Annotated in this window: 37 protein-coding genes and 5 tRNA genes (1 of these 42 running past the window's edge); 20 read left to right on the forward strand and 22 right to left on the reverse strand. The window is 31.5% G+C overall.

Translation table 11 applies throughout. The features are described from left to right. Positions 1-319 precede the first annotated feature (319 nt). From AQ1689_RS03225 to AQ1689_RS03265, 9 genes are all read right to left on the reverse strand, one after another. Positions 320-2,803 (reverse strand): FG-GAP-like repeat-containing protein, encoded by a 2,484-nt coding sequence (locus tag AQ1689_RS03225; RefSeq protein WP_101955160.1) that lies wholly within the window; start codon positions 2,801-2,803, stop codon positions 320-322. Between the two features lie 1,671 nt (positions 2,804-4,474). Further along, entirely contained in the window at positions 4,475-6,589 is a 2,115-nt protein-coding gene (gene recQ / locus AQ1689_RS03230) for a DNA helicase RecQ (RefSeq protein ID WP_101955162.1), read from the reverse strand. A 222-nt stretch (positions 6,590-6,811) separates the two neighbouring features. Next, the gene (gene trpA, locus AQ1689_RS03235) at positions 6,812-7,579 is read right to left on the reverse strand and encodes a tryptophan synthase subunit alpha (RefSeq protein WP_101955163.1); all 768 of its coding nucleotides are present in this window, start codon (positions 7,577-7,579) and stop codon (positions 6,812-6,814) included. A gap of 4 nt (positions 7,580-7,583) precedes the next feature. Then, positions 7,584-8,762 carry a tryptophan synthase subunit beta gene (trpB, locus tag AQ1689_RS03240; RefSeq protein ID WP_101914640.1) on the reverse strand — a complete coding sequence of 393 codons (1,179 nt, stop codon included), beginning with the start codon at positions 8,760-8,762 and terminating at the stop codon, positions 7,584-7,586. A 29-nt stretch (positions 8,763-8,791) separates the two neighbouring features. Then, the gene (locus AQ1689_RS03245; protein WP_232122527.1) at positions 8,792-9,433 is read right to left on the reverse strand and encodes a phosphoribosylanthranilate isomerase; all 642 of its coding nucleotides are present in this window, start codon (positions 9,431-9,433) and stop codon (positions 8,792-8,794) included. Between the two features lie 23 nt (positions 9,434-9,456). After that, positions 9,457-10,245 carry an indole-3-glycerol phosphate synthase TrpC gene (gene trpC, locus AQ1689_RS03250; RefSeq protein ID WP_101955165.1) on the reverse strand — a complete coding sequence of 263 codons (789 nt, stop codon included), beginning with the start codon at positions 10,243-10,245 and terminating at the stop codon, positions 9,457-9,459. 123 nt (positions 10,246-10,368) lie between these two features. After that, on the reverse strand, positions 10,369-11,358 hold the full coding sequence (trpD, locus tag AQ1689_RS03255; RefSeq protein WP_101914637.1) for an anthranilate phosphoribosyltransferase: 990 nt from the start codon (positions 11,356-11,358) through the stop codon (positions 10,369-10,371). 14 nt (positions 11,359-11,372) lie between these two features. After that, entirely contained in the window at positions 11,373-11,951 is a 579-nt protein-coding gene (locus AQ1689_RS03260; RefSeq protein WP_101955166.1) for an anthranilate synthase component II, read from the reverse strand. 189 nt (positions 11,952-12,140) lie between these two features. Continuing rightward, positions 12,141-13,541, reverse strand: a complete 1,401-nt coding sequence (locus tag AQ1689_RS03265) for an anthranilate synthase component I family protein (protein ID WP_101955167.1) — start codon at positions 13,539-13,541, stop codon at positions 12,141-12,143. A 372-nt stretch (positions 13,542-13,913) separates the two neighbouring features. Between AQ1689_RS03265 and asnB the strand changes: the two genes are divergently transcribed. The 5 genes from asnB (at position 13,914) to AQ1689_RS03290 (ending at position 23,805) form a co-directional block, all read left to right on the forward strand. Continuing rightward, the gene (asnB, locus tag AQ1689_RS03270; protein ID WP_101955168.1) at positions 13,914-15,578 is read left to right on the forward strand and encodes an asparagine synthase B; all 1,665 of its coding nucleotides are present in this window, start codon (positions 13,914-13,916) and stop codon (positions 15,576-15,578) included. 242 nt (positions 15,579-15,820) lie between these two features. Next, positions 15,821-19,273, forward strand: a complete 3,453-nt coding sequence (locus AQ1689_RS03275; RefSeq protein ID WP_101955198.1) for a pyruvate carboxylase — start codon at positions 15,821-15,823, stop codon at positions 19,271-19,273. A gap of 341 nt (positions 19,274-19,614) precedes the next feature. Beyond that, positions 19,615-21,552 (forward strand): DNA topoisomerase (ATP-hydrolyzing) subunit B, encoded by a 1,938-nt coding sequence (gene gyrB / locus AQ1689_RS03280; protein WP_101955169.1) that lies wholly within the window; start codon positions 19,615-19,617, stop codon positions 21,550-21,552. Positions 21,553-21,699: 147 nt separating this feature from the next. After that, positions 21,700-22,743 carry a DUF6588 family protein gene (locus AQ1689_RS03285; RefSeq protein ID WP_101955170.1) on the forward strand — a complete coding sequence of 348 codons (1,044 nt, stop codon included), beginning with the start codon at positions 21,700-21,702 and terminating at the stop codon, positions 22,741-22,743. Between the two features lie 135 nt (positions 22,744-22,878). Beyond that, positions 22,879-23,805 (forward strand): malate dehydrogenase, encoded by a 927-nt coding sequence (locus tag AQ1689_RS03290; protein ID WP_101955171.1) that lies wholly within the window; start codon positions 22,879-22,881, stop codon positions 23,803-23,805. Positions 23,806-23,892: 87 nt separating this feature from the next. Here the strand turns inward: AQ1689_RS03290 and AQ1689_RS03295 are convergent, their stop codons facing one another. Beyond that, on the reverse strand, positions 23,893-24,576 hold the full coding sequence (locus AQ1689_RS03295) for a cell division ATP-binding protein FtsE (protein WP_101955172.1): 684 nt from the start codon (positions 24,574-24,576) through the stop codon (positions 23,893-23,895). Positions 24,577-24,714: 138 nt separating this feature from the next. Between AQ1689_RS03295 and AQ1689_RS03300 the strand changes: the two genes are divergently transcribed. From AQ1689_RS03300 to AQ1689_RS03320, 5 genes are all read left to right on the forward strand, one after another. Beyond that, positions 24,715-27,735, forward strand: a complete 3,021-nt coding sequence (locus tag AQ1689_RS03300; protein WP_101955173.1) for a tetratricopeptide repeat protein — start codon at positions 24,715-24,717, stop codon at positions 27,733-27,735. Between the two features lie 27 nt (positions 27,736-27,762). After that, positions 27,763-29,562 (forward strand): hypothetical protein, encoded by a 1,800-nt coding sequence (locus AQ1689_RS03305; protein WP_101955174.1) that lies wholly within the window; start codon positions 27,763-27,765, stop codon positions 29,560-29,562. Positions 29,563-29,596: 34 nt separating this feature from the next. Continuing rightward, positions 29,597-31,210: an amidohydrolase gene (locus tag AQ1689_RS03310; protein ID WP_101955175.1), complete on the forward strand. Its 1,614-nt coding sequence runs from the start codon at positions 29,597-29,599 to the stop codon at positions 31,208-31,210. A 41-nt stretch (positions 31,211-31,251) separates the two neighbouring features. Continuing rightward, a complete protein-coding gene (locus AQ1689_RS03315; RefSeq protein WP_101955176.1) occupies positions 31,252-31,710 on the forward strand; it encodes an FKBP-type peptidyl-prolyl cis-trans isomerase in 459 nt (152 codons plus the stop codon). A 354-nt stretch (positions 31,711-32,064) separates the two neighbouring features. Further along, entirely contained in the window at positions 32,065-32,616 is a 552-nt protein-coding gene (locus AQ1689_RS03320) for a sigma-70 family RNA polymerase sigma factor (protein ID WP_101955177.1), read from the forward strand. Positions 32,617-32,672: 56 nt separating this feature from the next. On the opposite strand, the gene AQ1689_RS03325 is transcribed toward AQ1689_RS03320, so the two are convergent. The 4 genes from AQ1689_RS03325 to AQ1689_RS03340 form a co-directional block, all read right to left on the reverse strand. After that, a tRNA-Tyr gene (locus AQ1689_RS03325) sits at positions 32,673-32,755 on the reverse strand. A 54-nt stretch (positions 32,756-32,809) separates the two neighbouring features. Next, positions 32,810-32,882, reverse strand: a tRNA-Lys gene (locus tag AQ1689_RS03330). Between the two features lie 134 nt (positions 32,883-33,016). Then, a complete protein-coding gene (locus AQ1689_RS03335) occupies positions 33,017-33,781 on the reverse strand; it encodes an ABC transporter ATP-binding protein (RefSeq protein ID WP_101914625.1) in 765 nt (254 codons plus the stop codon). After that, positions 33,782-34,525 (reverse strand): MlaE family ABC transporter permease, encoded by a 744-nt coding sequence (locus AQ1689_RS03340; protein WP_058885690.1) that lies wholly within the window; start codon positions 34,523-34,525, stop codon positions 33,782-33,784. It abuts the gene before it with no gap. A 118-nt stretch (positions 34,526-34,643) separates the two neighbouring features. On the opposite strand from AQ1689_RS03340, the gene pafA reads away from it, so the two are divergent. Then, entirely contained in the window at positions 34,644-36,284 is a 1,641-nt protein-coding gene (gene pafA / locus AQ1689_RS03345) for an alkaline phosphatase PafA (protein WP_101914624.1), read from the forward strand. 265 nt (positions 36,285-36,549) lie between these two features. Here pafA and AQ1689_RS03350 read toward each other — a convergent pair whose 3' ends face one another. The 5 genes from AQ1689_RS03350 to AQ1689_RS03370 all read right to left on the reverse strand — a co-directional run bounded on the left by AQ1689_RS03350 (position 36,550) and on the right by AQ1689_RS03370 (position 43,000). Next, positions 36,550-39,702, reverse strand: a complete 3,153-nt coding sequence (locus tag AQ1689_RS03350; RefSeq protein ID WP_101955178.1) for an Eco57I restriction-modification methylase domain-containing protein — start codon at positions 39,700-39,702, stop codon at positions 36,550-36,552. Between the two features lie 871 nt (positions 39,703-40,573). After that, positions 40,574-40,647: transfer RNA gene (locus AQ1689_RS03355), tRNA-Arg, on the reverse strand. 30 nt (positions 40,648-40,677) lie between these two features. Next, positions 40,678-40,752: transfer RNA gene (locus AQ1689_RS03360), tRNA-Pro, on the reverse strand. Positions 40,753-40,767: 15 nt separating this feature from the next. Next, a tRNA-Ser gene (locus tag AQ1689_RS03365) sits at positions 40,768-40,851 on the reverse strand. A 100-nt stretch (positions 40,852-40,951) separates the two neighbouring features. Then, positions 40,952-43,000 (reverse strand): HD family phosphohydrolase, encoded by a 2,049-nt coding sequence (locus AQ1689_RS03370; protein WP_101955179.1) that lies wholly within the window; start codon positions 42,998-43,000, stop codon positions 40,952-40,954. Positions 43,001-43,095: 95 nt separating this feature from the next. Between AQ1689_RS03370 and AQ1689_RS03375 the strand changes: the two genes are divergently transcribed. Beyond that, the gene (locus tag AQ1689_RS03375; protein ID WP_101955199.1) at positions 43,096-44,271 is read left to right on the forward strand and encodes an acetyl-CoA C-acyltransferase; all 1,176 of its coding nucleotides are present in this window, start codon (positions 43,096-43,098) and stop codon (positions 44,269-44,271) included. Between the two features lie 30 nt (positions 44,272-44,301). Continuing rightward, complete coding sequence (locus AQ1689_RS03380; protein WP_101955180.1) at positions 44,302-45,129, forward strand: C40 family peptidase; 828 nt, start codon at positions 44,302-44,304, stop codon at positions 45,127-45,129. A gap of 93 nt (positions 45,130-45,222) precedes the next feature. On the opposite strand, the gene AQ1689_RS03385 is transcribed toward AQ1689_RS03380, so the two are convergent. Both AQ1689_RS03385 and gyrA read right to left on the reverse strand, forming a co-directional pair. Continuing rightward, positions 45,223-46,458 (reverse strand): tetratricopeptide repeat protein, encoded by a 1,236-nt coding sequence (locus AQ1689_RS03385; protein WP_101914620.1) that lies wholly within the window; start codon positions 46,456-46,458, stop codon positions 45,223-45,225. 18 nt (positions 46,459-46,476) lie between these two features. Beyond that, a complete protein-coding gene (gene gyrA, locus AQ1689_RS03390; protein ID WP_101955181.1) occupies positions 46,477-49,029 on the reverse strand; it encodes a DNA gyrase subunit A in 2,553 nt (850 codons plus the stop codon). Between the two features lie 302 nt (positions 49,030-49,331). On the opposite strand from gyrA, the gene AQ1689_RS03395 reads away from it, so the two are divergent. Both AQ1689_RS03395 and AQ1689_RS03400 read left to right on the forward strand, forming a co-directional pair. Then, the gene (locus tag AQ1689_RS03395) at positions 49,332-51,881 is read left to right on the forward strand and encodes an ATP-dependent Clp protease ATP-binding subunit (protein WP_180947523.1); all 2,550 of its coding nucleotides are present in this window, start codon (positions 49,332-49,334) and stop codon (positions 51,879-51,881) included. A gap of 212 nt (positions 51,882-52,093) precedes the next feature. Then, positions 52,094-53,491 (forward strand): TlpA family protein disulfide reductase, encoded by a 1,398-nt coding sequence (locus AQ1689_RS03400; RefSeq protein ID WP_101914617.1) that lies wholly within the window; start codon positions 52,094-52,096, stop codon positions 53,489-53,491. A gap of 98 nt (positions 53,492-53,589) precedes the next feature. Here AQ1689_RS03400 and AQ1689_RS03405 read toward each other — a convergent pair whose 3' ends face one another. Then, the gene (locus AQ1689_RS03405) at positions 53,590-54,042 is read right to left on the reverse strand and encodes a DUF4442 domain-containing protein (protein WP_101955183.1); all 453 of its coding nucleotides are present in this window, start codon (positions 54,040-54,042) and stop codon (positions 53,590-53,592) included. A 204-nt stretch (positions 54,043-54,246) separates the two neighbouring features. On the opposite strand from AQ1689_RS03405, the gene AQ1689_RS03410 reads away from it, so the two are divergent. The 5 genes from AQ1689_RS03410 to AQ1689_RS03430 all read left to right on the forward strand — a co-directional run. Continuing rightward, positions 54,247-54,696: a DUF4870 domain-containing protein gene (locus AQ1689_RS03410; RefSeq protein WP_198913862.1), complete on the forward strand. Its 450-nt coding sequence runs from the start codon at positions 54,247-54,249 to the stop codon at positions 54,694-54,696. A gap of 18 nt (positions 54,697-54,714) precedes the next feature. Continuing rightward, positions 54,715-55,059, forward strand: coding sequence for a PadR family transcriptional regulator (locus AQ1689_RS03415; RefSeq protein WP_101955185.1), 345 nt, complete (start codon positions 54,715-54,717; stop codon positions 55,057-55,059). Continuing rightward, on the forward strand, positions 55,052-56,731 hold the full coding sequence (locus tag AQ1689_RS03420; protein ID WP_101955186.1) for a PspC domain-containing protein: 1,680 nt from the start codon (positions 55,052-55,054) through the stop codon (positions 56,729-56,731). The genes AQ1689_RS03415 and AQ1689_RS03420 overlap by 8 nt, the downstream gene beginning before the upstream one ends. Positions 56,732-56,912: 181 nt before the next feature. Further along, a complete protein-coding gene (locus AQ1689_RS13420; RefSeq protein WP_101914855.1) occupies positions 56,913-57,272 on the forward strand; it encodes a YkvA family protein in 360 nt (119 codons plus the stop codon). A gap of 83 nt (positions 57,273-57,355) precedes the next feature. Further along, on the forward strand, positions 57,356-57,671 hold the 5' portion of the coding sequence (locus tag AQ1689_RS03430; protein WP_101955187.1) for a DUF445 domain-containing protein. It continues 971 nt past the right edge of the window; the window shows 316 of its 1,287 coding nt (coding positions 1-316); its start codon is at positions 57,356-57,358; its stop codon lies off the right edge, out of view.

Raw genomic sequence — 57,671 nt, forward strand, 5'->3', positions numbered from 1 at the left:
AGTTTCTGCTGCTAATTCAGTTACTGCTGCGTCTACAATTAATTGTAATGCTGCTGCATCGGTAGGTGCAGGACTTGCTGCTGCTACTGCTGTTTGAATTGCTGCTATTTCAGCAACACTTAAACCTGTATTTGTAACTCCTGCGGCTGTTAATTCAGCTTCTGTTAAAGTTCCATTTCCTGCTGATGTTACTGCTGCTAATACTGCTGCAGTTTCTACTGCTAATTCAGTTACTGCTGCGTCTACAATTAATTGTAATGCTGCTGCATCGGTAGGTGCAGGACTTGCTGCTGCTACTGCTGTTTGAATTGCTGCTATTTCAGTTGCACTTAAACCTGTATTTGTAACTCCCAACGGCTGTTAAAGTTCCATTTCCTGCTGATGTTACTGCTGCTAATACTGCTGCAGTTTCAGTTACTGCTGCGTCTACAATTAATTGTAATGCTGCTGTATTAGTAGGTGCAGGACTTGCTGCTGCTACTGCTATTTGAATTGCTGCTATTTCAGCAACACTTAAACCTGTATTTGTAACTCCTGCTGTCGTTAATTCAGCTTCTGTTAAAGTTCCACTTCCTGATGATGTTACTACTGTTGCTACTGCTAAAACCTTATCTACAATTACTTGTATTTTTAATAAAGTATTTACATTTGCACCTTCTACTGCATCTATTGCTGCATTTACTTCTGCTAAATTTGCTGAAGTAACCCCTATAACACCTGCTGCTGTATAATTTGCTTCAGTTGGTACTGAATTTGTATTATTTTCTGCATAATCTTCAATAATTTTTATTGCTAAAACCTTATCTACAACTGCTTGTACTTCTGATAAAGTATCTACATCTATACCCTCTACTGCATCTATTGCTGCATTTATTTCTGCTAAATTTGCTGGAACAACTCCTATTACTCCTGCCGATATATAATTAGCTACAGTTGGTGCTATATTTGCATTATTTTCTGCATAATTTTCAATAATAACCAATACTTGAACTGCATCTATCATTGCTTGAACCTCTGCTAAAGTTGCAGGATTAGAAAATTCACTTGGATTTCCATCAATATAATTTTGGTATTTTTCTTCATTAGCTACAACTACATCAGTTATTCCTGGAATTGTACTTAATAAAGTTGTTATAATAACAGAATTTACTACATCAGGACTATCTGCTTCTTTTCCTATTTGACTAAAAGCATTGTTAGTACCTAATAAACCACAGGTTACTATTGTTGACAACCTACCTGTAGTACCTGTTCTAAATTCAGGAATAACAGTAGTATGAGCAATATCTTCAAAAGTACCATCAGCTTTACCTATATATACTGTAATACCATTTTTAGTATCACCAAGGTTGTCGTAAGTTGCTACAAAATCTGCAATACCATCACTTGTTACATCTTCAAAGAAAGACATCTCATTATTTCTACTATTTGCAAACCTACCTATTTCTCCTTGTGGTAAATTTATAATAGTAGTTATTATTGCAGTAGTAGAAAATGTACCTGTACCACTTCCTTTAAAATACAAAATTTGAGCTGTTCCGTTAAGAGCTTCAGCATGCATATAATCTAATACACCATCACCATCCATGTCAATTAACTGTGAATATCTATCTTCACCACTACCTACAGAATTAGATGAGCCTGAATCGTATAAGACTCCGTTATAATCTGCTGTAGAATTAAACCCACCATCACCTATTCCGAAATATACTTGTATCTTTAAATTAGAAGTACTTACTAAATCGGCAATGCCATCATTATTTACATCTCCTATAAAATGATCTTCTCCACCGTCTACACCCGAAGTATTACCTGTATTATTATCCGTTATAGTTGAACTTATTTTAGAAAGATTAAAAGTACCATCTCCGTTTCCTAAAAAGGTATGTACTTGATTGTTGTTACCTGAAAATATATAATCAATTTTTTTATCATTATTGGTATCTGCCATCCAGCCTTGTTCTGCGTTTGATAAACCTGTAAAAGTACCACTTCCAACTGACTCCATACTCACAGTAGTCTTAGGTGATTGGTCAAAAGTATTATCTCTATTATTCAACCATACATAAATACTATTATTATTTTCAGTTACAGAAACAATATCTTTATAGCCATCACCATCTGCATCTTTAAAAAAGGTTTGTGAATACCCATCGTCTCCAAACATTTCTGTACCTTCATTATTACGAATAGTAAAAGTGTTTGGTACAATTTTAGTCGGAGAAAAAGTACCGTCATTGTTAGAAACCCAAGCAGCAACCTCAATATTCTTAGGAGTACCTAAGAATACATCATCACCATCATTTCCTACAAAAAATGCTGCAGGAGTTACGCTTGTTGGCACTATTACAGGTGGTAAGGCTAAAGATTCAATATTCGTTGCAGATTTTGCTGCTACTTGATTTAAATCTCTTGAATTACGTTTAACGCCAATAATATTCTTATCGTAACCTGAGTGTTTTGACGCACCCCACATAATAGCATTACCGTCTGAAGTTACATAAGTATTTGCAACTGTTTCATCCATTGATATTCCGTATTTAAAATATAAAGAATTAGGATTTCCTTTTTTAATCGCTGTAGCACCAAAAGAAGCATTAGCATCTAATCGAAAAATTGAAAGTTCTGATGATAAATCAATAGTGGTTTCGTTTACCCCTGTTTCAGTATCATTGGTATTGATCACCTTAGTCGGTAACCTCATTATAGAAGTGGCTCCTACCACTCCCGCGAATAATGATTGCCCCCCTAAAAAGAGCGTAACCACAAATGTTCGTGTATATAAAAATAATTGTTTTTTCATAATGTTATAAATTTAAACCTATAGACATAGTTTTAAGTATTTTGATAAAAAAAATGTTATTTAATAATTAATTAAATTATGTTGTCTTAATAGACAAAAGAGTACTTAGTATCTTATACTATTGTAGCTCTAAAACATTGAATTATTTTCTTAAACAATTCAATGTCTATTTTTTGAAACATGCAAAACGGGGTTTTTCTCATACTTTTATTTATTTATTTATTAAGATGAATGAATTGGTATACTTATTGGTTTATATTATCTGGTTGTTCATTTTCAATTTAGTTTTAAGAAACAATAGAATGTATTTCTCACAAAAGCTTCATTTCTTAAAACAAGAAAAAACCAAATAAATAACGACAGTTCCCTTGCTAGTTAAAAAACTAAGTAAAGAAACAATTAGCTAAGTAAATTAGTTAATCTTGGTCTATATAAAACGTAAAAAGAAGATGACAAACACCAAAAACTACGGCGTTATTATTATTTTTTTAAACAAAAAAAAGTCATAAACACCAAAGAATAACTACAAGTAAGCTTCTTTCGAAAATAGTTACTCATTGTTATTGGTAATTTAAAACCTTTATTAACCTCAGTAATAACTACTGAAACCATCCTGTTAATTTGGTGAAGAAAAATATTATTAGTACATTGCGTAGAATTTGCTATTAAAATAGCATTTTGTCTTTTCATAAAAGCACAATAGCTTCTTATGAATTTAAAAGGAAGTACTATTTTTAGAAAAATAATACGAAGATATTTAAACATAATGATTGATTTTTTTAAATTAATTATTACCCAACCCTGCTCTTGTGTGCTCGCCAAAGTTTTACAATTGCAGGGTTTTATTTACTAATTTTAGTATTCAAATATTTTTCATTTTAAAGAAGTGTGTTATATCGTTGTGGTAAACAAGTAATTCCTACTAAAACAGTAGGCTTTTTTTTCCAAAAAAAGAAGTACTTAAAACAGACAACTTTATACAGTTATATGTATATATCATAATCAGGGGGGGTTAAATTAACAACATAATCTTGTACATAACAAGAACTAATTTATTATAATTTCTACAGCGGTAACTTACACCTACTGGGGAGTATTTTTAGTTTATGAGTGAAGGTATTTATCATATTTAACTTTTTTTAACTTTTTCTTAGTGCAATATAATAAAACATAATTTTCTTAATTTAAATTTGCTTATGAAAATTAAATTTAGTCAGTGTTTTTAAGGGTTTGTCCCTATTTATTTTTTTTTTAATTTTACTATTTTTTTAATTAAAAAATGAAATTAAAAAAAATTTCACAACACTAAAACACGTCAAAAAAAGCATAAAACACGTTCGGTCAATTTATTTAAACAACTCTAAACACTATTTTAATTATTTGAAAAACAATTAATTAACATAAAATTAACCATTACTTGTTTTCATTTTAAATTTTAAGATCCTGTTTAAATTTTATTTTAAAAAAAACTGTAACATAAAAAAAGCAATAGAATTAGTTAACGAAATTTTAGTTCAATTTCGCATCCTGATTTACCCTTTCTTTTGCATGCGATACTGAAATAAATTCAGCATGACGTTTACATAAAAAATTATCGAACTGACAGTTTATTTAATTTTTAAACAAACTCTTATGTAATTCCTTTTTTTATGATAAACATTCTAAAAACACCTACCCATTTTTTTGCAAAATACTAAGCCCAATTCGTATTTGTTCATACGGAACTTTTTCGCCTAAAAATTCAAAATAAGGTTTTAAAGTTTGTTCATTTTTTAAAACTTTTTTGGCATTTGCTATTAACTTTACAGTATCGGCAGTTATAAATTTTTGCAAATCAATCTCTTTTCCTTCCAAATATAATTTTGATAAATGAGAAAATATTGTTTGGGCTTTTAGGTTTCTTTTTTCTGCTATTTCATCAATTGTAAAACCTTCTTTGTATAATTTATAGGTTTCTAAAGTCGTATCTTTTTTACCTTGTTTTTTATCTTTTATAAATTTTTTAATTTCGTCCATAAACTCACCTCCGTACACTTCTAATTTTCTGTTTCCAACACCACTAATGGCTAAAAATGCCGAATCTGTTTGCGGACGTTCGTTTTCTAAGGCTCGTAATGTAGCATCACTAAAAACTAAGTATGCAGGAATATCTTCTTCTTTTGAAATGCGATAACGCAATTTTTTTAACGCTTCAAACAAGCTGCCTGTAGCTGTTTTTGCAGTTGATTTTTTACCTTTTACTCCTGGTGTTTTTTCCTCTTTCTTAAATTCGACAGGCGTTGTTAATTGCACTTTTTGACCATCAAAAAGTACTTTTTTTGAAAATTCTGTTAACTGTAAGCTATTCTTTAAGTGAAAAGCAATTCGGCAATATCCTTGATTTATCAACTGAATAATATAATGTTGCCAATGTTGCCACGAAATATCATTTCCGATGCCGTAAGTTTTTAAAGTTTGATAATTCTTATCAAAAACATTGGCGTTTTTTGCGCCTCTAAGCACGTCAATTACAGTTCCCATTCCTTCTTTTTCTCGCAATCTATAAATTGCCGAAAGCGCTTTTTGAGCGATAATAGTTCCATCAAAAAACTGAACTGGATTTTTACAAACATCACAATTTCCACAATTTTTCTCGATTAATTCACCAAAATAACTCAGTAAAATTTTTCGTCGGCAAACCGTTGCTTCCGAAAACTGTTTCATGCGGTCTAATTTTGCCGTTTCCACTTCCTGATTGCTACTATTTGCAATAAATTGACGCAGCTGAATTACATCGGCATAACTATGAAAAAGCAAGGCTTGAGCAGGCAAACCATCTCTTCCTGCACGTCCTATTTCTTGATAATATCCTTCAATATTTTTGGGCATATTATAATGAATTACCCAACGCACATTCGATTTGTCAATTCCCATTCCAAAGGCGACCGTTGCACAAATAATTTGGACTTCATCTTTAATAAAATCTTCCTGATTTTTTGCACGTTCTTCAAAAGTTAAACCTGCATGATACGCTTTTGCATTGATATTATTTATCTTTAATTTACTAGCCAATTGCTCTGTAGCCTTTCTGCTTAAACAATAAATAATCCCCGAATCGTTGGGTTTTTGCTTGATAAATTTAAGTATTTTCTGCACCCTATCATTTGCCGGGCGCACCTCTAAACTGATATTTTCTCGATTAAAAGAACTCACATATTTAGTCGCATTTGGCACTGATAATTGCGTTAAAATATCTTCCTGAGTCGCTTTATCAGCAGTTGCCGTTAGGGCGATAATTGGTGTATTTGGCAAGGTTTTTTTCAAGAAAGATAACTGCTTATAAGACGGTCTAAAATCGTGTCCCCAAGAAGAAATACAATGCGCTTCATCAATAGCAATGCAACTTATATATTTTTCATTTAATACATTTTGAAGCAATGACAAACTCTCTGGAGCTACATAAACAAGCTTTACTTTTTTGTTAATAATAGCATCAAAAACCGCTTCTTGCTCCTCCGATGATTGACTACTATTATAATAAGTTGCCGTAATTCCATTAGCTTTTAGGCTATCAACCTGGTCTTTCATTAACGCAATTAAGGGCGAAATAACCAAGGTAATTCCATCAAAAAATAAGGATGGTAACTGAAAACAAATAGATTTCCCACCTCCTGTTGGCATAATTACCAGCGTATCTTTTTTAGCTAAAACATTTTCAATAATTGTTTTTTGCTCTAATCGAAAACTGTCATATCCAAAATTTTCTTTTAATTTTACGAGTAAGTCTTGTTCTGTTAGCTGTATCATTTTACAAAAATAATCATAAAAAAAAACGTAGAAATTAAATTCTACGTTTCTTTTAACTGGTTATTTAAAATATTTTGAAGCTATTTCCCGCTTTCCGCACTCGCTTTTTTTATTTTTTAAAAAGAAAAATAAAACAGCCCTCAAACAATTGCTTCAATCGGGGCTAAACATTTTTACAATAGTATTTGCAAAGTATTAAAACAGATTGCATCTTTATAAAAATTAAGCATTAATAACAGTACTAACAAAATTAGAAATACCTGCAACACCATTTTTATCTAAATCTTTAATAAAAGCAGAACCAATTATTGCTCCATCGGCGTGTTTACAAGCAGTTGTAAATGTTTTGTTATCAGAAATACCAAAACCAACCACTAATTTACTTTTTAAATTCATTGCTTCAATTCGCTTAAAGTAATCAATTTGCTCGGTTGATATTTCTCCTTTTGCTCCTGTAATAGATGCCGAAGCAACTACATAAATAAACGCATCTGTAAGTGCATCAATTTTTCGAATACGTTCTTCCGATGTGTGTGGTGTAATTAAAAACACGTTAGTAATTCCGTATTTTTCGAATAATGCTTTATAATGATTTTCATATTCAATCATTGGTAAATCAGGAAAAATAACAGTTTTCATACCGCAATCTTGTACTGCTTGACAAAATTTATCTTCGCCATATTTAATAAGCTGATTCAAATATCCCATTAAAACTAATGGCGTTTTATTGGTATCTTTAACTGATTTTAGTTGCTCAAAAACAACATCTAAATTCATTCCATTTTGCAAAGCTCTATGACTACTATCTTGTATCGTAGTACCATCGGCTAAAGGATCTGAATAAGGTAAACCAACTTCTATAAAATCGACACCATTTTCACTTAAATCGTGTATAATTTTGGTGGTATCATCTAACTTCGGAAAACCTGCTGTAAAAAATATAGAAAGTAAATTCTTCTTTTCTTGAAATATTTCTTTTAATAATTTCATGGCTTTATTCTTTTAAATGCTTCATATACGTTTCTAAATCTTTATCTCCTCTTCCAGATAAATTTACGACAACTACTTGGTCTTTTTTCAAATCCATTTTAGGTAAAACTGCCAAAGCGTGCGCGCTTTCTAAAGCAGGAATAATTCCTTCTAATTTGGTTAATTCAAAAGCAGCTGCTAAAGCTTCATCATCTGTTGCATTCAAAAATTCGGCACGCTTAGTTTCATGTAAAAACGCATGTAACGGACCTACTCCTGGATAATCTAATCCTGCAGAAATAGAATATGGCTCTGTAATTTGTCCGTATTGATCTTGCATTAAAATAGTTTTACTTCCGTGAATTACACCAACCTGCCCTAATTGAGACGTTGCTGCACTTTCACCAGAATCAACTCCTAAACCACCAGCTTCTACTGCTACTAAACCAACTTCTTCATCTTCTAAATAATGATAAAAAGCACCCGCAGCATTACTACCACCTCCAACACAAGCAATAATTGTATCAGGGTTTTCTTTTCCTGTTTTTTCTTTTAGTTGCCATTTCATTTCTTCTGAAATAATAGCTTGTAAACGTGCTACCATATCAGGATACGGAGCAGGACCAACCACAGAACCAATTAAATAGTAACTATCTGGATGCTGAATCCAATAACGAATTGCTTCGTTTGTAGCATCTTTTAAGGTTTTACTTCCACTTAATGCAGGCACAACTTTAGCTCCTAACATTTTCATTCTCGCAACATTGGGCGCTTGCCTTGCAATGTCTTTTTCACCCATAAAAACAATACACTCTAAACCCATTAAAGCACAAACTGTAGCCGTTGCAACACCATGTTGCCCTGCTCCTGTTTCGGCTATAATTTTTGTTTTCCCTAGCTTTTTAGCTATTAAAATCTGCCCAACAGTATTGTTTACTTTATGTGCTCCTGTATGATTTAAATCTTCCCGTTTTAAATAAATAGTAGCGCCATATTTTTCTGATAATCTTTCTGCCAAATACAACGGAGTAGGACGTCCAACATAGTCTTTTAACAATGCTTTGTATTGTTCTTGAAACTCTTTAGATTCGATAATTTTAATATAATTATCTTCTAATTCTTGTACGTTTGGATGTAATAATTCAGGAATAAATGCACCACCGAATTGCCCGTAATATCCTTCTTTAGTTGGTTGATATTTCATTTTTTATCTATTTAGTATTCCTCACGGGTTTAAAAAACATTGAGGTCTTTTTTAAATTTTGTTATATCTTTTACTGATTTTAAACCAGCTTCAATTTCAAATTTACTATTTACATCTAAAGCATAAATAGGTAAATTCAATGCTCGTAATTTTTTAATTTCTGATACTTCTTCTAACCCAATTCCTCCACTTAAAAAAAATGGTTTTGTTAAATTATATTTTTGAAGTACAGACCAATCAAAAGTAATTCCATTTCCGCCACGTTCTTTTCCTTTAGTATCGAACAAAAAGAAATCAACTAAGGCTTCGTAGGGTTTTAAAACTTCAAAATCGAAACTATCTTTAATACCAAAAACTTTTACAATTTCGGGTGTTTTATATTTTAAATGCGGCTTTTTATCAGCAATACTTTCGGTAAATATCGTTTTTAATTTCGCAATATATGCTGGAGATTCATCGCCATGTAATTGCAGCATATTTAAACCGTATTCTTCCGTTAATGAAACTACAATTTCAGGAATTTCATTCACAAAAACACCTGCTTTTTTTATCTCCTTAGGTAAATCGGGAATAATTCCTTCAAAATTTCTTGTTGATTTTTCGTAAAAAATAAATCCTAAATAATCAGGCTGCAATGCGGCAACTTCTTGGATATTTTGTACGTATTTCATTCCACAAACTTTCAGTTTCATACTTATCGTATTTGTGCTATAAATTCTTTACAAGCTTCTCCAGGATTGGCTGTTTTCATAAAATTTTCACCAATTAAAAACCCTTGAAAACCATGTTCTTTTAAGCCTGTAATAACTCTTGGGTCTGAAATTCCGCTTTCTGAAACTTTAATTGCCGTATCAGGAATTTGCCCAGCCAAATTGATAGAATGCTCTAAATCAACTTCAAAAGTTTTCAAATTACGGTTATTAATACCAATAATTTTATTGTCTAAATCATTAATTTTATCTAAATCTTCTTTGGTATGCACTTCGTATAAAACCTCCAAACCTAAATCGTTGGCTAATTGTCCGTAATTTTTAAGTTCTTGTTTTGTTAAACAAGCTGCTATTAACAATACAACATCTGCCCCAATTGCTTTGGCTTCTACAATTTGAAAACCATCAACAATAAAATCTTTTCTTAAAATTGGAACTTGCTGATTTACGGTTCTTGCTTGTAGTAAATCGGCCATGGTTCCGCCGAAAAAATTGGTGTCGGTTAAAATAGATTGTGCGGCAACATTGGCATCTAAATATCCTTTTGTTACCTCAATAATTGTTGCTTTGTCGTTAATAATTCCTTTGGATGGTGATTTGCGTTTAAATTCGGCAATAATTCCTGTTGAACCAACTTTTAATAAGGACTTTTTTAATGAAAAAGGGGCATTTTTAAAATTGGGACTTTTCACCAATTTACTTACAGGTACTTCCGCTTTTATTTTGGCGATTTCTGTTTTCTTAAAGGCTATTATGTTATCTAAAATTGTCATATAATTAATTATGAATTCAAAATTATGAATTACGATTTAGTGTTTCTAATGTTTTTTTGAATACTTCCGATAATCTTTACTATTTCTTCAATATCCTTTAATAATGATGCTGATTATTTATTGCTAGTTCGTAATTATCTTTTTTAAACACGCTTTTGCTTTCAATCCTAATAACGAATCTTTTGCTTGGCTGTAAGCCTCTTCAAAACTCTTATTTTCATCAACAATTTTTAAAGCAAATGCAGCATTTGTTAACACAACACTATTTTGTGCTTCCGTACCGTTTCCTTCAATAATATTTTTGAATATTTTAGCCGCATCAGCAACCGATTGTCCTCCAAAAACATCTGATTGTTGCAATCTTTTTTGCCCTAAATCTTCTGGATTTATTAATTGTTCTCCATTTTTAGTGAATAACTTAAATCCGCTTGTTAATGAAATTTCATCGTAGCCATCAAGTGCATGTACAATTCCGTAATTTGTATTTTCTTCTTGCAAAATATAATTATACAAACGGGCAACTTCTAAATTAAACGTTCCTAATAATTGATTTTTTGGCGAACTCGGGTTTACCAAAGGACCTAAAATATTGAAAAACGTTTTTAACGCTAATTCTTTTCTTGTTGCACTCACCGCTTTCATTGCTGGATGAAATTTTGGTGCGTGTAAAAAACAGATATTTGCTTTTTCTAAATGCGATTTTAAAGTAGCTTCATCGTTGGTAAATTGATAGCCAAAACTTTCTAACATATCCGAAGAACCCGATTTTGAAGACACCGAATAATTACCATGTTTTGCTACTTTTTGCCCTGTTCCTGCCACGACAAAAGAAGTCATTGTTGATATATTAAACGTATCTTTTCCATCGCCACCAGTTCCGACAATATCAATGGTATTATAGTCTGAAAAATCTACTTTTATAGCCAATTCTATTAAGGCATTTCTAAAACCTGCAAGTTCATCAACAGAAATCGGGCGCATCATAAAAACAGTCATAAATGATGCTAAATGTGCTTCGTTAAACTTTCCTGAAGCAATATCGATTAAAACCTGTTTTGCTTGTTGTTTGGTTAATTTTTTATGCTGATATAAATCGTTTAATAATTGTTTCATAGCTTAAAAGATTGTTATTTTTTGATAGTATCTAAAAAATTTCTAACAAGTTGCTCCCCAACATCAGTTAATATTGATTCTGGGTGAAATTGCACTGCTGATATATTAAATCCCTTATGCTCAATTGCTTGAATTCCTCCTTGCTCATCTTTTGCGGTAATGGTTAATTGGGCTGGGAAATTATCGTGAGAAGCCGTCCAAGAATGGTATCTTGCAGCTAGGAATTTTTGTGGAATATCTTTAAAAATAACGGCATCTTTTTTGATGATTTCCATTTCGGTAGCAACTCCATGAAATACTTCGCCCATGTTTTCAATAGCTCCACCAAAAACTTCGGTAATTGCTTGTAATCCTAAACAAACACCGAAAATAGGTTTTTTACCCGCGTATTGTTTTATAACCTCTTTTAAAATCCCTGCTTCTTCTGGTATTCCTGGTCCTGGGGATAAAAAAATAACATCATAGCGGTCAATTTCTGCTATTGAAATTTCGTCGTTTCTATATACGTCTGGCAAATTACCCGTAATATCTTCTACCATGTGTACCAAATTATAGGTAAACGAATCGTAGTTATCTAGTATTAATATTTTCATCTTTTTCTAATTGTAATTGCCTAATAAATGTTGTTGTTTATAAGTCAATTTGTTTGTTTATTTTTTTAAGATATTAATGAATAATCTAAATAATATCTTAAAACTCAATTTTGCGTTAGGGATTGCAACGGCATCCTTTTTATTTTTTTTCAAAATAAAAAGATATAGTGGAAAGCCCGCTCGAACGCCCTAAATATTCTCTGCTAAAATCAAGGCTTTTTTCAAGGCCGCCAATTTATTATTTACCTCTTGCAATTCTTTTTCTTCATCAGAATGAATTACAATTCCCGCGCCTGCCTGATAATACAACACGTTGTTTTTACTAACAAATGAACGAATAGCAATCGCCAAATTTACAGAACCGTCTAAACCGATAATTCCGACTGCGCCTCCATAAAAACCACGAGATTGGTTTTCATAGGTGTCGATTAACTGCATCGCCTTGTATTTTGGAGCACCGCTTAAAGTTCCTGCCGGGAAAGTGTCGCCAACTATTTCAATCGGATCGCCTTTAATTTCGCCTCTTACCGTAGAAACCAAATGAATTACATGACTGAAATATTGCACTTCTTTAAACACCTCAACCTTTACATTATTGGCGTGTTTACTTAAATCGTTTCGTGCTAAATCAACTAGCATTACGTGTTCGGCAGTTTCTTTTTTATCTTCGGATAATTTTTTTCCAAGCTTAATATCTTCCGCCATATCACCAGTTCTTCGAAAAGTTCCTGCAATTGGATTGATAATGGCTTTTCCTTCGCTAATTTTAATTTGTGCTTCGGGCGATGATCCCATTAATTTAAACGAACCGTAATCGAAATAAAATAAATATGGCGACGGGTTTATAGAACGCAATGCTCTATATACATTAAATTCATCTCCTTTAAATTTTTGCTGAAATTGACGTGATAAAACCAATTGAAAAACATCGCCTCGTTTACAATGAGCTTTTGCTTTTACAACATATTGCTTAAAATCTTCGTTGGTACAATTGGAAGTTTCTTCGCCTGTTATTTCAAATTTTTGGGTGTTGAAAGTTTGGGCTTCAATAATAGTTTCTATTTCTGAAATTCTTGACGCACCTCCTACTTCTACGTTTTCAAGTATCGTCATTTCATCATTAAAATGATTGATAGCGATAATAAATCGGTAAAAACTATACTGCATTAAAGGAATTTTTGACGGCGCATCTTGTACGTTTAATGCGATGTTTTCAAAATATTGAACGCTGTCGTAGGTTGAATATCCGTATAATCCATTAAATGATTTTAAGGCGGGATCGCAGTCTAAATTGATTGATTTTGAGAAATCATTAAACAGACTGTAAAAATTAGTATCCTTTTTATCTATCTTATTTTTTTCAATAACATTTCCTTGTTTTGAAACAATAAAATCATGATTTTCTACTTTCATTGTTAGCAGCGGATCAATAGCAATAAAAGAAAAACTTTCTTCTTTACTATGATAATCGGAACTTTCTAGCAATAAAGTATTGGCATATTTATCTCTAAAACGCAAATACAAACCCACGGGTGTAACGGTGTCTGCAATTCGTTTTTTACTGACTGTTTTGAATGTCGTTTTATTCATTTTAATTTTATTGTTAAAAACAAAAAAGGCTTATCGTGAGATAAGCCTTTTCTTTATATAATATAACATATAGGTTTCCGCTCACTTATTTTCTAAGAGAGTTCCACCACCATATGTTGTTTTGTTTCATCATTATGAGACAAATATATGAAAGTTATTTTAATAATTTATTTTCTTCTTTTAAATTTTTAGTAATTTATTATCAAACAACATTAGAACTGCTTAAAAGTAACTTTTAAACTTTCATTTAATAATAAAAAAACAATTTAAAGTTATAATATGTAACTAAAAAACATATTCTTATTTATAAAAACAAACATATATCCAATATTTGCAACATAATTAGAACAAGAAAATTTAAAATATAAGATTATGTGTGGAATTGTATGTGCGTTTGATTTAAAGCAACCTTCGGATAGTTTACGACCTCAAGTTTTAGAAATGGCTAAAAAAATTAGACATCGTGGACCAGATTGGAGTGGTGTTTATAGCGATGATAAAGTTATTATGGCACACGAAAGATTGGCAATTGTAGACCCTGCTTCAGGACAACAGCCTTTATTTAGTGCCGATAAAAAACTAATTTTAGCAGCAAACGGCGAAATATACAACCACAGAGAATTAGCGAAAAACCTTAAAAATCCTTATGAATTTCAAACAGCTTCTGACTGTGAAGTAATTTTAGCGCTTTACAAAGAAAAAGGGATAGATTTTGTAGATGATTTAAACGGTATTTTCGGTTTCGCTTTATATGATGTTGAAAAAGATGAGTACTTTGTTGCTCGTGACCACATGGGAATTATTCCTTTATATATTGGTTGGGATCAGAACGGAACTTTTTATGTTGCTTCTGAATTAAAAGCCTTAGAAGGTACGTGTTCTAAAATCGAATTATTTCCTCCAGGACATTATATGTCTAGCAAAGATGGAAAATTCGTGCAATGGTACAAAAGAGATTGGGAAGATTATCAAGCAGTAAAAGACAACGAAACGAGTATTGCAGAAGTAAAAGAAGCTTTAGAAGCAGCAGTTCACAGACAATTAATGAGCGATGTTCCTTACGGTGTTTTACTTTCTGGAGGATTAGATTCTTCAGTAATATCGGCAATTTCGAAGAAATATTCACAAAAAAGAATTGAATCTGATGATACCTCAGCAGCTTGGTATCCGCAGTTACATTCTTTTTCTGTCGGATTAGAAGGTTCGCCCGATTTGGCTGCCGCTCAAAAAGTAGCCGACCATATTGGAACGGTTCATCATGAGATAAAATTTACCATTCAAGAAGGTTTAGATGCTATTAAAGATGTAATTTACAACATCGAAACCTACGATATTACCACAATTCGTTCTTCTACGCCAATGTATTTAATGGCACGTGTTATTAAGTCGATGGGTGTTAAAATGGTATTATCTGGTGAAGGTGCTGATGAAATTTTCGGAGGATATTTATATTTTCACAAAGCGCCAAACGCCGAAGAATTCCATGAAGAAACAGTTCGTAAATTAGATAAATTACATATGTACGATTGTTTAAGAGCCAACAAAAGTTTAATGGCTTGGGGAATTGAAGGACGTGTACCATTTTTAGACAAAGAATTTATGGACGTGGCAATGCGCATCAACCCACAAGACAAAATGATTAACGGACAGCGTATGGAAAAATGGGTTATTCGTAAAGCTTTTGAAGATATGTTACCTGAAAGCGTTGCTTGGAGACAAAAAGAACAATTTTCTGATGGCGTTGGTTATGATTGGATCGATACTTTAAAAGAAGTTGTTGATAAAGAAGTTACCGATGAACAATTGGCAAATGCTAAATTCAGATTTCCAATTCAAACACCAACTAACAAAGAAGAGTTTTATTATAGAAGTATTTTTGAAGAGCACTTCCCTAGTGATACCGCTGCATTAAGTGTTCCGCAAGAAGCAAGTGTAGCCTGTAGTACCGCTATTGCTTTAGAATGGGATGAAGCATTTAAAAACATGAACGAACCTTCTGGTAGAGCAATTATGAGTGTTCATGATGATGCTTATTAAAGATAGATTTAGAATCTATGTTCAAATAAAAACACTTTTGCTTAATTAAAAAATAGCGCACAAGTATTAAAAAAATTAAAAGCTCAAGTCAAAAAATACTTGGGCTTTTCTTGTTAAAGAATTAATTCAAAAAACGAATAACCGACGATAAATCAAAGCTTTAAAACAAGATTAAATTTATATTTATTATCTTGTTACCAAACAATAACGAACAACGAAAAAGAAATAAAACTCCTATAAAAATGAAAATAAAAAAAGTACTTGTCGCAAATAGAGGTGAAATTGCTATTAGAATTTTTAGAGCCTGTACCGAAATCAATATAAAAACCATTGGGGTTTATACCTTTGAAGATCGATATTCATTGCACAGGTACAAAGCAGATGAATCTTATCAAATAGGTGCCGATAACGAACCCTTGAAGCCTTATTTAAATATTGATGAAATTATTCGCGTTGCTCTAGAAACTGGTGCCGATGCTATTCATCCTGGGTATGGTTTTTTATCTGAAAATCCGCAATTAGCCCAAAAATGTGAAGACAATGGGCTTATTTTTATTGGACCAAAAGTATCGGTTTTAAAATCATTAGGAGATAAAATAACCGCAAAAAAAGTAGCCGTTGCTAATAACATTCCTGTTATCAGAAGTAATGAAAAACCTTTAATAGATGTTGAAACTGCTTTAAATGAAGCGCAAATAATTGGCTACCCAATTATGCTAAAAGCAGCTTCTGGTGGTGGCGGACGCGGAATGCGTGTTATCAGAGAAGCATCCGAATTAAAAGGAGCTTTTAATGAAAGTAAACGAGAAGCTTTAAATGCTTTTGGTGATGATACTGTGTTTCTTGAAAAATTTGTAGAAAACCCAAAACATATAGAAATTCAAATAGTTGCCGATAATTACGGAAATACCGTGCATCTTTTTGAGCGTGATTGTTCGGTACAACGTCGTTATCAAAAAGTTATTGAATTTGCTCCTTCTTTCGATTTAAAACAAAGCATAAAAGACGATTTATATAAGTATGCAATCGCTATTTGTAAAGCGGTGGATTACAACAATATTGGTACGGTAGAATTTTTAGTTGATGATGATGATGCTATTTATTTTATCGAAGTAAACCCGCGTATTCAAGTAGAACATACCGTTACAGAAGTGGTTACAAATATCGATCTTGTAAAAACACAATTATTTATTGCAGGTGGTTATAAATTAGCTGATCAGCAAATAAAAATAAAAAATCAAGCAGCTGTAAAAGTGAACGGTTACGCCCTACAATGTCGAATTACAACTGAAGATCCTCAAAATGATTTTAAGCCCGATTACGGTGAAATTACCACCTACAGAAGTGCTTCAGGTTTTGGTATTCGCTTAGATGCAGGAAGTGTGTATCAGGGTGCAATTATTTCGCCTTTTTTCGATTCGATGCTTGTAAAAGTAACCGCAAATAGCCGAACTTTAGACGGCGCTTGTAGAAAAATACGTAGAGCATTGGCAGAATTTAGAATTCGAGGTGTTAAAACAAACATGCCGTTTTTAAATAATATTCTGCAACATGAAACCTTCAGAAAAGGAGAAGTTACAGTAAATTTCATCAAACAAAACCCTGATTTATTTGTTTTTAAAGCATCTAAAAATAGGGCTACAAAATTAGTTACTTATTTAGGTGATGTTATTGTAAATGGAAATCCAGATGTTAAAAAAATAGATCCAACTAAAAAGTTTATTCAACCTGTTGTTCCAAAATTTGATATCAATGCTAAACACCCAGAAGGAACTAAAGATTTACTAACAAAACTAGGTCCTGAAAAATTTTCTCAATGGTTAAAAAATGAACAAAAAATTCATTTTACAGATACCACTATGAGAGATGCGCATCAAAGTTTATTAGCCACACGAATGCGAACTTTTGACATGCTAAAAGTTGCCGAAGGATACGCCAAAAACAATCCTACTATTTTTAGTATGGAAGTTTGGGGAGGCGCAACTTTTGATGTTTGTATGCGTTTTTTACAAGAAAACCCTTGGGAGCGCTTGCGTTTATTACGAAAAGCGATGCCCAATGTATTATTACAAATGTTAATAAGAGGTTCAAATGGCGTAGGTTACACGGCGTATTCAGATAATTTAATTGAAAAATTTGTAGCGGAATCTTGGGAAAATGGTGTTGATATTTTTAGAATTTTTGATTCTTTAAACTGGATGAAATCAATAGCTCCATGTATTGAGCACGTACGCACAAAAACCAATGGTTTAGCCGAAGGATCAATATGTTATACTGGTGATATTTTAGACCCTGAAAACACCAAATACAATCTTAAATATTATACGCAATTAGCCAAAGATATTGAAAATGCTGGTGCGCATATTTTAGCGATTAAAGACATGGCTGGTTTACTAAAACCTTATGCCGCTTTTGAATTAGTTTCGGCATTAAAACAAACCGTTAATATTCCAATTCATTTACATACACACGATACTTCTTCCATTCAATCGGCTACTTATTTAAAAGCTATTGAAGCTGGTGTTGATGTTGTTGATGTTGCACTTGGTGGTTTATCTGGATTAACTTCACAACCTAATTTTAATTCGGTTGCTGAAATGATTAAATTTAACGAAAGAGAAAGTAACTTAAATATTGATTCGTTAAACGAATATTCTAATTATTGGGAAACTGTTAGAGAATATTACTATCCTTTTGAATCAGGTTTAAAAGCAGGTTCTGGAGAAGTTTTTAAACATGAAATTCCTGGTGGTCAATATTCAAATTTAAAACCACAAGCACAGGCTTTAGGTTTGGAAGATCGTTTTCATGAAATTACCAAAATGTATGGCGATGTAAATCATCTTTTTGGCGATATCGTAAAAGTTACTCCAAGTTCAAAAGTAGTTGGAGATATGGCACAATATTTAGTGAGTAATAACTTAACGGTACAAGATGTATTAGAACGTGGCGATACTATTTCATTTCCTCAGTCGGTAGTGAGTTTTTTTAGAGGAGATTTAGGGCAGCCTGTCGGCGGATTTCCAAAAGAGCTTCAAAAACTTATTTTAAAAGATGAAAAACCTTATACCGACAGACCTAATGCACATATCGAACCTTTAGACATCGATAAAGAATACAAGGAGTTTAAAAAAATATTTGAAAAAGATTTAAGCAGACCTATTGATATTACTGATTTTTTATCTTATAAATTATATCCAAAAGTATTTACAGATGCTTACAATAAGCGTTTAAAATATGATAGTTTAATCAATTTGCCAACCAAAAATTTCTTTTACCCAATGGAAATTGGCGAAGAAATTAATGTTCAACTAGACAAAGGAAAAACATTATTAATTACCTTAGATTCTGTTGGTAAAGCGAATGAAGACGGAATGGTTACTGTTTATTTTAAAGTAAATGGTCAAGGTAGATCGGTTCAAATAAAAGATACTTCTATCAAAATAGACAAGGTAGTTCACGCTAAAGCGGATAAAAATAACGCAAAGGAAATTGGCGCGCCCTTACAAGGAATGCTTTCTACTATTCTGGTTAAAAAAGGAGATAAAATAACCAAAAATCAACCGTTATTTATCATTGAAGCCATGAAAATGGAAACCACCATTACAGCTACCCAAAATACAAGTATCGATGAAATTATTTTAAAAACAGGAACAATGGTATATGCTGATGATTTAATTATTAAATTGAGCTAAAAACTAAATAACAATAACTAAAAACGGTGCTTTTGCGCCGTTTTTATATTAATTTATTTTATAAGCTTTTAAAAAACAACAAACACTTTCTCTAGGCTTTTTTAAGCCATTTTAAAGCATTATATTAAAAAATACAAATTACTTTAATTTTACACATCAACAGCTAAAAGCTTTTAAATCACCTTGATTTTTCGTATTTTTGTACGCTAGGCTCTTATAGAGTATATCAACTTTACATTTTATAAATCAGCCTATTTTTTTATCCGCAGAAAAAAAAAAATTAATATTTATTTTGTGATAAAAAACAGAAAAAAACAAAAATTAATTAACTCTTTTTTAGAATGAGCGAAGAAAATAAAGGTAATTATGACGCTTCCAGTATCCAGGCCTTAGAAGGAATGGAACACGTAAGAATGCGTCCATCAATGTATATTGGAGATGTTGGCGTTAGAGGTTTACATCATTTAGTCTATGAAGTAGTAGATAACTCTATTGATGAAGCAATGGGTGGTTATTGTGATACCATTGATGTTACTATTAATGAAGATAATTCTGTTACTACCAAAGATAACGGTCGTGGTATTCCTGTAGGAATTCATAAAAAAGAAGGCGTTTCTGCATTACAAGTTGTAATGACTAAAATTGGTGCTGGTGGTAAATTCGATAAAGATTCTTATAAAGTTTCTGGTGGTTTACATGGTGTTGGTGTAAGTTGTGTAAATGCTCTTTCTGATCTTTTAACAGCTACTGTTCATAAAGAAGGAAGTGTTTGGCAACAAGAATATTCTCAAGGAAAGGCTTTATATCCTGTAAAGAAAATTGGCGAAACTGATTTTACAGGTACGATTGTTACTTTTTTACCTGACAAATCTATCTTTAAACAAACAACAGAATTTAATTACGAAACGTTGGCTACGCGTATGCGTGAATTGTCTTATTTAAATAAGGGAATTACCATTACTTTAACCGATAAACGTAACACAGATGATGAAGGAAATTTTATTTCTGAAGTTTTTCATTCTGATGAAGGTTTGCCTGAGTTTATTAAATATTTAGATTCTACGCGTGAGCAACTAACTTCCAAAGTAATTTCTATGGAAGGAGAAAAAAACGGAATTCCTGTTGAAGTTGCAATGGTTTATAATACGTCATATTCTGAAAATTTACATTCGTATGTAAATAATATTAATACACACGAAGGAGGAACACATTTATCTGGTTTCCGTAGAGGATTAACTGGAACATTAAAAAAATATGCCGAAAATTCTGGTTTATTAAAAAATGTGAAATTCGAAATTGCTGGTGATGATTTCCGTGAAGGATTAACAGCTATTATTTCGGTAAAAGTTGCAGAACCACAATTTGAAGGACAAACAAAAACAAAATTAGGTAACAGAGAGGTTTCTGCGGCAGTATCACAAGCTGTTTCAGAAATGTTAACGAATTACTTAGAAGAAAACCCGAACGATGCTAAAACAATTGTTCAAAAAGTAATTTTAGCAGCAACAGCAAGACACGCAGCAAGTAAGGCCAGAGAAATGGTACAGCGTAAAACTGTAATGTCTATTGGTGGTTTACCTGGGAAATTATCTGATTGTTCAGAAACAGATCCAGAAAAATGTGAAATTTTCTTAGTTGAGGGAGATTCGGCAGGTGGAACAGCAAAACAAGGACGTGACCGTAATTTTCAAGCAATTCTTCCACTTCGTGGGAAAATTTTGAATGTTGAAAAAGCCATGCAACACAAGGTTTTTGAGAACGAAGAAATCAAAAATATGTTTACCGCATTAGGTGTTTCTATCGGAACAGAAGAAGATCCTAGGGCTTTAAATTTATCAAAAGTACGTTATCATAAAGTAGTTATTATGTGTGATGCCGATGTCGATGGATCGCATATTGCTACCTTAATTTTAACATTTTTCTTTAGATATATGCGTGAAATGGTAGAGCAAGGTTATATTTATATTGCTACTCCTCCTTTATATTTAGTTAAAAAAGGACAAAAACGTGAATATGCTTGGGATGATAATCAACGTGATTTAATTGCTCAAAAATTAGGCGGAAACGTAAGTATACAGCGTTATAAAGGTCTTGGAGAGATGAATGCAGATCAATTGTGGGATACTACAATGAATCCTGAATTTAGAACTTTACGTCAGGTTGTTATTGACAGCCCTACCGAAGCAGACAGAGTATTTTCTATGTTAATGGGAGATGATGTACCGCCTCGTAGAGCTTTTATCGAAAGAAATGCAAAATATGCAAATATTGATGCATAATATTTCCTGTTTTATTAAATAATATGTATTTATATTAACTATTTATTGCGTTTTTATTAAATCTTTATTAAAGAATAAAATTTAAAAAGCTCCGCCTTATAGGGCGGAGCTTTTTTTGATACATTTGTTTAAAATAATTTTAATCAAATGAAAAAATTCCCCCTAATTTTATTTGCTGTTTTTACGACAATATGTACTGTAAAAGCACAAGAATTAGAAAGTATCCTTTTAGCAAAGGAAGATGCTTCAAAATTAACAAAAGCCTATATCAGCCCCGCTATGAAAGGGCTCATATATAGTATGAATAACGGCTGGTATCACACGGCTAAAGTGCACAAAAAATTTGGTTTTGATATAACCATTGGTGCCAACGCTTCTTTTGTGCCTTCAAAAGATGAAATTTTTAATCTTACAACCTTAAATTTATCGAATCATACAAAAATTACAAATAACGTAACCTCTTCATCAACAGTAGCAGGAAGTAAAAACAACAGCCTTACAGAGTTAAAATACGAAACAAGTATAAAAGGTCAAAAAGTAAGCGCAAATTTTACACTTCCTCAAGGAATTAAAGAAGATTTACCTGCAAGCGCTATTCCTACCCCCGCTATTCAAATAGGTGTAGGTTTGCCTTTTAAATTAGATGCTATTATACGTTATGTTCCTCAAATAGGTTCTACTGATGTAAAAGGAAACCTACTTGGTATCGGGATAAAGAAAGAAATTACAAGTTTATTTGGCCCGATAGATAAAACACCGTTGCATGTTTCTATAGTGGCAGGGTATACTAAGATGACTGTTGATTATAGAATTGGTGATATCAACCAAAGTGTAAAAGCCCAAAATGCGGTTGCCCAATTTGAATTAAACAGTTACACAGTTCAAGCAATTGCATCTATTAACTTTCCCTTTATCAATTTTTATGGTGGAGCGGGATACAATGGTGGAACAACAAAATTAAATATGAAAGCTGATTCTGATTTTATAGCAACCTATCAAGTTGAAAATTATCCAACGATAAGTATTCAGGAAAACTTAGGGAAAAATCCAATATCATTAAATCAAGTAACAAAAGGATTTAACGCCACTATTGGAACTCGTTTAAGCTTGGGATTCTTTAAAATATTCGCAAGTTATACCCTACAAGAATACAATTCTGTGAATGCAGGAATTGCATTTAGTTTTAGATAAAATCAACCTAAAAAAATACCTAATAAATTAACATAAAAGCCCGTTGAAATTTCAATGGGCTTTTGTTTTTATATCGATACTCAAATTGTTATTTTTGTACAACTAAATTAATCATCACAATTAAAATATAAAAATATGAAAGTAACAGTTGTAGGAGCAGGTGCTGTAGGTGCAAGTTGTGCAGAGTATATTGCTATTAAAAATTTCGCATCAGAAGTTGTATTAGTAGATATTAAAGAAGGTTTTGCTGAAGGTAAAGCGATGGATTTAATGCAAACAGCCTCTTTAAATGGTTTTGATACTAAAATTACTGGTACCACTGGTGATTATAGTAAAACTGCGGGATCTGATGTTTGTGTAATTACCTCTGGTATTGCTCGTAAACCAGGAATGTCTCGTGATGAATTATTAGATATTAATGCTGGTATCGTAAAAATGGTGGCTTCTAGTTTGGTAGAACATTCTCCAAATACGATTATTATTGTGGTTTCTAACCCAATGGATACCATGACTTATTTAGTACACAAAGCTACTGGATTGGCTAAAAATAAAATTATTGGAATGGGTGGAGCCTTAGATTCTGCACGTTTTAAATACCGTTTAGCAGAAGCTTTAGGAGCGCCTATTTCTGATGTTGATGGAATGGTAATTGGTGGTCATTCTGATAAAGGAATGCTTCCTTTAACGCGTTTAGCTACTCGTAATTCTATGCCTGTTTCTGAATTTTTATCAGAAGAAAGATTAGAAAAAGTATTACAAGACACCAAAGTTGGTGGTGCTACTTTAACTGGTTTATTAGGTACTTCTGCTTGGTATGCACCAGGAGCAGCAGTTTCAGGAATGGTTCAGGCAATTGCTTGCGATTCTAAAAAAATATTCCCTTGTTCAGCTTTATTAGATGGTGAATTTGGTTTGTCTGATTTATGTATCGGAGTTCCTGTTGTTTTAGGGAAAGACGGAATTGAAAAAATCGTTGAAATTAATTTATCGGAAGCAGAAAAAGCAAATTTAGTTGCCTCTGCCCAAGCGGTAAAAAGTAACAATGCTGCTTTAAACTTGTAAAAAAATTTAAGGAACAAAAAACCCGTATAATTTAAAATTATACGGGTTTTTATTTTTGATGTTATTTTAGTATAAAATTAATAAAAGTTAAACAACTTGTTGTACTACTTCAAAAAGTTCGCCACCTTCACATTTTAATGTTTTTTGCTTAAACTTTACAATTAACTGATAATCATGGGTTGCCATTAAAATAGTTTTTCCACTTTTATGAATTTTATTTAATAATTCCATGACTTCTAACGATGTTTTAGGATCTAAATTTCCTGTTGGTTCATCGGCTAAAATTAATTCAGGATCATTTAATAAAGCCCTTGCAATTGCAACTCGTTGTTGCTCGCCTCCTGAAAGTTCAAAAGTGTTTTTATTGTATTTTTGCTTCATCCCAACTTTATCTAAAACCTCGTAGATTTTATTTTCTATATCGCTTTTATTTTTCCAACCAGTGGCTTTTAGCACAAATTCTAAATTTTTAAAAACATTTCTATCGTTTAAAAGTTTAAAATCCTGAAAAACAATGCCTAGCTTTCGTCTTAAAAAAGGAATGTCTTTTTCTTTGGTTTCATTTAAGTTAAAGCCTACAATTTCACCAAAACCTTCTTGTAATTGCAAATCACCGTATAAGGTTTTTAACAGGCTACTTTTTCCGCTCCCTGTTTTTCCTATCAAATAATAAAAATCTCCTTTATTTAATCTGAAATTAACTTTTGACAATACTAAGTTCTCTTGCTGATAAATAGCCGCATTTTCAAGATGTAAAACAGGTTTTTCCATAATTAATTGATTTTTACAAATCTAAAATTTTATTACTTAATTATATAACATTTCTTACTTTTGATGCGTATTTTTAATACATCGTTTTCCAACAAAAATAAAAAAAGAACGTTATAGTTCTTAGATACTTAAAAAAATATGAAATTTATTTATTATAAAAAAAGTTATTACCTGTTGTTTTTAATCGCTTTTTCAAGCACTATCATAGCACAAGAATCGGCTATTAATTCGACCACTACTGCTACCTATTACAAGGCGGTGAAATTATACAATAACAAAGCGTATTCAGCTGCACAAGAATTATTTAAAGAAGTTTCTACAAATGCAAAAATACACCGAAATAGCAAAGCTGATGCTGATTATTATGACGCTATGTGTGCCATTAAATTAACACAAAGTAACGCCAATAATAAAGTACAGGCTTTTGTACAAAATTACCCATATCATAGCAAAAGAGAAAAAGCTTTTTTAAAGGTTGGTAACTATTATTTTGCCAATAGAAAGGCTGCGCACGCCTTAAAATGGTATCAAAAAGTAAATGAAGACCTTTTAAGTAGTGCCGAAAGAGACGAATTAAATTATAAAATGGGCTATGCCCTACTGGTTTCTAATTATTTAAAAGATGCAAAAGAGCATTTTAAAGGCTTATTAGGAAACCCTATTTATGGTAATGATGCCCGATATTACTTCGGATATATTGCCTATAAACAAGAAAATTTTGGCGAAGCAGAAGATAATTTAAGTAAATTAGCCAATGATGCTACCTATCAAGCAAAAGCGAATTATTATATTTTAGACATCAGTTTTAAGGCAGGACGTTTTGATAAATCTGTAAAAATTGGAGAAGAACTTTTAAAGAAATCAAAAGATAAAAAAGAAATTTCTCAAGTATCTAAAATTATTGGAGAAAGTTATTTCAACTTAAAAAAATACGATGCTGCAATTCCATATTTAAAAGCCTACAAAGGAACTAAAGGAAAGTGGACAAATACCGATTATTATTATTTAGGATACGCCTATTATCAGCAAAAAAACTATGAAGAAGCTATCGGAAATTTCAATAAAATTATTGATGGAAATAATAAAGTAGCACAAAATGCCTATTATCATTTAGGCGAATGTTATTTAGAATTACTAAAAAAAATGGAAGCTTTAAATGCGTTTAAAAATGCTAGCGAAATGGATTTTGATGCAAAAATAACTCAAAGTGCCTCGTTAAATTATGCTAAATTAAGTTATGAATTAGGAAACCCCTACCAAAGCGTTCCTGAGGTTTTAAAAGGGTTTTTAGCTAAATACCCAAACAATGAAAGCGCTAATGAAATTAGTGATTTATTAATTACCTCGTATTTACATCAGCAAGATTATCAAGGAGCTTTAACCTATTTAGCAACCACAAAATCAGCCAAAAACAAAGAACTTGCCAAAGAGGTTTCTTTATATAGAGGAATTCAATTATTTAATGAAAATACCTTAAAAATAGCAAAACCTTATTTTGAAAAAGCAAGTTTATCGCAAAATGAAACCGTTCGTAGCAAAGGGCTTTTTTGGCTAGCGGAAACCGATTATTTATTAGGAAATTATCAAAATTCTTTGACTAATTTCTTACAAATTACGAGTACTAATTTTGACGAATCTAAAAAACTAACCTACCATATTGCCTACACCTACTTTAAATTAAAAGACTATCAAAATTCGGCTATTTATTTTCAGGATTTTTTAGATAAAAAACTAGAAAATAACGATTTAAACGATGATGCTTCGAACCGATTAGGCGATTCTTTTTATGCTTCCAAAGGGTTTTTAAAAGCGGTTAGCTCGTATAAAAAAGTAATTGACCAAGGTGGTGTTGGCGCTGATTATGCGCAATATCAAACCGCTATGAGTTACGGTTTTATGGGTAAAAATAATCAGAAAATTGAAGCCTTACAAACCCTTATTAATACCTATCAAGATTCGCAATTACAAGACGATGCCTTGTTTCAATTAGCAACAACCTACACCACGATTAATAATGCTGCTAAGGCACAAGAAAGCTATACTAACTTGTTATCAAAACATAAAAGTAGCCATTATATTCCTAGTGTTCTTTTACGTCAAGGATTGTTGTATAACAATGAAAATCAAAACGAAAAAGCCTTGGTGAAATACAAGGAAATTGTAGCAAAACACCCTAATTCAAAAGAGGCATCGCAGGCAGTTAGCAATGTTAAAAACATATATATTGACCTTGGTAAGGTAGATCAATATGCCGCATGGGCTAAAGATATCAGCTTTATAAATATTACCGATGCAGAGCTTGACAATGCCACCTATCAGGCTGCTGAAAATAAATTTTTAGAGAATAATAACAACAAAGCAATTACAGGTTTTAACAAATACCTTCGTACTTTTCCTTCAGGAATACACGCTTTAAAAGCCCATTTTTACTTAGCACAATCGTACAGTAACATCAAAAAATTTCAAAATAGCATACCTCATTATAACTATGTAATTGGTAAAGATAAAAACGCATTTACAGAAGAATCTCTAATTAAACTTGCTAAAATATACTTAGAAAAAGAGGATTGGAAAAATGGAATTCCTATTTTAGAAAAACTAGAAAAAGCAGCAAATTATCCTCAGAATATTGTTTTTTCTCAAAGTAATTTAATGAAGGGTTATTATGAAAAACAAGCCTATTCAAAAGCAATTTCTTATGCCGAAAAAGTATTGGCAACTTCAAAAATAGACACCAATATTTCTAATGATGCAAAAATAATTATTGCCCGTTCGGCTTTTAAAACAAATGATTTTACCACTGCCCAAGAATATTTTAATGAGGTAAGTAAAAATGCTACTGGCGAATTAAAAGCAGAAAGTTTATATTATAAAGCCTTCTTTTTAAACAAACATAAAGATTTTGAAGCCTCTAATAAAGCAGTACAAAATTTAATTGCCAATTATTCCTCTTATAAATACTGGGGTGTAAAAAGTTATGTTATTATGGCAAAAAACTACAATGCCTTAAATGATGCGTATCAGGCAACCTATATTTTAGAAAATATTATTAAAAATTTCACCCAATATAAAGACATTACAGAAGCGGCTAGTAATGAACTTCGAGCAATTAAAAATAAAGAAGCCAAAACCAACGAATCAATTAACAGCCAAAACTAAAATTTGTTAAAAACAAAAAAGAGTTCAATGATTAAATTAATAAAAAAACACCTTGTTTTACTTGTTTTATTTGTAATTTCAATTGCCAATTCACAAGAAAAAAAAGCAGCCGAAAAGCCCGTAATTTTAAAAGATAGTATTATAAAAACAGAAGTTGTAAATGTTGTTACTTCCTATGTTCCTAAAATTACAGATGCTTTTAAAATAAAACAAAAACCGTTTATAAAACACACGAAAGAAACTCAGAAAAAAGCCCTAGAATACACTATCTTTTCAGTGCCTGTTGCCTCTACTTTTATTCCTAAAAGTGGCGTTATGAAAAAAGTTGATTTAGGAAAAAGAGAAGAATTATACCCTAATTATTTTTCGCTTGGTTTTGGTACAAAAATGACGCCTTTTGCAGAAGCCTATATCAAAAATAATGATGGATATGGTGGTGAATTTGGTGCCTATTTAAATTTTTTACTTTCGGCTAATCCCGTTGCAGAAAAACCACTTAGTAGCACCTATTACACTATGGGATTGAAATTGTTTTACGCACAAGATGAACGATATTACAATTGGAAAGCAGGTATTAATGCAAATCGAAATAAGCATAATTGGTATGGTTTACCAAAAAATATAACTTTTAAAGATACTACAACTAGCCATATAGAACCCGAACAAGCCTACAACTTTTTTAATCTTTTTGGGGAATTTAACATGGAAGACTCTTCTTTAGAGTACGCAAAAATTTCAGGATCATTTTTTTCTGATATTTTAAGCAGTAGTGAATTTTTAGTTGATGGAAATGCCCTTTTAAAATTTCCTTTAGATAACATACATCGCGAATTAAATGACCTATACATCAATACAACTTTAAGTTATTTAGGTACTAATTTCAACAATAACTACCAAACACAAACCCAATTAAAACATGGTTTTTTTACCGCAGGAATACATCCTAGCTATAATTTTTTAGCACATAATTTTTCGGTTAAAATAGGGGCAAAAAGTTATTTTTCTATGGATATGGAAAAAAGCACCAACCAATTTTTAATCTATCCTGATCTTGAAATTTCTTACCCTATTATAACAAATGCACTAGATATATATATAGGTGCTTCTGGTGATTTAAAAACAAATAACTACCATGATTTAGCCACTAAAAACCCTTATATTTCTCCTACGCAAAAATTATTACAAACTAGTAAATATGAAGCTTTCGCAGGTTTTAGAGGGAAGTTAAAACATCAATTTAGTTATCATTTAAAAGCAAGCTATGCTGATATTGAAAACAAGGCATTTTCATCTTTAAATCAATCAAAATCTAACGGAAAAAACAATGCAGGAAGCAATGCTTTTTCGTTATTTGGATATGAATACGGAAACTCTTTTAATACCAATTACGATAATGTTAGCATTATTTCGGGCTTTGGTGAACTTGCTTTTGATGGTATTAAAAACCTAAGTATTGGTTTAAACGGGCAATACAATCAATTTACTTTAACTACCCAAACAGAACCTTGGAATACACCTGAAATAAAAGGAGAATTATTTGGAACTTATAAAGCTGATAAATGGTTTGCGGGTACAAACTTATTTTTTGTAGGACAACGAAAAGGAAAATTACACGCTATACTACCCCAAAAAACGTTTACAACGGTAAATTTAGACAGTTATTTTGACATCAATTTTAATGGTGGTTATCATTTTAGCGATTCATTTTCGGTGTTTTTAAACCTGAATAATGTATTAAATAACGAATATCAGCGCTTCCATAATTTTAACGTACAAGGCTTTCAAGCTATGGCAGGATTAACATGGAAATTTGATGCTATTTTATAAGTAAAATAGCAAGCACTAAAAAACTAAATTCTACATGGAAAAAACACTATTTTACGGCCTTATTTTTAGCCTTTTACTTTCTTGTAAAACCCATCAAAAAGCCGATTTAATTGTTATTAATGCAACCATATACACTGTTAATAAAAACTTTGATAAAGCCCAAAGTTTTGCTGTTAAAGACGGTAAATTTATCGGTATAGGAAGCAATAATGATATTCAAAAAAAGTACAGCGCAACCAAAATTATAGATGCTAAAAACAAACCTATATACCCTGGTTTTATCGATGGGCATTGTCATTTTTATGGCTTAGGATTACAACAGCAAAAAGTAAATTTAGTCGGCACAAAAAGTTATGATCAAGTGCTTGAAAAATTGGTGGCATTTCAAAAAGAAAAAAATAGCAATTTTATAACAGGTCGTGGATGGGATCAAAACGATTGGGAGGTAAAAGAATTTCCTAGCAAAGAAAAGTTAGATAAATTATTCCCTACAATTCCTGTGGCTATCCGTCGAATTGACGGACACGCAATGTTGGTTAATCAGGTGGCTATTGATATGGCTAAAATTAACATTGATTCAAAAATTGAAGGTGGTGAATTTCTTCAGAAAAAAGGAAAACTCACTGGCGTATTAATTGACAATGCGATGAACTTTATCAATGTTCCTAAACCGAGTAAAAAAGCGCAAATTCAAGCGTTAAAAGATGCTGAAAAAATTTGTTTTAAAGTTGGGTTAACTACCGTTGACGATGCTGGTTTAGACAAACAAGTTATTGAATTAATTGATAGTTTACAGCAAGTAGGCGCTTTAAAAATGCGTATTTATGCCATGATTTCTAATAATAAAACCAACTTAGAGTATTATCTAAATAAAGGAGTTGTAAAAACCGACAGACTGCATGTACGTTCGGTAAAAGTATATGCTGATGGAGCTTTAGGTTCTCGTGGTGCGGCTTTAAAAAGTGACTATTCTGATAAAAAAGGGCATTTTGGTGCATTGGTTAATTCGTATGAAAACTTACAGAATTTAGCTCAAAAAATTGCCGATTCAGACTACCAAATGAACACCCACGCTATTGGCGATTCTGCCAATTATGTAATGTTAAAAACTTATAACAAAGCATTAAAAAACAAAAAAGATCGTCGTTGGAGAATTGAACACGCTCAAATTGTTGCTCCGCAAGATTTTCATCATTTTAAAAACATTTTACCCTCTATTCAGCCAACACACGCTACAAGCGATATGTATTGGGCAGAAAACCGTGTGGGTACTCAAAGAATTAAAGGTGCTTACGCCTATAATGATTTGTTAAAACAATATGGTAAAGTTGCCTTAGGAACTGATTTTCCGATTGAAAATGTAAGCCCACTTTATACTTATTTCGCCGCTACTATCAGAAAAGATTTAAAAGGGTTTCCTAAAGATGGATATCAAATGAAAAATGCCTTATCTAGAGAAAACGCCTTAAAAGGAATGACTATTTGGAATGCCTACGCTAACTTTGAAGAAACCGAAAAAGGAAGTATTGAAATTGGTAAAGTTGCCGATTTTATCATCCTTGAAAATGATATTATGACTGTCACAGGCGATAAAATTCCAAATACAAAAGTTATGGCAACCTATGTAAATGGTCAAAAAGTGTACTAACCTTAACCTTTAATATTTATAGTAATTTAAAACAATCAATAATGAAAAAAATAGTATGTTTATTAACACTTATCGCCTCATTCTTTTCTTGTGGCTCATCATCATCAAATGATGTTCGTGATTTTGATGCACAAAACCAGGCTGATATTATTAAATATATTGCCGATAATAATTTAAAAGCAACAAAAACTGAGTCAGGTTTATACTATGTTGTAAATAAGGAAGGCTCAGGAGCAAAACCTGTTAGTAACTCGCAAGTAACCGTGGCATATAAAGGTTATTTTTTAAATGGTAACGTTTTCGATCAAAATAGCAATGGTATTTCATTTAACTTACAACAAGTTATTGCTGGTTGGACCGAAGGAATTACCTATTTTAAAGAAGGTGGCGAAGGAATGCTTTTAGTACCTTCTAAATTAGGGTATGGTAGTCAAAATAGGTCAAGAATTCCTGGTGGCTCTGTTTTAATTTTCGATATCAAACTCTTAAAAGTAAAATAATTTTAGCAAAAAGCATAACATCTACAAAAAAGACACTTTAAAACGATATTTTAAAGTGTCTTTTTATTTTAATTTAAGGTTTAAAAAATATTTTATCAAAAAAGTGCATCTTTTTAAGCTTTTTAAAGTCTATTATATGAACTTTAAAAACAAATTACCATGACCAACTATAAAAATCAATGTAACTGTACCTGTAATTGTGACGGATGTAAAACAGGAAACTGTGCTAGTTGTACCTGTGAAAACTGTACTTGCAATAATTGTAATTGCTAAATAAACTAGGTATTAATTTTTGTCATTACAAAGTTGCAAGTACCTGTTGACTTTGTAATGACATTTTCGTAAATTTAGAAGATGACAACAAAGCAAGTTTGGGCAACATACGCAAGCGATGTAAAATATTTTATTTTAAGTAAGGTAAAAAATACTGCCGCTACCGATGATATTCTACAAGATACTTTTATTAAAATACACACAAAACTTCACCGCTTAAAAGATATTACCAAGTTAAAACCTTGGATTTTTACCATTGCCAGAAACACTGTAATCGATTATTTTAAAAGCAATAATCAAACAGCTAAATTAGCTAATGAATTGGCTAATTTAAAAACAGCAACACTTCAAAAAGAAGAAATACATACCGAAAAAGATTGTTTACAAGGGATTTTAAAAAACTTACCTAAAAAATATAGAGATCCGTTGTTTTTATCCGATATTAAAGGACTCAAACAACAAGAAGTTGCCGATACCTTAAAACAAAGCTTGCCCACCACAAAATCGCAAATTCAACGAGCTCGTAAACTCATAGCAAAAGGATTTATGGATTGTTGCGGGTTTGTTTTAAATGAAAATGGTAAACTTGTTGGCGAAATACAAGACAAAGACGACTGCAAAGTTTGTGGGTAAAAATCAAAAAATAAGGCATAAAAAAACTTTCAGCTTTATAAAAGATGAAAGTTTTGTGGGGAGAGCAGGATTCGAACCTGCGAAGTCGTAAGACAACGGAGTTACAGTCCGTCCCAGTTGGCCGCTTTGGTATCTCCCCAAAGCTTTTGCATAAAAAATAAAAAAGCTTCTCTTTTAACAAGAGAAGCTTTAGTGACCGGGCTGGGGCTCGAACCCAGGACCCTCTCCTTAAAAGGGAGATGCTCTACCAACTGAGCTACCAGGTCATTATATTGTTTTCTGCTTAGCGGTTGCAAATATACAAGGTTTTTAGAGTTCTACAAACTTTTTTAGCAAAAAAAATTAAGTTTTTTTCAAGTTTTTTGATAGCTATTTGTTTTTCAATTATTTACCTTTAAAATTATTTTTCTAATAAATAGGCTTCCCGTACTTTTTTAAACAAATTAGACGAATATACAAAGTTTACTACAGCCTCGTTATCTGTTCTAAAAATTTCTTTATGCGATCCTTCCCATTCTTTGAAGCCATTTTTCAAGAAAACAATCTTCTCCCCTATTTCCATCACCGAGTTCATATCGTGTGTATTGATAATGGTTGTTATTTGATATTCATCAGTAATTTCTTTAATTAAATTATCGATAACCGTTGCGGTTTGCGGGTCTAAACCTGAATTAGGCTCATCACAAAACAAATATTTAGGATTCATTACAATAGCTCTTGCAATTGCCACCCTTTTTTGCATTCCTCCTGATAATTCGGCAGGAAATTTTTTATTCGAATTTTCTAAGTTTACCCGTTTTAAAACAACATTTACCCTGTCTAGCATTTCACTTTCTGGCTGCTTGGTGAACATTTTTAAAGGAAACATTACATTTTCTTCTACGGTTTGTGAGTCAAACAAGGCGCTTCCTTGAAAAACCATGCCTATTTCTTTACGAAAATTTCGTTTTTCAGCTGCTGTCATTGCTGTATTTACCAAGCCATCATAAGTAACAGTCCCTGATTCTGGAATGTGTAATCCTATTAACGATTTTAAAAAAACTGTTTTTCCCGAGCCACTTGTTCCTATAATTAAGCTGGTTTCTCCTGGTAAAAAAGTGGTGCTTATTCCTTTTAAAATTTCAACACCATTAAATCCTTTATGTAAGTTTTTTACTTCTATCATTTACGTTAATAACATTTGTGTTAATAAATAATTGGCGATTACAATAAGTACGGTTGTCCAAACTACCGATTGCGTACTTGCCTTACCCACTTCTAACGAACCTCCTTTTACATAATATCCGTGGTATGCTGGCACAGTAGCTATTAAAAATGCAAAAATTAAGGTTTTTATCATCGCATAAGTTATTAAAAACGGGTCAAATTCCATTTGTAAGCCTATAATATAATCTACTCCTGAAAACAGCCCCGAAAGCATTCCGGTAAGCCATCCTCCAAAAATCCCTAAAATCATTGCTAATATTATCAGAAAAGGATAAAAAAATACCGTGGCTATTATTTTAGGTAATACCAAGTAATTTAAAGAATTAATTCCCATTACCTCTAGCGCATCAATTTGTTCGGTAACACGCATAGATCCGATACTTGATGTAATATACGACCCTACTTTTCCTGCTAAAATAATAGAACAAAATGTGGGTGCAAATTCTAAAATCATCGAGCGTTTTGCGGCAAATCCGATTAATGAATCAGGTATAAAAGGACTGTCTAAACTCAGGGCGGTTTGCAAGGCAATTACTCCTCCTATAAAAAAGGAGATAAAGGAAATAATCCCTAATGATTTAAGCCCCAATTCATCAACTTCTCTAAACAATGCTTCTTTAAAAACACGTGCACGCTGTGGCTTTGTAAAAACTTGCTTTAGCATTAAAATATACGTACCTATATGCTCAATGTAGTTCTTCATTTAAACGAATCTATTTTTCTTTTGGCTAAAGTATTAAAAAACCATTAACTCTTGGCTTTATTATTAGTTTTAGTGTGCATTTACCTACCTTTGATTTTATAACTTTTTAAATTTTATAATGAAAAAATTCATACCCTTAGCTGCTTTGGCTATCGTTTGCCTGTGTAGTTTTACTCCCCCTAAAAAAAAGACTCCTAAAAAACCGAAATTGGTTGTAGGCGTTGTTATAGATCAAATGCGTTACGATTATCTTACCCGTTTTGCGAGTAAATATGGTGCCGATGGTTTTAATCGCCTATTAAATGAAGGATTTTCGCTTGAAAACGCTCATTACAACTACATTCCTACCTATACCGCTGTTGGGCATACCTCTATTTATACAGGAACAACACCTATAAATCATGCTATTATCAGTAATAATTGGTATGATAAATACTTAAAAAAATCGGTGTATTGTGTTGACGATAGCACTTATAAAACTGTTGGAAACAATGGCGATGGCGGGAAAAAATCACCTAACAGAATGCTTACCACCACCATTACCGACCAATTACGATTGGCACAAAATATGAACGGAAAAACTATTGGTATTGCTATTAAAGACCGTTCGGCAATTTTACCTGCGGGGCATACTGCGAACGGTGCATATTGGTTTGATGGCGGTAGTAAAGGTGATTGGATTACCTCGTCATATTACATGGATAAATTGCCAAAATGGGTACAAAAATTTAATAAGGCAAAAATTGCAGATGCTTATTTAAGCCAGCCGTGGGAAACTTTATACAACATAAATACCTACACCGAAAGTATTGCTGATGACAACAATTTTGAGCAAGCTTTTAAAGGTGAAAAAAAACCTGTATTTCCACATAATATTCCTAAATTAAGAGCTAAAAACAACAATTACAGCATTATAAAAGGGCTTCCAGCAGGAAATTCTTTAACGACCGATTTTGCAAAAGCAGCCATTATTGGCGAAAACTTAGGGCAATCTGATTATACCGATTTTTTAGCTGTTAGTTATTCATCTACCGATTATGTTGGGCATCAATTCGGTGTTGCATCTAAAGAAATTGAAGATACTTATTTACGTTTAGACAAAGATTTAGCTTCTTTATTTCAATTTTTAGATGCTAAAGTTGGTAAAGGAAATTACACCTTATTTTTAACAGCCGACCACGCAGCAGTTCAAGTGCCTGCTTATTTACAATCGGTTAAAATTCCTGCCAATTATTTTAGTTATAAAAAATTTACTGCTTTTGTAAATGATATCACCAAAAAATATTTTAATTCGGATGCTTTGGTTGAAAACATTTCAAACTTTCAGATTTTTTTAGATAAAGATAAAATAGAATCTTTAAACTTAAATAAAAATGAAGTAGCACAAAAAATAGCCGATCAGGTAATTAATTACAAAGGAATTTACAAAACCGCAACCGCAAGAACTTTACAAACAACCTCGTTTACTACGGGTATTTTAAATTCGTTACAAAACGGCTATAATCAAAAGTTTTCAGGCGATGTAATGCTTGTTCCTACTCCGTCAACGGTTAGTTATCCTAAAAAAGGAACTACCCACGGATCGGGATATTCGTATGACACACATATTCCTGTAATTTTTTACGGAAACGGGATTAAAAAAGGGGCATCAAAAAAGAAATATGAAATTGTTGATATCGCTCCTACACTTTCTAATTTACTTCAAATTGAGTTTCCTAATGGTAGCACAGGAAAAGTTATAGAAGAAGTTTTAAACTAAAAAAATTAAGAGGCGCTCAATGAGCGCCTCAAAAAAAACTACAATATAAAAGGGGGGATAATTATTTTTTTTATGTTTTGTTTATGCAATAACTTTTGCTAAGCATCTTTCTAAATTATTAGACACCTTTTTTTACAAAAAGTCACATTTTACAATTATTTAAAAGGATTCACTCAATATATTATTTGTTGTAAGCTTTACCTTTAAAAACTTAAAAAGCTCCCAAATTGGGAGCTTTTTACTTTTTAATCAATTAAAAATGTGATTAACTACTTTCAATAATCGCAATTTCAGCATCGGTTAAATTATACAATTCATAAACCATTGTATCAATTTCTTTATCGGTTTGGTTTATTTGAGTTTGTAAGGCTTGAGCTTCGGATTTTTTAACTGTAAAAACATCCATCCAATCCATTTCATCTAATTTTGTAAGTACAGGAATTATTGGCAGTTCGTTTTTTACAAGTTCTTTATTATTGCTTTTTATCGCCTTGTTGAGTTCTTTTATAAAATCGCCAAATTCTAAATCGTGCCAGTTTTGAAGCTTTTTTGATAACTTTTCTAATTGAAATTTTTGCTTTAGATAGTTTTGGAAATTGTTAGATAAAATAACAAAATCCTCATTTAAATTTAAAATATAATCTGCTTTATTAATAAATAGAATTTGCTCTTTTTCTGAAATCTCTTTTATTGGAAACTTTCTTAAATCATTTAAAATAATTTTAGGAAACATTTTTCTTACAGATTTTGCTGTATTTTTAACAAAATAGTAAGCTATCAATTTACTATTAAGAATAGCAACAATATATTTTAATGAAATGTTTTTTTCAGGTCTTTTTATGATTCCAATATTACTTCTATTATACAAATAGAGTTTATCATTAAATGTTGCAATAATACTATTTGGATATTTACCTGTTATTTCACGAATTATTATTTTTTCACCGTCAAATAAATCAATATTTCTTGGAGAAGCAAGCTGTTTTCCATATTGTAAAAATAATCCACACCAATTAACAAAGTATCTTCCTACATCTTTTCCTTCTAAATATTTATGTGTATTTTCATCATATTTATAAGTATAATCAAAAGGTCTATTTCTTACATCTTCAACTGATTGCTTTGGTTCTCCTTTGTTTTTTTCATAAGCTTGTAAACCTGCTTTTATCAAAACTAAGTTATCCAGAATTTCAGAGTTCTTTTTTAATTTATTCGTTAATTCAACACTTGTTTCATCAGAAAAAACCTTAAACTCAAAACCATCATTTTTCTTAAAATCAATTTGTTTTCTTTTATGAGAAAATCTAAATTCTTTTCCAGCACTTAAAAGAACATCAACATTATTTTGAATATTTTCTTGAGTTATTTTAGTAGCAAGAATTATTATCGTTTCAACATTTACTCCTTCAAATGAATAACCTGCTAAATTTATTATTTGATTTAAAGAACAACTTTTTAATATTAAATTTCTTAATCCTTTTGCTGAATCAATCATTAACCAAGCATTAGGTATAATTAAACCATAATTTGCTTCATTTTTTATAAGACCTATTGTTCTTTCTATAAAAAGTAAGTATAAGTTAATTTGATATTCTGCTGATACATATTTTTTAGTGTAATAATCTTTAATTTCTTGTGAAAAATTATCCCTTGCAAAAACATACGGCGGATTTCCAATAATGACATCAAAACCACCATTTTCAAATATTTGAGGAAACTCATTTTCCCAATTAAAGGCTTTATCTCTTGCAACCGCTTTACTATCAATTAAAGAATTTCCACATTTAATATTGCTGTTTAAGTTGTTTAATTTTCGTCTAGGTTGTGCGGTTCTTAGCCACAGCGAAAGTTTGGCAATTTCTACGGATTCTTCGTTTAAATCGACACCAAAAATATTTTTTTCAAGGATAGTATTTTCAATATCAGGAAATATAAAACCACCTCCTAAAAGTTTGGTTTTTAGTTCGTCAATATAGGTGTGTTCTTTAATTAAAAAATCTAAAGCTTGGTTTAAAAATGCTCCCGAACCACAAGCGGGGTCGCAAATAGTTAATTTTAATAACCAATCTCGATAAACATCTAAGAACGAAACTAATTTAATAATCGTTGTTTTATTTCTGTTTTTTCGTCCTTTAAAATAGTCATCTTCTTTTATACCAAGTTCAATTTTCTTTTCGATACAAAGTTTACCAACCGTATTATCTACAATATATTTTGTGATGTATTTTGGCGTATAAAAAACACCATCTTTTTTACGTTTACTTGTTTGTTTATCAAAATTTGTACCTTCAATTTCGGCATTGATACTTTCAATTTCATTTAACGAATTTTCAAAAATATGCCCTAAAATATTTACATCAACTTGACTATTAAAATCGTATTCCGATAGCTTTTTAGTATGTTTATATAGTAATTTATCATCTAAAATAAGCGAATTTAAAACGGCATCAGGTTTAAAAAGTCCGCCATTATAAGCGAAAATTTCGGCTTTTTTGTCTGTTCCTTCTCTACCAGTATCTAAATATTTAAAATACAGTTTAAAGCGATTATATAACGGAACTTCAACATCTAAATCTTTTAATTTATCCCAGTTTTCAAGGATTTGAAGTGTTGAATTTGGCGGTAATAAACCGCTATCTTCGGCAAAGAAAATAAACAGAAATCTATCAATTAATTTTTGTGATTTTTTAAAAAGACTTAATTTGATATTTTTATTAATGCTATCAATATTTTCTTTTTCCTGTTCGGTTCTAAAAATAGGATTCTTTAAATTCTGTTTTATTAAATCTCGATATAATTCTCTTTTAAAAAGCGAATAATCGTTATAAAATTCTTTCGTAATTTGTTCTTCTTTTACTACGGATGCTTCTTTAATTTTTAAAGGAATATTGTTTAGCATATTATCTTTATGCAAACACAAATAAAGCAAGTCAAATTCTTTTCTTGTTAACGTAAAAAGATTAAATTCTTCTAATTCTTCGGAAGTTTCTATATAAAATCGAATTTTTTCAAAATTAGAGGTAACAATATATTTACAAGTCGGATGGCTCGATTTATAATCAAACGCTTGTTGTCGTATGCTTTCTAAGTCCTTTGTTTTAGTTCCTTTTAATTCGATTACACAAATAGCCTTTCCATCAACTAAAATAGCTCCATCGGCTTTTTTTGCACCTCTAAGGTTTTTAAATTCTGTAGTTAAATTATAATTTTCATCAGGAAAAATAGTGTACCCAAAAATATTTTCAAATAATTCTATTAAAAATTTTTGTTGAAATTGCTCTTCTTTGCTTATTAATATATTTTCCTGAATTTTCAGATTATGAAAATACTTGGTGTATTTTTTATAAGCTTTATCTATAAGTGTTGCATCTTGTAATTTTAAATATTTATTTAATACGGATTTTTGAAATAATGACATTTATAGCTTTTTTTATAGACTCTAAAATTACTTTAAAAAAAATAATGTGCAATTATTATCTGTAATAAGTTATTCAGATAGTTTTAAAATAAAGCAATAATCAAGCATTTTATGAAATACTAACAATATTTATCAGCAAACGAACATAAAACATTTTAAAAATGCTTAGAACCTGTTTAAGTTTCATTTGAAAAAAAATATAAAAGAAAATAAGAAATAGCATCCGCCAACCTGAATTTAGTTCAGGTTCACATGCTGATTTGCCGTATTTATTCCCTTTTTTCTTGATGATTTTGTCAATTCGAGTGATTTTAATGACTAAAAGGAATTAAAATTATATCGAGATTTTAAATTATTTTATGTTGATGAATTTTAATTGACTTGACTATTAAATAAGTTCTCGATACAATTTTTTTGAAGGAAAAAATTACTCGAACTGACAGTTTCTTTAATTTTTAACAGGCTCTAACAATTATGCTTAATTTATGTAGCTCCCAAAGTATTATACTTGATCCGAATTTTAATTGACTTGACTATTAAATAAGTTCTCGATACAATTTTTTTGAAGGAAAAAATTACTCGAACTGACAGTTTCTTTAATTTTTAACAGGCTCTAACAATTATGCTTAATTTATGTAGCTCCCCAAGTATTATGCTTGATCCCTGAAATTATAATAGTTTCTCAAATTATCAAAATTAACACAAATGCCTAGCCCCGATTGAAGCAATTGTTTGAGCTCTTTTTTGTTTTTCCTTTTAAAAACAAAAAAAGCGAGTGCGGAAAGCGGGAAATTGCTTCAAAAAAAAATCCTGATACAGAACAGAAACTAATAAACAACAAAAAACCTTACTATTTCTAGTAAGGTTTAAGTGAGCCCTGGAGGATTCGAACCTCCGACCGCCTCCTTAGAAGGGAGGTGCTCTATCCAGCTGAGCTAAGAGCCCGTAGTTTTAAAGTTGCTACGTACAACTGTGTCGGGGTGGCAGGATTCGAACCTGCGACCTCCTCGTCCCAAACGAGGCGCGATGACCGGGCTACGCTACACCCCGAGTAGTCATCTTTTGCGGAGAGACAGGGACTCGAACCCTGGAGCCAGTTACCCGGCTACAGATTAGCAATCTGCTGCATTACCACTCTGCCATCTCTCCTGAGTGATTCAAAAACTATTAAAAGTAATAGCCTCGAATTGCGAGTGCAAATATATAACGAATTAAAAGATCTCACAAGTTTTTTTTGAAAAAAATTTAATCATTCTGGATACTCTACGCGTAAATGATAGATACTCATCAACTTACTCTTAATAATTTTTTTTATTTTTTCGATCTCTCTAAAGGTAATATCTGAATTTACGAACTGATTATCGTTTTTTTGCTTTTCAATAATTTTATCGATTAAATTATCTATCGATTGCGCTGTTGGTTCTTTTAAACTTTTTGAAGCCGCTTCGGCAGCATCACACATCATTAAAATAGCCGTTTCTTTTGAAAAAGGAATCGGTCCTTGGTATTGAAACTTTTTAATATCAACAAATCCTTCAGGGTTATTCTCTAATTCTTGCTTGTAAAAATAATAGGTAACTGTTGTTCCGTGATGTGTTCGAATAAAATCAATGATTCTGTCTGGTAATTTATGCTTCTTTGCAATTTCAATTCCTTTAATAACGTGTTCTAAAATTATTTGGGCGCTATCTTTTGCTGATAAATCATGATGCGGGTTTACCCCTGTCGATTGATTTTCGCCAAAATATAACGGATTTGCCATTTTACCAATATCATGATACAACGCACCTGTTCGTACCAACATAGAGTTTGCACCTATTTCATTGGCGGCTGCTTCGGCTAAATTTGCCACCTGCATAGAATGCTGAAAAGTCCCTGGCGCTTTTTCATTTAAATCTCTCAATAAGGTTGAATTGGTGTTTGACAATTCTAATAAAGTAACATCAGAAACCAATCCAAATAATTTTTCATAAAAATAAATAAAGAAAACCGCTAAAAAAGACAGCAATCCGTTGGCGGCAAATAAACCAAAATAACCCCAGTTTATTTTATCGGCACTTCCTTCTTTTATAATCGAAAAAGCAAAATAAGTAATCATATAAATTAAGGTAATTCGCCCAATCGATATAAATAAACTCGCACGTTTATAAAGTTCTGAAATCGTTAATATGGTTACAATCCCTGCAATAATATGTAAATAGATAAACTCAAAGCTATTTGGCACTATAAAACCTAGTAACAATACGGTTAGCACATGAGTAAAAAAACCTAACCGAGCATCAAAAAACGTTTTTAGTATTATTGGTAAAATACTCAGCGGAACTACATACAAAAAACCCGAATTGTATTTAACCACTAGTGTTTGCGCTAAAATCATTAAAAAAACATTTAAAAAAATAAAGGTTACTTTATTATTATCATTAAAAATTTCTAAACGGTATTTCTCTAAAAATAATAATAACATTAACAATGCCAATGCCACTAAAATGGTGTATCCGAAAACAATCCAATTATAGTTTGATTTTGTTAAAAGCTGTGAACTAGATGCCTTTTCGTACGATTTTAAAATTGTTAGTTTTCTGCCAGTAACAATATCACCTTTTAAGAGCATTAATTCACCTTTAGAAATTTTTCCTTTAGCATACGAAATTTTCTTTAAAGCCTCGTTTAGCTCCTTGTCGCTATATTTAGTATCAAATATTACATTTGACTGTATAACAGCTGATAAATGACTTAAAAGAATGTTTTGATTGACACTATTAACTTCGGATGTGTTTTGTGAAATAAACTTCAATACATCTTTTGATTGTAGTAATTTTGAAAAAGGAATTTCAGCAATCGAATTGCCTTTTCGTAAAAAAATAAGTTCGTCTTGAGTGGCTTTTTTAATACTCGAATCATCTAAAAATCCGTAGTTATAAATTTTATGAATAATAGCCTCCCCTATTTTTTTTAGAAATACAATATCATTAACCGCTAGCGAATCTGCAAGCATAATTTTACTATTATAAGCCTTTAATACATGTGCTGCTACTTTTTGATCGCACACAAAATATTTTTTAACACTCGCTTTAATTTCATTCGTTTCTTGACTAATTTCAAGGCTTGTTTTTTGAATAGCAAAATCAAAAGGTGCATATAAATTGTCGTATTGCCAAGGTTTTGCTTGGGTATATTCATATTTAAACTGCCCTCGTTTAGGAAATAAATAGACAATTGCCACTACCGAAATTAAAAACAAGAGTATTTTATAAATAATCGCATTGTTCTTGTATAATTTATTTATGAAATTGTTCATTTTGTATGTTTAGATATGTAAATATAACCTTTCTCTATTATTTGAGTACTTATTATAAAATGGTTATTTTAGCAGAAGAAATTATACGAAAACATATGAAAGAAGTAGTTATTGTATCAGTAGCAAGAACACCAATAGGTAGTTTTTTAGGTTCTTTATCAAGCATACCCGCGCCAAAATTAGGAGCAGTAGCAATTAAAGGTGCGCTCGAAAAAATAAACTTAAATCCTGCCATGGTAGAGGAGGTTTTTATGGGAAATGTAGTTTCGGCAGGTGTAGGACAAGCGCCTGCACGTCAGGCAGCAATTTTTGCAGGAATACCTAATACCGTGCCTTGTACTACCATAAATAAAGTCTGTTCATCAGGAATGAAAGCAATTATGTTAGCCGCACAAACAATTGCTTTAGGCGATGCTGAAGTTGTGGTTGCCGGTGGAATGGAAAACATGAGTATGATTCCGCATTACCAACACGCTCGAACAGGTAATAAATTTGGTTCGATTACCCTTGAAGATGGTTTGCAAAAAGATGGTTTAGTTGATGCTTATCAAAAAGTAGCTATGGGTGTTTGTGCCGATGATTGTGCTACACAATATGGTTTTTCAAGAGAAGATCAAGATGCTTTTGCTATAGAATCGTACACCCGTTCTGCAAATGCCTGGAAAGAAGGTAAATATGCCGATGAAATTGTACCAGTAGAAATACCTCAACGCCGTGGCGAACCAATTATTTTTTCTGAAGATGAAGAGTATAAAAACGTAAAAATGGAAAAAATTCCTGCTTTACGTGCTGCTTTTACCAAAGAAGGAACAGTTACCGCTGCAAACGCCTCAACAATTAATGATGGTGGAGCGGCATTAGTTTTAATGTCTTTAGAAAAATCTATAGAACTAAATTTAAAGCCTTTAGCAAAAATAAAAGGGTATGCCGATGCTGCTCACGAGCCAGAATGGTTTACAACAGCGCCTGCAAAAGCGTTACCAAAAGCCTTATCAAAAGCAAATATTTCAATTGATGCTGTTGATTATTTTGAATTAAACGAAGCGTTTTCAGTAGTTGGCTTGGCAAATATGAAAATTTTAGACCTACAAGCCGATAAAGTAAATGTAAATGGAGGGGCGGTTTCTTTAGGGCATCCTTTAGGAGTTTCAGGAGCAAGAATTGTTATTGCTTTAACATCAATATTAAAACAAAAAAACGCCAAAATTGGTGCAGCAGCTATTTGCAACGGTGGTGGTGGTGCTAGTGCAATCGTTATTGAAAGAATGTAATATTTTTCAACCTTAAAAACTCGTAATATTATGTTTTTCGGAATTTGTAATTTAAGTAGTATTCCCATGCGTTTTGAAGCTAGTGATGCTTCAGAAATGGTAAATCAAGTGCTTTTTGGTGAAGCTTTTAAAATACTAGAAAAAAAAGACAATTGGACTAAAATTGAATTGGCTTTTGATCAATATCAAGGGTTTATTGATACCAAGCAATATCAAGAAATTAGCCAAGAAATGTATCATAATTTAGCATCTGAAGAACCTAAAAACTATTCGGGTAGTTTTGTTAATCTTGTTAATTTTAAGGATTTTGATGATAACTTTAAAGATAAAAATTCTCAATACAAGCAACAAATAAGTATTCCTTTAGGCGCAAGGATTCCTTTTTTAAAGGATGGAGAATTTAATATCAACCAAAAAAAATATTCTTATAGCGGTGAAATTTATGATAAAAAGAAAGCTGTTGCTAAAACAGCACTTTTATTTCTAAACATACCCTATTTATGGGGCGGAAAATCTGTTTTTGGAATTGATTGTTCGGGGTTTACACAAATGGTTTACAAATTAGCTGGCTACAATTTATTACGCGACGCTAAAGACCAAGTAACCCAAGGCGAAACCTTAAACTTTATTGAAGAAAGCCAAGCAGGCGATCTTGCTTTTTTTGATACCTCTTTTAATATTTCTGCCGATCAAAAACCTGCAAAAATAACACATGTAGGAATTATTTTAGAAAACAACACCATTATACACGCACACGGAAAAGTTCGTATTGACACCTTAGATCATCGTGGTATTTACAATGTAGATTCTAAAAAATACACGCATCAATTAAGAATTATAAAACGATTTTTTAAATAAATTACTTCAAAAAAAGGCATAAAAAAAACCGAAACGTTAAAAGTTTCGGTTTTTTTATAGTAAAATAGTTACTCATTAACTTTCGTTAAAATACTATTTCATTGCTTTGTATAACGTTCTATATTGAGTTGCTTTGGCTTCCATTTCTAAAACTTCGTATAAGTTCATTAAGGTTTTAACAGTATCTACAGATCTTTTAATTGTATCTGCTTTTTCTAAAAATGGCAACGCTTCTTTATAAACTTCTTTTTGTTCTAACGCTAAAGCATCGTACTTTTTAAAGTTATTAAGATTGTTGTTCATCGCCTCAACAATTGCTTTATCTTTATTTAATACAACAACAGCTAAATTCATATAAGCATCTCCGTACTCAGGATTTAACTCAATGGCTTTTTTGTAATATTTTTTAGCATTATCGACCATACCTTCATTGAAGTTAACTACTCCTAAGTTATAGTATAATGTTGGGTTTTTAGGATCTAAAGCAATCGCTTCTTTCATTAATTCCCCAAATTTATCCATTTGTTTAAGCTTGATATACATATCAGCTTCGTTTAACAATAAATTTAAATCTTTTGGATTTTCTTTTCTTGCCTCTGCTAACGCCGCTATAGCTTCATCGGTTTTTCCTTGTTCTTTTAACAATAATGCTATGTTTTTAACAATAGCTGCCGATTTAGATGCTGTTGATTTATTTTCAGGTTTAATATATTGCTTAGACCTAACCATTAAATCTCTTTGCTTCTTAGACCCTAAGTTTTCAACTTTACCTGTTAATTTATTGGTTGCTAAATATTGAGTTTCAATACCTGTATAACCAATTTTACGCAACTCTTTGTAATACTTAATTGCCGTGTCATATTCGTTTGCTTGTGTTGCAGATATTGCTGCATTGTAAGCAAAAGAAGTATCTTTAGGGCTTAATAAATAGGTTAAGTAAAAGTTTTCAGCAGCATTTTTATAATCTTTTTTATTGTTATAAAAATCAACCGCTTTTCCTGAAACTTCTTGAATCATACTATTCAAAATAGGCTTCGCTTTTTCTGTATATTTGGTTTTACCCATCGCTAATAAACTACTTAATGCTGTTGCGGCATTTTGATAGTCTTTTGTAGCAGCCAATGCTTTTCCTTTTAAAAAGTAAAATTTAGAGGTGTATTTACTTTCTCCTTTAGCTATTACTAATTTTTCAGCAGCATTTAACGTAGTAATTGCTGTTTTATAATCTAACTTTTTTATCGCTTTCTCTGCTGTTTTTAACTCTGATTTTTGAGCCACTAAACCTAATGATACTAATCCTAAAGAAAGTGTTATTAATTGTTTTTTCATTGTAGTGCTTATTTATGGTTATTCTTGATCTTCGTTTGTGTTGTTTTCAATTTCCGTGCCAGTTTCTGATGTAGCATCTTCTGCTAACTCATCCCCTTCAAGCGCCTGATCTTGATCATCTTCTTCAACCTCTTCTTCACGCATTACTTTTGCTACTGCGGCAATGCTATCATTTTCTTTGATGTTAATTAAACGAACACCTTGTGTTGCACGTCCCATTACACGTAAATCTTCCACAGCCATACGAATGGTAAGCCCCGATTTGTTAATAATCATTAAATCATTTGAATCATCTACGTTTTTAATCGCAACTAAATCACCTGTTTTTTCTGATATATTTAAAGTTTTCACTCCTTTTCCACCACGGTTTGTAACACGGTAATCTTCTAATTTAGATCGCTTACCATATCCTTTTTCAGAAACAACTAAGATATTACTATCCATGTCATTTACGGCAATCATTCCTATTACCTCATCTTTATCATGTTGTAAACTTATTCCACGAACTCCTGATGCAGTTCTTCCCATCGGACGCGTTTTAGCTTCTTCAAAACGGATAGATTTACCCGATTTTAAAGCTAACATTACTTGACTATCTCCAGTAGTTAATTTTGCTTCTAAAAGCTCATCACCTTCTTTAATAGTAATGGCATTAATTCCGTTGGTTCTTGGGCGAGAATATTGTTCTAAAGAAGTCTTTTTAACCTGACCTTTTTTAGTTGCCATAATTACGTAACGACTATTGATGTACTCTTCATCTTTTAAATCTTCGGTAACTAAAAATGCTTTTACTTTATCATCAGGTTCAATATTGATTAAGTTTTGCATTGCTCTACCTTTGGTGTTTTTCCCTCCTTCAGGAATTTCATACACACGCATCCAGAACACTTTTCCTTTTTGGGTAAAGAACATCATATATTGATGATTTGTTCCGATAAATAAATGCTCTAAGAAATCTTCATTACGAGTCGTTGCTCCTTTTTGCCCACGTCCGCCTCTATTTTGAACTTTATATTCATCAAGATTGGTACGTTTTACATATCCTGCATGCGAAATAGTAACGACAACTTTAGAGTTTGGTATCATATCTTCGATACGCATATCACCACCAGCATAATGAATTTCAGAACGACGCTCATCTCCATACTTATCTCTAACATGGATTAGTTCATCGGTAATTATTTGATAACGTCTTGGCTCATTGGCTAAAATATCTTTTAAATCAGTGATCGTTAACATAATTTCATCAAACTCACCACGTAATTTGTCTTGTTCTAAACCAGTTAATTGACGCAAACGCATTTCAACGATGGCTTTTGCCTGAATTTCTGTTAATTCAAAACGCTCAATTAAACTCTCACGAGCTTGATCACCATTTTTAGAGGCACGAATAATTTTAATTACCTCATCGATATTATCCGAAGCAATAATTAATCCTTCTAAAATATGCGCTCTTGCCTGTGCTTTCTTTAATTCAAATTCTGTTCTACGAACAATTACTTCGTGTCTGTGTTCAACAAAATAATGAATTAATTCTTTTAAGTTTAACTGCTCAGGACGACCATTTACAAGTGCAATATTATTCACACTAAACGACGTTTGTAATTGGGTATATTTGTATAATTTATTTAATACAATATTAGGAATTGCATCACGTTTTAAAATATAAACGATACGCATTCCGTTTCTGTCAGATTCATCACGAATATTCGCAATTCCTTCTAATTTTTTATCATTAACTAACTCAGCAGTTTTTTTAATCATTTCTGCTTTGTTCACCTGATACGGAATTTCAGTAACAACAATACATTCTCTTCCTTTTACTTCTTCAAAAGAAGTTTTAGCACGCATTACAATACGACCTCTACCAGTATGAAAAGCATCTTTAACACCTTCATAGCCGTAGATAGTTCCTCCTGTAGGAAAATCGGGCGCTTTAATGTGTTCCATTAATCCGTCAATATCGATGTCTCTATTTTGAATATAAGCAATCGTTCCGTTTACAACTTCTGTTAAGTTGTGTGGTGCCATATTGGTTGCCATTCCTACTGCAATACCTGACGCTCCGTTTACTAATAAGTTAGGAATACGTGTTGGTAATACAGTTGGTTCTTGTAGGGTATCATCAAAATTTAAACGATGATCAACAGTATCTTTTTCAATATCCGCCAACATATCTTCGGATATCTTCTGCATTCTTACCTCTGTATAACGCATTGCTGCTGGAGAATCTCCATCAACAGAACCAAAGTTACCTTGCCCATCAACCATAATATAACGCACACTCCAACTTTGTGCCATACGAACCATAGAATCATATACAGAAGTATCTCCATGTGGGTGATACTTACCTAGCACTTCCCCTACAATTCTTGCGGATTTTTTATATGATCCTGTTGCCTTAATACCTAGTTCGTGCATACCGAATAAAACTCTTCGATGAACTGGTTTTAAACCATCTCTTACATCTGGTAATGCTCTTGATACAATAACCGACATCGAATAATCGATATACGCTGATTTCATTTGCTCTTCAATGTTGATCGGGATCAACTTTTCGCCATCTGCCATATATATTTCTTTAAAATATTAGTTATCATTTTTATAAAGAAATGAACTTTACACCTTATAAAACTCATTTACAAAATACGCTAAAATCAGCTGTATTTCTTAAAACATTGCAAGATACTACAAAGCCTCCTTTTATACAAAAATTATACTTATTGTTTTAACTAACGATATTAATGGTTTTTAAACATTAACAACGTATATTTAACACCACAGAATCACTAAAAAATATGCGCTAAAAAGTAGTGGCATATTTTTTGTTATTTTTAAGAAGAAAAAACGTAGTAACTATACAAATTAATTTTATGGAAGATAATTTTTCACCACAAGTTAGAGATGTAATTACTTTCAGTAAAGAAGAAGCCTTACGATTAGGGCATGATTTTATTGGAACAGAACATTTACTGCTAGGTTTGATTAGAAAAGGAGACGGTAAAGCCATCGAAATTTTAACTACTTTTGATGTAGATTTAGAATTGATGCGTAGTAAGTTAGAAAAACTAAACCCAACTACACTATCAATCGAAAACCTCGAAAAAAAGAGTTTACATCTTACAAGGCAAGCAGAAAAAGCAATAAAAACAACTTTTTTAGAGGCAAAGTTATACCAAAGTAATTCAATAGATACAGCACATTTATTATTATGTATTTTACGTAATGAAAATGATCCTGCAACAAAACTACTTCAAAAACATGATGTAAGTTATGAAATTACGAAAGCTCTTTATAAAGAACTTCATATAGAAGATAATTTTTCTTCTCCAACTGCCGAAACACCTTCAGAAGATGCCCCTTCTGGTCAAGGCTCAAATCCCTTTGGGCAAGGTTCAAAGGCAAAACAAGCAAAAATTTCTAAAACACCTGTTTTAGATAATTTCGGGCGTGATTTAACGGCATTTGCTATTGCTGGAAAATTAGATCCTGTTGTTGGGCGTTTAAAAGAAATTGAACGTGTATCGCAAATTTTAAGTAGACGAAAAAAGAACAATCCAATGTTAATTGGTGAACCTGGTGTTGGTAAATCAGCAATTGCAGAAGGATTAGCCTTACGAATTGTAGAACGAAAAGTATCTCGAATTTTATTTGACAAAAGAGTTGTTTCTTTAGATTTGGCTAGCTTAGTTGCCGGTACAAAATACCGTGGACAGTTTGAAGAGCGCATGAAGGCGCTGATGAATGAATTAGAAAAAAATGACGATATCATTTTATTTATTGATGAAATTCATACCATTGTTGGTGCAGGAGGTGCAACAGGTTCTTTAGATGCTTCAAATATGTTAAAGCCAGCCTTAGCGCGTGGCGAAATTCAATGTATTGGAGCTACAACTTTAGATGAATACAGAACAAATATTGAAAAAGATGGCGCATTAGAACGTCGTTTTCAAAAAATAATTGTTGAACCTACAACTGTTGATGAAACAGTACAAATTTTACACAATATTAAGGGTAAATATGAGGCGCATCACCAAGTATCATTTACCGACCAAGCTATTGAAGCTTGTGTAAAATTGACGAATCGTTATATGACAGATCGTTTTTTACCTGACAAAGCTATTGATGCTTTAGATGAAGCAGGGTCAAGAATTCATATGACTAACATTGTAGTACCTCAACAAATTTTAGAGTTAGAAGCTAAATTAGAAGAAATACGCAAGCATAAAACAACCGCGGTAAACGGGCAGAAATATGAAGAAGCGGCAAAACTTCGTGATGACGAAAAGAACATTGAAACAGCCTTAGTATCTGCTGAAAATCAATGGGAAGAAGAAGCCAAATTAAACCGAGAAATTGTAACTGAAGACAATGTTGCTGAGGTGGTTTCTATGATGACAGGAATTCCTGTAAACAGAGTTGCTGAAGCTGAAAGCCATCGTTTAGCCGATTTACCTAACATGATTAAAGGTAAAGTTATTGGGCAAGATGAAGCGGTTACCAAAGTGGTTAAAGCAATTCAACGAAATCGCGTTGGTTTAAAAGACCCTAACAAACCAATTGGTTCGTTTATCTTTTTAGGTTCTACAGGGGTTGGAAAAACACAATTAGCAAAAGTTTTAGCCCGTGAATTATTTGATTCTGCCGATTCTTTAATTAGAATTGATATGAGTGAATATATGGAGAAATTTGCTATTTCTCGTTTAATAGGAGCGCCTCCAGGATATGTAGGGTATGAAGAAGGTGGTCAATTAACTGAAAAAGTTCGTAGAAAACCGTATTCTGTAATCCTTTTAGATGAAATTGAAAAAGCACATCCTGATGTTTTTAATATGCTTTTACAAGTTTTAGATGACGGGCATATTACCGATAGTTTAGGGCGTAAAATTGATTTTAGAAATACCATTATTATTATGACCTCTAATATTGGAGCTCGTAAAGTAAAAGATTTTGGTAGCGGTGTTGGTTTTGGTACAGCCTCTAAAAAAGACCAAGAAGATGCCCACGTAAAAAGTATTATTGAAGGAGCATTAAAAAAATCGTTTGCTCCTGAATTTTTAAACAGAATTGATGATGTTATTATTTTCAACGCCCTAGAACGTGAAGATATTCATAAAATTATTGATATTGAATTAGAAAAATTATTAGTTCGTATTGCCGATTTAGGCTATAAATTAATCTTAAGCGAAAAAGCAAAAGATTATATTGCCGATAAAGGTTTTGATAAAAAATACGGTGCACGTCCTTTAAAAAGAGCTATTCAAAAATACATTGAAGACGCTTTAGCAGAAGAAATTGTAAATTCTAAACTAGATGAAGGCGATACTATTTCGATGGATTTAAACCCAGATAGCAATACCCTTGTTATTAGTATTGAAAAAGGAATCAAATCAGAAGAATCTAGAACAGAGGTAAAAGAATAAAATAATTGAAGAATTCAACTAAAAACTCCTAAGTATTTACTTGGGAGTTTTGTTTTAAAAGCTATCATTACCATTAAAAAAAGCTACTTATAACTAAAATATATCAAAAAAACAAAAGCTGCATTAAATATATTACTAATTTCTTTTGATAAAAAACCTAAAAAAAGTAACTTTGACCCTTTAAAAACCTTCAATCACATAAACCGTAAACGATGAAAAAAATACTACTTTTAGCACTAATAGGAGTTAGCATTATTTCTTGTAAAGAAGAAAAACCTAAGCCAGTAAAAGATTATCTTGTTTTATCTGGGAAAATTGAAAATTTCAAAAAAAGAGAAATTACTTTAACAGGGTTTAACTTTGAACAAAAGATAAAAGTTAATAAAAAAACAGGAGCTTTTTCTGATACTGTAAAAATTGATAGAGATAACTACTACACACTTATACTTAAAGCTAAAAGAGCTAGTTTAAATTTATACCTTAACGACACTGTAGATACAAATATAATTGCTGATTATAAAAATATTGATGCTGTTAAATTTAAAGGAACAACTGCAAATATTAATAAATATTTAGCTGAAAAAAAGATAAAATTTTCTGAAATTTTAGTAAATGCAAACCAACTTTTTTCTTTAGAAGAAACTGATTTTTTAGCTAAAATGGATCAATATAAGGAAGCTTTAATTACACTTTCAATAGCAAATAATTTACCAACTAAGTTTCTAAAAAAAGAAGTTAAAAATATTAATTACGAATATTTAAGGAATTTAACTAATTATCAAACTTATTATGGGATGTTATCTGAAAATGAAGAATTTGTAGTTTCTCCTAATTTTCCCGATCCTCTTAAAAATTTTAACTACAGTAGCGATGAAGACTATCTTAGCTCTTATTCATATCGTAAAATATTAGAAACTCAGTTAAAACTTTTAGCAAAAGAAAAAAATGAAGAAGGAAAATGTTATTATTTAACATATTTAAAAACCACACAAAAAGAAGTTAATAGTACTGTTGCTAAAAATGATTTATTGTATAAAAATGCCAAAAATGGAATTACTTTTACACCTCATTTAAAAGAATTTCATGATAAATTTATGTTGTATTCAACAAATGAAAAACATAAAAAAGAAATTTCTGATACTTATAATATATTAAAAGCTACCGAAAAAGGACAAATTGCTCCAAAATTTTCAAATTTTGAAAACTATAATGGCGGAACAACTTCTTTAGATGATTTATTAAATAAAGGTAACTATTTATATATTGATGTTTGGGCAACTTGGTGTGCATATTGTAAAAGAGAAATTCCTTTATTAAAGAATTTAGAGGAAGAATACCACGGAAAAAAATTAACGTTTGTAAGTATTAGTGTTGACGATAAAAAACAACATGAAAAATGGAAGCAAACAATAATTGACCGAGAAATGACAGGAATTCAGTTATTTAGTGGTAAAAAACAAAATGACTTAGAATGGGCTCAAAAATTCTTAATTAAAGGATTGCCTAAGTTTATCATTATTGCGCCTGACGGAACAATTGTAAGCCCAAATGCACCTGCACCTTCTCAAGGAGAAAAATTAACAAATATATTTGATGAATTAGGAATATAATTTCTAGTCTTTCAAAAACTCATAAAACTCAAAAAAACCGCAATTTAGAATTGCGGTTTTTTTTTGATTAAAATTACGATATATAATTAAATGGCTTTTTATTTCACTTTTAAACTCCATTCAAATTCAAATTTTGATACCGAAACACCTTCTTTATTAATTCCTTGTGAAGTTACTAAAACAGTTTGCCCCTCGCCTGTTTCAACTGATTTTTGAATTGCTTTTTTTATTGCCAATCCGTCATTGCATGAAAACTGAATTTTTCCCGTGGCTTTTTTGGTAAAAGTTGCATTCATATTAGTTACCAACATAGATACTTTTCGGTTTGATTCCTGAATAGCTTGTATGACCAAAATACCTGTAGACAACTCCGCTGCCATTCCTTGAACTGCCCAAAACATACTGTTAAAGGGATTTTGGTTTATCCAACGATGTTTTACCGTTACGGCTGATTTTTCTTCAGAAATAGACTGTACTCTAATTCCGCAGATATATGCCGATGGCAGTTTGAACAAGGTAAATAAATTTATTTTTCGAGGTGTAAATTTCATTTTATCTTAATATTTAAACGCAATTTACTTCTTTTCTTTTAAAGTCAACAAAAACAACAACTTCAGGTATTTTATATCTCTACTCAAAAAATAATAACACATTTACAAATGTTAAAAAAATGTTAAATACAGTACTATGTATTACAAAGTACCTTTTAAAAGATATATATTTGCATAGTACAGTAGTATTTAAAACACATCATTATGCCAAATAACGAAAACACCAATGCTTTTTTAATACATTTATCCGCTTTTACTGGGTATTTTTTTCCATTAGGAAATATTATTGCGCCTTTAATCTTATGGCAGTTATTTAAAAGTGATACTTTATTTTTAAACAACCACGGCAAAGAGGCTGTTAATTTTAACCTTAGCTATACCTTATATCTTTTTATAACAAGCACCGTGTTTTTTTTATTTTTAAGCTTGTTTTTTTTCGGAAACGTCATTATAGACATCTATAACAAACCCTCATTTGATTTTGATACAAACCACACATACTTCAGTATTTTTAGTATCATCGGCTTATTTATTAGTGGGTTTTTAATGCTGACCCTTTTTATAAGTAGCATCGCCTTAATTATTATCGCTTCCATAAAAGCGAATAAAGGAGAAGAATATCAATACCCTTTTAGCATTAAATTTATAAAATAATCTTACAAACCATCGTATATGAAAATTGAAAACACAAAAGCACAAATGCGAAAAGGGGTTTTAGAATATTGCATTTTATCTATTTTACAAAATGGAGATGCCTATACTTCTGAAATACTTCTAACATTAAAAAGTGCCCAAATGATTGTGGTTGAAGGAACAATTTACCCCTTACTAACACGCTTAAAAAATGCAGGTTTACTAAGTTACAGATGGGAAGAGTCAACCTCTGGACCACCACGAAAATATTATGTTTTAACAGAAAACGGGGGGCTTTTTTTAAAAGAATTAAACAAAACTTGGGGGAATTTAGTGAACGCTGTAAATTTAATAACTACTACAAAATCAACTAAAGATGAATAAGACAATAAACATAAACTTAGGCGGATTCTTCTTTCATATAGATGAAATTGCTTATCAGAAATTAAACTATTATTTAAAGGCTATCGCTAATTCTTTAAATGATGATCCGCAGGGTAAAAATGAAATAATTTCAGATATTGAAGCACGTATTAGTGAACTTTTATCTGAAAAAATAACAGATGTACGCCAGGTGATTAATGAAAATGATATTGAACAAATCATTACCATTATGGGGCAACCTGAAGATTATTCGGAAACACAAGACACTTATAGCGATGATTATTCTTCTAATTATAAGGCTGAAAAAGGAAGTGTTAAAAAATTATTTAGAGATGGCGACGATAAGTTTTTAGGCGGTGTTTGTTCGGGTATTGCGCATTACTTTAATATTGATGTTATTTGGATTCGACTTGCTTTTATCATTTTAGTTGCTTCTGGTTTTTCACCTTTAGCCTATATTATTTTATGGGTTTTATTACCCGAAGCAAAAACAACTTCTGAAAAATTACAGATGCAAGGCGAAGCTGTAAATATTGATACTATTGAAAAAAAAATTCGCGACGAGTTTGAGTATTTATCAGAAAAGTTAAAAGATGGAGCAAACGATATAAGTGATAAATTTTCAAGTGCCGACTATGAAAAAATTCGCTCACAAACAAACTCTAAACTACAAGATTTTATAGGTATTATAGGCGAAATTTTACGTGCATTATTTAAAATATTTGGTAAATTTATAGGGATATTATTAATTTTTATTGCTGCTAGTACTATACTTGCGTTATTATTTGGGGCATTTTCAATCGGTAGTTTCGAAATTTTAAATGTTGATAACGATTTTGTACAGTATCCGCCGTTTTTTTATGAAGCTATGTTGCCTAAATGGTTGTTAGCAATTTCATTATTTTTATTGATTGGAATTCCGATGATGGTATTGTTTATTTTAGGGTTAAGAATATTATCTCCATCAGTTAAAAAATTAAATACAACGACTGTTTTCATCTTATTAGGCGTTTGGTTACTGTCGTTATTTTCGATTGGTTTCTCAGGTATTGAATACGCTACAACGCATGCTTATAATGGTGCTAATGTGAATAAACACACGATTAATTACACCAAAGAACAGCCTTTAAAAATTAGCGTTGTTAATGATGATAACATGTATTACAGCCATAATTTAAGCAATAGAAATAACGCTGAAAATGTAGTGGTTAATGATATTAAAATGAAATATTCTAACGATATAAATATTGATGTTCGTAAAAGTGAAACTCAGGTTGCTTATATCGAAATTAAAAAAACATCCGAAGGTAAAAAACGTAAGCAAGCAAATGATAACGCGCAGGCAATTCAATATAATTTTAAGATAGTAAATAACAGTATTATTTTCGATGCCTTCTTTTTAAGTGCCTATAAAAATATATGGAAAGACGAAGAAATTAAAGCAACTGTTTATATTCCTGAAAATACAATAATTTATTTTGAAGATTCAGCTGGTAAATTTATTGACGACATTAAAAACACTCAAGATATTTATGACCGTGACATGGCAAATCATCATTTTAAAATGACTTCGAAAGGTTTTGAATGTTCTGATTGTAATTCTTCCAATAATGATGATGGTCATAATGACCGTCATGATGATAAAAACGAACATACTATTAACGAAAATTAAGCTATATAATATTAATTATCAATACATTACAAACACAACCTATTTTTTTATCGAAAAAAGCCAAAGCAATATTGTTTTGGCTTTTTTATGCTTAATAATCAGCTATATTTAACAAATAATGTAGGAGGTCTTTTTTATATCGGCAAAACCTTACGGATTATAAATAAATTAAAAGAACACTATGAATACAAGTCAAAAAGAAAAATCAGAAGAATTATTTGAAAAATTCAGTCAGCAAGAAGTTAGCCAAGCCGATTTTGAAAATGCGGAAAAAAAATCTAAAAATCTAGGCGAACAAATGGACAATTTCATCTTATTACTAGGAATGTTAAAAGATTCCTGGAACGGAACGTATCAATTAAATAAAACATCTTTAGCCATTATTGTAGGTGCTTTATTGTATGTTGTGTCACCAATAGATGCGATTCCTGATTTTATTCCTGTTCTGGGTTGGCTCGATGATATTGCTATTGTAGCCTTTGCAATGTCAAAATTAAAAAGTGTAATTCAAGATTATAAAAATTTTAAAGGGATTCATTAAATTTTATCTAAAAATAGCTTTATAACGGCAAAACAGAATGGCAAGGGGTTAAAATCCCTTGTTAAAAGTAAATATCAAAAAAAATGAAATTACCAAAAAAAGGCGCACTTTCTTTAGCCATCGCAACCCTTGGGATGCTGCTGCTAATCGCAGGTATTAAAACTGAATTTTTAACACATATCATCTGGCATATTTTATTAGCTGGTTTTGAGGCTGCCGTAGTTGGTGGCTGTGCCGATTGGTTTGCGGTACGGGCATTATTTGCCGAAATTCCTATTCCGTTAATTAGCAAACACACCAATATTATTGTTAAATCAAGGGCTAAACTTTCTAACGGTATTGTTGATTTGGTTTCTAACGAATGGCTTTCGAAAGAAAGTTTAGCTGATAAAATAAAAT

The organism is Tenacibaculum finnmarkense (assembly GCF_900239185.1).
In the GTDB taxonomy this organism is placed as follows: domain Bacteria; phylum Bacteroidota; class Bacteroidia; order Flavobacteriales; family Flavobacteriaceae; genus Polaribacter; species Polaribacter finnmarkensis.

What these genes read in the sequence shown, in the direction of transcription:
- trpA (WP_101955163.1), bottom strand. Translation starts at nt 7,579, where the DNA reads ATGAAATTATTAAAAGAAATATTTCAAGAAAAGAAGAATTTACTTTCT.
- AQ1689_RS03260 (WP_101955166.1), bottom strand. Translation starts at nt 11,951, where the DNA reads ATGAAAATATTAATACTAGATAACTACGATTCGTTTACCTATAATTTG.
- AQ1689_RS03295 (WP_101955172.1), bottom strand. Translation starts at nt 24,576, where the DNA reads ATGGAAAAACCTGTTTTACATCTTGAAAATGCGGCTATTTATCAGCAA.
- AQ1689_RS03380 (WP_101955180.1), top strand. Translation starts at nt 44,302, where the DNA reads ATGTTTTTCGGAATTTGTAATTTAAGTAGTATTCCCATGCGTTTTGAA.
- AQ1689_RS03290 (WP_101955171.1), top strand. Translation starts at nt 22,879, where the DNA reads ATGAAAGTAACAGTTGTAGGAGCAGGTGCTGTAGGTGCAAGTTGTGCA.
- AQ1689_RS03340 (WP_058885690.1), bottom strand. Translation starts at nt 34,525, where the DNA reads ATGAAGAACTACATTGAGCATATAGGTACGTATATTTTAATGCTAAAG.
- AQ1689_RS03315 (WP_101955176.1), top strand. Translation starts at nt 31,252, where the DNA reads ATGAAAAAAATAGTATGTTTATTAACACTTATCGCCTCATTCTTTTCT.
- AQ1689_RS03265 (WP_101955167.1), bottom strand. Translation starts at nt 13,541, where the DNA reads ATGAATAAAACGACATTCAAAACAGTCAGTAAAAAACGAATTGCAGAC.
- AQ1689_RS03275 (WP_101955198.1), top strand. Translation starts at nt 15,821, where the DNA reads ATGAAAATAAAAAAAGTACTTGTCGCAAATAGAGGTGAAATTGCTATT.
- AQ1689_RS03300 (WP_101955173.1), top strand. Translation starts at nt 24,715, where the DNA reads ATGAAATTTATTTATTATAAAAAAAGTTATTACCTGTTGTTTTTAATC.
- AQ1689_RS03400 (WP_101914617.1), top strand. Translation starts at nt 52,094, where the DNA reads ATGAAAAAAATACTACTTTTAGCACTAATAGGAGTTAGCATTATTTCT.
- AQ1689_RS03285 (WP_101955170.1), top strand. Translation starts at nt 21,700, where the DNA reads ATGAAAAAATTCCCCCTAATTTTATTTGCTGTTTTTACGACAATATGT.
- pafA (WP_101914624.1), top strand. Translation starts at nt 34,644, where the DNA reads ATGAAAAAATTCATACCCTTAGCTGCTTTGGCTATCGTTTGCCTGTGT.
- AQ1689_RS03320 (WP_101955177.1), top strand. Translation starts at nt 32,065, where the DNA reads ATGACAACAAAGCAAGTTTGGGCAACATACGCAAGCGATGTAAAATAT.
- AQ1689_RS03410 (WP_198913862.1), top strand. Translation starts at nt 54,247, where the DNA reads ATGCCAAATAACGAAAACACCAATGCTTTTTTAATACATTTATCCGCT.
- AQ1689_RS03375 (WP_101955199.1), top strand. Translation starts at nt 43,096, where the DNA reads ATGAAAGAAGTAGTTATTGTATCAGTAGCAAGAACACCAATAGGTAGT.
- gyrA (WP_101955181.1), bottom strand. Translation starts at nt 49,029, where the DNA reads ATGGCAGATGGCGAAAAGTTGATCCCGATCAACATTGAAGAGCAAATG.
- AQ1689_RS03335 (WP_101914625.1), bottom strand. Translation starts at nt 33,781, where the DNA reads ATGATAGAAGTAAAAAACTTACATAAAGGATTTAATGGTGTTGAAATT.
- recQ (WP_101955162.1), bottom strand. Translation starts at nt 6,589, where the DNA reads ATGATACAGCTAACAGAACAAGACTTACTCGTAAAATTAAAAGAAAAT.
- AQ1689_RS03415 (WP_101955185.1), top strand. Translation starts at nt 54,715, where the DNA reads ATGAAAATTGAAAACACAAAAGCACAAATGCGAAAAGGGGTTTTAGAA.
- AQ1689_RS03385 (WP_101914620.1), bottom strand. Translation starts at nt 46,458, where the DNA reads ATGAAAAAACAATTAATAACACTTTCTTTAGGATTAGTATCATTAGGT.
- asnB (WP_101955168.1), top strand. Translation starts at nt 13,914, where the DNA reads ATGTGTGGAATTGTATGTGCGTTTGATTTAAAGCAACCTTCGGATAGT.
- AQ1689_RS03370 (WP_101955179.1), bottom strand. Translation starts at nt 43,000, where the DNA reads ATGAACAATTTCATAAATAAATTATACAAGAACAATGCGATTATTTAT.
- trpC (WP_101955165.1), bottom strand. Translation starts at nt 10,245, where the DNA reads ATGACAATTTTAGATAACATAATAGCCTTTAAGAAAACAGAAATCGCC.
- AQ1689_RS03305 (WP_101955174.1), top strand. Translation starts at nt 27,763, where the DNA reads ATGATTAAATTAATAAAAAAACACCTTGTTTTACTTGTTTTATTTGTA.
- trpD (WP_101914637.1), bottom strand. Translation starts at nt 11,358, where the DNA reads ATGAAACAATTATTAAACGATTTATATCAGCATAAAAAATTAACCAAA.
- gyrB (WP_101955169.1), top strand. Translation starts at nt 19,615, where the DNA reads ATGAGCGAAGAAAATAAAGGTAATTATGACGCTTCCAGTATCCAGGCC.
- AQ1689_RS03245 (WP_232122527.1), bottom strand. Translation starts at nt 9,433, where the DNA reads ATGAAATACGTACAAAATATCCAAGAAGTTGCCGCATTGCAGCCTGAT.
- AQ1689_RS03310 (WP_101955175.1), top strand. Translation starts at nt 29,597, where the DNA reads ATGGAAAAAACACTATTTTACGGCCTTATTTTTAGCCTTTTACTTTCT.
- AQ1689_RS13420 (WP_101914855.1), top strand. Translation starts at nt 56,913, where the DNA reads ATGAATACAAGTCAAAAAGAAAAATCAGAAGAATTATTTGAAAAATTC.
- AQ1689_RS03225 (WP_101955160.1), bottom strand. Translation starts at nt 2,803, where the DNA reads ATGAAAAAACAATTATTTTTATATACACGAACATTTGTGGTTACGCTC.
- AQ1689_RS03405 (WP_101955183.1), bottom strand. Translation starts at nt 54,042, where the DNA reads ATGAAATTTACACCTCGAAAAATAAATTTATTTACCTTGTTCAAACTG.
- AQ1689_RS03420 (WP_101955186.1), top strand. Translation starts at nt 55,052, where the DNA reads ATGAATAAGACAATAAACATAAACTTAGGCGGATTCTTCTTTCATATA.
- AQ1689_RS03350 (WP_101955178.1), bottom strand. Translation starts at nt 39,702, where the DNA reads ATGTCATTATTTCAAAAATCCGTATTAAATAAATATTTAAAATTACAA.
- AQ1689_RS03395 (WP_180947523.1), top strand. Translation starts at nt 49,332, where the DNA reads ATGGAAGATAATTTTTCACCACAAGTTAGAGATGTAATTACTTTCAGT.
- trpB (WP_101914640.1), bottom strand. Translation starts at nt 8,762, where the DNA reads ATGAAATATCAACCAACTAAAGAAGGATATTACGGGCAATTCGGTGGT.